Origin of the sequence: Brevundimonas mediterranea, assembly GCF_011064825.1 — a bacterium.
Lineage (GTDB): Bacteria > Pseudomonadota > Alphaproteobacteria > Caulobacterales > Caulobacteraceae > Brevundimonas > Brevundimonas mediterranea_A.
Window position 1 is genome coordinate 1234512 of the sequence record NZ_CP048751.1, and the last position, 54898, is coordinate 1289409.

Annotated in this window: 57 protein-coding genes (2 of these 57 only partly in view); 30 read left to right on the top strand and 27 right to left on the bottom strand. The window is 68.0% G+C overall.

Going from position 1 to position 54898, the window contains the following annotated elements; genetic code table 11:
• Positions 1 to 359: the 5' portion of a response regulator gene (locus GYM46_RS06085; RefSeq protein WP_008263549.1), read on the bottom strand. The gene continues 10 nt to the left of window position 1, outside the view; 359 of the gene's 369 nt are visible here — the first part of the coding sequence; it begins with the start codon at positions 357 to 359; its stop codon lies off the left edge, out of view.
• The gene (locus tag GYM46_RS06090) at positions 356 to 652 is read right to left on the bottom strand and encodes an STAS domain-containing protein (RefSeq protein ID WP_050771586.1); all 297 of its coding nucleotides are present in this window, start codon (positions 650 to 652) and stop codon (positions 356 to 358) included. The genes GYM46_RS06085 and GYM46_RS06090 overlap by 4 nt, the downstream gene beginning before the upstream one ends.
• Before the next feature lie 214 nt (positions 653 to 866).
• Here GYM46_RS06090 and GYM46_RS06095 point away from each other — a divergent pair, with 214 nt between their 5' ends.
• The gene (locus tag GYM46_RS06095; protein WP_008261068.1) at positions 867 to 2777 is read left to right on the top strand and encodes a PAS domain-containing hybrid sensor histidine kinase/response regulator; all 1911 of its coding nucleotides are present in this window, start codon (positions 867 to 869) and stop codon (positions 2775 to 2777) included.
• Here GYM46_RS06095 and GYM46_RS06100 read toward each other — a convergent pair.
• The 3 genes from GYM46_RS06100 to GYM46_RS06110 all read right to left on the bottom strand — a co-directional run bounded on the left by GYM46_RS06100 (position 2774) and on the right by GYM46_RS06110 (position 4767).
• Complete coding sequence (locus GYM46_RS06100; protein WP_008264308.1) at positions 2774 to 3334, bottom strand: HNH endonuclease; 561 nt, start codon at positions 3332 to 3334, stop codon at positions 2774 to 2776. The genes GYM46_RS06095 and GYM46_RS06100 overlap by 4 nt on opposite strands.
• Before the next feature lie 129 nt (positions 3335 to 3463).
• Positions 3464 to 4114: a trimeric intracellular cation channel family protein gene (locus GYM46_RS06105; protein WP_008263402.1), complete on the bottom strand. Its 651-nt coding sequence runs from the start codon at positions 4112 to 4114 to the stop codon at positions 3464 to 3466.
• Positions 4111 to 4767, bottom strand: a complete 657-nt coding sequence (locus GYM46_RS06110) for a DNA-3-methyladenine glycosylase family protein (protein WP_008261137.1) — start codon at positions 4765 to 4767, stop codon at positions 4111 to 4113. The genes GYM46_RS06105 and GYM46_RS06110 overlap by 4 nt, the downstream gene beginning before the upstream one ends.
• A gap of 108 nt (positions 4768 to 4875) precedes the next feature.
• Here GYM46_RS06110 and GYM46_RS06115 point away from each other — a divergent pair, with 108 nt between their 5' ends.
• The 3 genes from GYM46_RS06115 to gluQRS are packed head-to-tail and all read left to right on the top strand — an operon-like array spanning position 4876 to position 6273.
• Positions 4876 to 5124 (top strand): type II toxin-antitoxin system ParD family antitoxin, encoded by a 249-nt coding sequence (locus GYM46_RS06115; RefSeq protein ID WP_008263619.1) that lies wholly within the window; start codon positions 4876 to 4878, stop codon positions 5122 to 5124.
• Positions 5121 to 5411, top strand: a complete 291-nt coding sequence (locus GYM46_RS06120; RefSeq protein WP_008260431.1) for a type II toxin-antitoxin system RelE/ParE family toxin — start codon at positions 5121 to 5123, stop codon at positions 5409 to 5411. Before GYM46_RS06115 ends, GYM46_RS06120 begins: the two co-directional genes overlap by 4 nt.
• A gap of 1 nt (position 5412) precedes the next feature.
• Positions 5413 to 6273, top strand: coding sequence for a tRNA glutamyl-Q(34) synthetase GluQRS (gene gluQRS / locus GYM46_RS06125; protein WP_008259740.1), 861 nt, complete (start codon positions 5413 to 5415; stop codon positions 6271 to 6273).
• Here the strand turns inward: gluQRS and GYM46_RS06130 are convergent.
• The 3 genes from GYM46_RS06130 to GYM46_RS06140 all read right to left on the bottom strand — a co-directional run bounded on the left by GYM46_RS06130 (position 6257) and on the right by GYM46_RS06140 (position 11057).
• The gene (locus GYM46_RS06130) at positions 6257 to 7096 is read right to left on the bottom strand and encodes a TIGR02186 family protein (protein WP_008258693.1); all 840 of its coding nucleotides are present in this window, start codon (positions 7094 to 7096) and stop codon (positions 6257 to 6259) included. The genes gluQRS and GYM46_RS06130 overlap by 17 nt on opposite strands.
• Complete coding sequence (locus GYM46_RS06135; RefSeq protein ID WP_008263337.1) at positions 7096 to 8019, bottom strand: sulfite exporter TauE/SafE family protein; 924 nt, start codon at positions 8017 to 8019, stop codon at positions 7096 to 7098. The genes GYM46_RS06130 and GYM46_RS06135 overlap by 1 nt, the downstream gene beginning before the upstream one ends.
• 107 nt (positions 8020 to 8126) lie before the next feature.
• Positions 8127 to 11057 (bottom strand): hypothetical protein, encoded by a 2931-nt coding sequence (locus GYM46_RS06140; protein WP_232216202.1) that lies wholly within the window; start codon positions 11055 to 11057, stop codon positions 8127 to 8129.
• Positions 11058 to 11275: 218 nt separating this feature from the next.
• Here GYM46_RS06140 and GYM46_RS06145 point away from each other — a divergent pair, with 218 nt between their 5' ends.
• The gene (locus GYM46_RS06145) at positions 11276 to 11491 is read left to right on the top strand and encodes a hypothetical protein (protein ID WP_008261388.1); all 216 of its coding nucleotides are present in this window, start codon (positions 11276 to 11278) and stop codon (positions 11489 to 11491) included.
• 55 nt (positions 11492 to 11546) lie between these two features.
• Positions 11547 to 12047 (top strand): pyridoxamine 5'-phosphate oxidase family protein, encoded by a 501-nt coding sequence (locus GYM46_RS06150; RefSeq protein WP_008259893.1) that lies wholly within the window; start codon positions 11547 to 11549, stop codon positions 12045 to 12047.
• A gap of 432 nt (positions 12048 to 12479) precedes the next feature.
• On the opposite strand, the gene GYM46_RS06155 is transcribed toward GYM46_RS06150, so the two are convergent.
• From GYM46_RS06155 to GYM46_RS06175, 5 genes are all read right to left on the bottom strand, one after another.
• Entirely contained in the window at positions 12480 to 12824 is a 345-nt protein-coding gene (locus tag GYM46_RS06155) for a hypothetical protein (RefSeq protein WP_040349193.1), read from the bottom strand.
• Between the two features lie 85 nt (positions 12825 to 12909).
• Positions 12910 to 13518: an EF-hand domain-containing protein gene (locus tag GYM46_RS06160; RefSeq protein WP_008261043.1), complete on the bottom strand. Its 609-nt coding sequence runs from the start codon at positions 13516 to 13518 to the stop codon at positions 12910 to 12912.
• Positions 13519 to 13610: 92 nt separating this feature from the next.
• The gene (gene argF / locus GYM46_RS06165) at positions 13611 to 14525 is read right to left on the bottom strand and encodes an ornithine carbamoyltransferase (protein ID WP_008264316.1); all 915 of its coding nucleotides are present in this window, start codon (positions 14523 to 14525) and stop codon (positions 13611 to 13613) included.
• A 145-nt stretch (positions 14526 to 14670) separates the two neighbouring features.
• A complete protein-coding gene (locus GYM46_RS06170) occupies positions 14671 to 15864 on the bottom strand; it encodes an aspartate aminotransferase family protein (protein ID WP_008262025.1) in 1194 nt (397 codons plus the stop codon).
• A 120-nt stretch (positions 15865 to 15984) separates the two neighbouring features.
• Positions 15985 to 16995, bottom strand: a complete 1011-nt coding sequence (locus tag GYM46_RS06175; RefSeq protein WP_008263333.1) for a M28 family metallopeptidase — start codon at positions 16993 to 16995, stop codon at positions 15985 to 15987.
• Positions 16996 to 17188: 193 nt separating this feature from the next.
• Between GYM46_RS06175 and GYM46_RS06180 the strand changes: the two genes are divergently transcribed.
• Both GYM46_RS06180 and GYM46_RS06185 read left to right on the top strand, forming a co-directional pair.
• The gene (locus tag GYM46_RS06180; RefSeq protein WP_008261769.1) at positions 17189 to 17968 is read left to right on the top strand and encodes a tyrosine-protein phosphatase; all 780 of its coding nucleotides are present in this window, start codon (positions 17189 to 17191) and stop codon (positions 17966 to 17968) included.
• Positions 17965 to 19311, top strand: coding sequence for an anthranilate synthase component I family protein (locus tag GYM46_RS06185; protein WP_008262238.1), 1347 nt, complete (start codon positions 17965 to 17967; stop codon positions 19309 to 19311). Before GYM46_RS06180 ends, GYM46_RS06185 begins: the two co-directional genes overlap by 4 nt.
• On the opposite strand, the gene GYM46_RS06190 is transcribed toward GYM46_RS06185, so the two are convergent.
• Genes GYM46_RS06190 through GYM46_RS06200 form a run of 3 tightly spaced genes read right to left on the bottom strand, consistent with a single transcriptional unit; the run spans position 19263 to position 20781 of the window.
• Positions 19263 to 19823: a TadE/TadG family type IV pilus assembly protein gene (locus tag GYM46_RS06190; RefSeq protein WP_008260630.1), complete on the bottom strand. Its 561-nt coding sequence runs from the start codon at positions 19821 to 19823 to the stop codon at positions 19263 to 19265. The two genes, GYM46_RS06185 and GYM46_RS06190, sit on opposite strands and share 49 nt — an antisense overlap.
• Positions 19823 to 20353, bottom strand: coding sequence for a TadE/TadG family type IV pilus assembly protein (locus tag GYM46_RS06195; RefSeq protein ID WP_035310216.1), 531 nt, complete (start codon positions 20351 to 20353; stop codon positions 19823 to 19825). The genes GYM46_RS06190 and GYM46_RS06195 overlap by 1 nt, the downstream gene beginning before the upstream one ends.
• A gap of 11 nt (positions 20354 to 20364) precedes the next feature.
• Entirely contained in the window at positions 20365 to 20781 is a 417-nt protein-coding gene (locus GYM46_RS06200; protein ID WP_008259318.1) for a pilus assembly protein N-terminal domain-containing protein, read from the bottom strand.
• A gap of 238 nt (positions 20782 to 21019) precedes the next feature.
• On the opposite strand from GYM46_RS06200, the gene GYM46_RS06205 reads away from it, so the two are divergent.
• From GYM46_RS06205 to GYM46_RS06245, 9 genes are all read left to right on the top strand, one after another.
• Positions 21020 to 21190, top strand: a complete 171-nt coding sequence (locus tag GYM46_RS06205) for a Flp family type IVb pilin (protein ID WP_008262563.1) — start codon at positions 21020 to 21022, stop codon at positions 21188 to 21190.
• Between the two features lie 114 nt (positions 21191 to 21304).
• Positions 21305 to 21826: an A24 family peptidase gene (locus GYM46_RS06210; RefSeq protein ID WP_008261707.1), complete on the top strand. Its 522-nt coding sequence runs from the start codon at positions 21305 to 21307 to the stop codon at positions 21824 to 21826.
• Positions 21827 to 21945: 119 nt separating this feature from the next.
• On the top strand, positions 21946 to 22863 hold the full coding sequence (gene cpaB / locus GYM46_RS06215) for a Flp pilus assembly protein CpaB (protein ID WP_008260303.1): 918 nt from the start codon (positions 21946 to 21948) through the stop codon (positions 22861 to 22863).
• Positions 22860 to 24413, top strand: coding sequence for a type II and III secretion system protein family protein (locus GYM46_RS06220; RefSeq protein ID WP_008259868.1), 1554 nt, complete (start codon positions 22860 to 22862; stop codon positions 24411 to 24413). Before cpaB ends, GYM46_RS06220 begins: the two co-directional genes overlap by 4 nt.
• A 4-nt stretch (positions 24414 to 24417) precedes the next feature.
• Positions 24418 to 25107, top strand: coding sequence for a CpaD family pilus assembly protein (locus GYM46_RS06225; RefSeq protein WP_040349189.1), 690 nt, complete (start codon positions 24418 to 24420; stop codon positions 25105 to 25107).
• Positions 25108 to 25117: 10 nt separating this feature from the next.
• Positions 25118 to 26680, top strand: coding sequence for an AAA family ATPase (locus GYM46_RS06230; protein WP_008263382.1), 1563 nt, complete (start codon positions 25118 to 25120; stop codon positions 26678 to 26680).
• A gap of 3 nt (positions 26681 to 26683) precedes the next feature.
• Entirely contained in the window at positions 26684 to 28330 is a 1647-nt protein-coding gene (locus GYM46_RS06235; protein ID WP_008261233.1) for a CpaF family protein, read from the top strand.
• A gap of 4 nt (positions 28331 to 28334) precedes the next feature.
• Positions 28335 to 29315, top strand: a complete 981-nt coding sequence (locus tag GYM46_RS06240; protein ID WP_008263819.1) for a type II secretion system F family protein — start codon at positions 28335 to 28337, stop codon at positions 29313 to 29315.
• 10 nt (positions 29316 to 29325) lie between these two features.
• Entirely contained in the window at positions 29326 to 30306 is a 981-nt protein-coding gene (locus GYM46_RS06245; RefSeq protein WP_008262351.1) for a type II secretion system F family protein, read from the top strand.
• Positions 30307 to 30318: 12 nt separating this feature from the next.
• Here the strand turns inward: GYM46_RS06245 and GYM46_RS06250 are convergent, their stop codons facing one another.
• Positions 30319 to 30750: an SRPBCC domain-containing protein gene (locus tag GYM46_RS06250; RefSeq protein WP_008261741.1), complete on the bottom strand. Its 432-nt coding sequence runs from the start codon at positions 30748 to 30750 to the stop codon at positions 30319 to 30321.
• 41 nt (positions 30751 to 30791) lie between these two features.
• Entirely contained in the window at positions 30792 to 31142 is a 351-nt protein-coding gene (locus GYM46_RS06255) for a hypothetical protein (RefSeq protein WP_008260764.1), read from the bottom strand.
• A gap of 87 nt (positions 31143 to 31229) precedes the next feature.
• On the opposite strand from GYM46_RS06255, the gene GYM46_RS06260 reads away from it, so the two are divergent.
• The 5 genes from GYM46_RS06260 to GYM46_RS06280 all read left to right on the top strand — a co-directional run bounded on the left by GYM46_RS06260 (position 31230) and on the right by GYM46_RS06280 (position 36349).
• Complete coding sequence (locus tag GYM46_RS06260) at positions 31230 to 32534, top strand: amidohydrolase (RefSeq protein WP_008261536.1); 1305 nt, start codon at positions 31230 to 31232, stop codon at positions 32532 to 32534.
• A gap of 109 nt (positions 32535 to 32643) precedes the next feature.
• Positions 32644 to 33153 carry a hypothetical protein gene (locus GYM46_RS06265; RefSeq protein ID WP_008261859.1) on the top strand — a complete coding sequence of 170 codons (510 nt, stop codon included), beginning with the start codon at positions 32644 to 32646 and terminating at the stop codon, positions 33151 to 33153.
• Between the two features lie 16 nt (positions 33154 to 33169).
• Positions 33170 to 33862, top strand: coding sequence for a PspA/IM30 family protein (locus tag GYM46_RS06270; RefSeq protein ID WP_008260647.1), 693 nt, complete (start codon positions 33170 to 33172; stop codon positions 33860 to 33862).
• An 8-nt stretch (positions 33863 to 33870) separates the two neighbouring features.
• Complete coding sequence (locus GYM46_RS06275) at positions 33871 to 34506, top strand: YqiJ family protein (RefSeq protein WP_008259867.1); 636 nt, start codon at positions 33871 to 33873, stop codon at positions 34504 to 34506.
• A 28-nt stretch (positions 34507 to 34534) separates the two neighbouring features.
• The gene (locus GYM46_RS06280; RefSeq protein ID WP_008262613.1) at positions 34535 to 36349 is read left to right on the top strand and encodes a flotillin family protein; all 1815 of its coding nucleotides are present in this window, start codon (positions 34535 to 34537) and stop codon (positions 36347 to 36349) included.
• A 75-nt stretch (positions 36350 to 36424) separates the two neighbouring features.
• On the opposite strand, the gene dapE is transcribed toward GYM46_RS06280, so the two are convergent.
• A complete protein-coding gene (gene dapE, locus GYM46_RS06285) occupies positions 36425 to 37612 on the bottom strand; it encodes a succinyl-diaminopimelate desuccinylase (RefSeq protein ID WP_040349186.1) in 1188 nt (395 codons plus the stop codon).
• Positions 37613 to 37654: 42 nt separating this feature from the next.
• Between dapE and GYM46_RS06290 the strand changes: the two genes are divergently transcribed.
• Together GYM46_RS06290 and GYM46_RS06295 are read left to right on the top strand one after the other, a co-directional pair.
• Complete coding sequence (locus tag GYM46_RS06290) at positions 37655 to 38131, top strand: cupin domain-containing protein (protein WP_008261778.1); 477 nt, start codon at positions 37655 to 37657, stop codon at positions 38129 to 38131.
• Positions 38128 to 39381: an MFS transporter gene (locus GYM46_RS06295; protein ID WP_008263010.1), complete on the top strand. Its 1254-nt coding sequence runs from the start codon at positions 38128 to 38130 to the stop codon at positions 39379 to 39381. The genes GYM46_RS06290 and GYM46_RS06295 overlap by 4 nt, the downstream gene beginning before the upstream one ends.
• A 183-nt stretch (positions 39382 to 39564) precedes the next feature.
• On the opposite strand, the gene GYM46_RS06300 is transcribed toward GYM46_RS06295, so the two are convergent.
• Complete coding sequence (locus tag GYM46_RS06300) at positions 39565 to 40590, bottom strand: 2'-deoxycytidine 5'-triphosphate deaminase (protein ID WP_008260101.1); 1026 nt, start codon at positions 40588 to 40590, stop codon at positions 39565 to 39567.
• 81 nt (positions 40591 to 40671) lie between these two features.
• On the opposite strand from GYM46_RS06300, the gene apaG reads away from it, so the two are divergent.
• Positions 40672 to 41079: a Co2+/Mg2+ efflux protein ApaG gene (gene apaG / locus GYM46_RS06305; RefSeq protein WP_008263607.1), complete on the top strand. Its 408-nt coding sequence runs from the start codon at positions 40672 to 40674 to the stop codon at positions 41077 to 41079.
• 528 nt (positions 41080 to 41607) lie between these two features.
• On the opposite strand, the gene gcrA is transcribed toward apaG, so the two are convergent.
• The gene (gene gcrA / locus GYM46_RS06310) at positions 41608 to 42150 is read right to left on the bottom strand and encodes a cell cycle sigma 70 cofactor GcrA (protein ID WP_008264310.1); all 543 of its coding nucleotides are present in this window, start codon (positions 42148 to 42150) and stop codon (positions 41608 to 41610) included.
• Between the two features lie 265 nt (positions 42151 to 42415).
• On the opposite strand from gcrA, the gene GYM46_RS06315 reads away from it, so the two are divergent.
• A complete protein-coding gene (locus tag GYM46_RS06315) occupies positions 42416 to 43249 on the top strand; it encodes an ABC transporter permease (RefSeq protein ID WP_008262139.1) in 834 nt (277 codons plus the stop codon).
• Here the strand turns inward: GYM46_RS06315 and GYM46_RS06320 are convergent.
• From GYM46_RS06320 to GYM46_RS06330, 3 genes are all read right to left on the bottom strand, one after another.
• Positions 43246 to 43548, bottom strand: a complete 303-nt coding sequence (locus GYM46_RS06320) for a winged helix-turn-helix domain-containing protein (protein WP_008264019.1) — start codon at positions 43546 to 43548, stop codon at positions 43246 to 43248. The two genes, GYM46_RS06315 and GYM46_RS06320, sit on opposite strands and share 4 nt — an antisense overlap.
• On the bottom strand, positions 43548 to 44171 hold the full coding sequence (locus tag GYM46_RS06325) for a hypothetical protein (protein WP_035308799.1): 624 nt from the start codon (positions 44169 to 44171) through the stop codon (positions 43548 to 43550). The genes GYM46_RS06320 and GYM46_RS06325 overlap by 1 nt, the downstream gene beginning before the upstream one ends.
• Positions 44172 to 44471: 300 nt before the next feature.
• Complete coding sequence (locus tag GYM46_RS06330) at positions 44472 to 45917, bottom strand: AMP nucleosidase (RefSeq protein ID WP_035308775.1); 1446 nt, start codon at positions 45915 to 45917, stop codon at positions 44472 to 44474.
• Between the two features lie 128 nt (positions 45918 to 46045).
• Here GYM46_RS06330 and GYM46_RS06335 point away from each other — a divergent pair, with 128 nt between their 5' ends.
• Both GYM46_RS06335 and GYM46_RS06340 read left to right on the top strand, forming a co-directional pair.
• Positions 46046 to 47305, top strand: a complete 1260-nt coding sequence (locus GYM46_RS06335) for a multidrug effflux MFS transporter (RefSeq protein WP_008259575.1) — start codon at positions 46046 to 46048, stop codon at positions 47303 to 47305.
• Between the two features lie 84 nt (positions 47306 to 47389).
• On the top strand, positions 47390 to 49345 hold the full coding sequence (locus tag GYM46_RS06340; protein WP_008258690.1) for a M1 family metallopeptidase: 1956 nt from the start codon (positions 47390 to 47392) through the stop codon (positions 49343 to 49345).
• A gap of 179 nt (positions 49346 to 49524) precedes the next feature.
• Here the strand turns inward: GYM46_RS06340 and GYM46_RS06345 are convergent, their stop codons facing one another.
• Complete coding sequence (locus GYM46_RS06345; RefSeq protein WP_008262054.1) at positions 49525 to 49956, bottom strand: DUF488 domain-containing protein; 432 nt, start codon at positions 49954 to 49956, stop codon at positions 49525 to 49527.
• 115 nt (positions 49957 to 50071) lie between these two features.
• Between GYM46_RS06345 and GYM46_RS06350 the strand changes: the two genes are divergently transcribed.
• Together GYM46_RS06350 and recQ are read left to right on the top strand one after the other, a co-directional pair.
• On the top strand, positions 50072 to 51049 hold the full coding sequence (locus GYM46_RS06350) for a complex I NDUFA9 subunit family protein (RefSeq protein WP_008262623.1): 978 nt from the start codon (positions 50072 to 50074) through the stop codon (positions 51047 to 51049).
• An 84-nt stretch (positions 51050 to 51133) separates the two neighbouring features.
• Positions 51134 to 53032 carry a DNA helicase RecQ gene (gene recQ, locus GYM46_RS06355; protein ID WP_008264201.1) on the top strand — a complete coding sequence of 633 codons (1899 nt, stop codon included), beginning with the start codon at positions 51134 to 51136 and terminating at the stop codon, positions 53030 to 53032.
• On the opposite strand, the gene GYM46_RS06360 is transcribed toward recQ, so the two are convergent.
• Both GYM46_RS06360 and GYM46_RS06365 read right to left on the bottom strand, forming a co-directional pair.
• Positions 52990 to 54297 (bottom strand): hypothetical protein, encoded by a 1308-nt coding sequence (locus GYM46_RS06360; protein ID WP_008260177.1) that lies wholly within the window; start codon positions 54295 to 54297, stop codon positions 52990 to 52992. The two genes, recQ and GYM46_RS06360, sit on opposite strands and share 43 nt — an antisense overlap.
• Positions 54298 to 54368: 71 nt before the next feature.
• On the bottom strand, positions 54369 to 54898 hold the 3' portion of the coding sequence (locus GYM46_RS06365) for an alpha/beta fold hydrolase (RefSeq protein WP_040349184.1). Its footprint extends 373 nt past the window's final position; the window shows 530 of its 903 coding nt (coding positions 374–903); its start codon lies beyond the right edge, outside the window — the gene reads right to left on this strand; its stop codon occupies positions 54369 to 54371.

Consider the following 54898-nt stretch of genomic DNA (forward strand, 5'->3'; position numbering starts at 1 on the left):
AAAACCTTCTTGGCCACGCGCACCAGTTGATCCGGATCGAAGGGCTTGGTCAGCCATCCGGTGGCGCCGGCCGCCTTGGCCCGCGCCTTGAAGCCCTCGTCGGATTCCGTGGTCAGGAAGACGATCGGCACGCCCATCTGATCGGGCATCCGGCGCATCTCCTCGATCATGGTCAGGCCGTCCATGACGGGCATGTTCAGATCGGTGATGATCAGGTCGAAGGCGCTGGCCTTGGCCTTTTCAATGCCCTCGGCGCCATTGACCGCTTCGGCTACCGAATAGCCGGCGTTGGTCAGCGCGATCTTCAGCGCGACGCGGATGCTGGGCGAGTCATCGACCGTGAGGATAGAAGCGGTCATTGGGCGGGTCCTTGGTGAAGCCAGAACTGGAGATCTTCAGCCGTGGCGTCCGTCAGGAAGCCGGCCGCATCAAGCGCTGGCCGAAATTCCGTCGCCGGACGTTCCAGGACCAGGGTCTTGCCGACCGCCCGGGCCTGGCGCCGCGCAGACTCGATCAGCTGCAATCCGCAAAGATCGACGGGCTGCTCATCGGCAAGGTCGAGACTGATGGTGTCGCCCTCCTCGAAGGCGTCGAGAATCGATTGGCGAAGAACGACGACGTTCTTGACCACAAGGGCCGCGTCGATCAGCACACGTTTCGTCATACCCCGTCCCCACAAGCATGACGCACAGCCATGCAACTGAGGCTCATGGTTGACGATCGGCGTTAAACCCGCTTCAAAACTATGGTACGTGAATCTACCTAGCTTGGCCGTAAGCAACGCGAGGCTGTGTCGTTCACTTCGATTTCACCTTCGGGAATTAAGACGGGCCCCTCAGCAGCACCGCTGAACAAGGGGATCCGAATTGATCGACGTCGGCGCAGATGACGCAACTGACTATGAGGGCGACGTCTTTCACGGCCAGATCGCGGATGCTTCGTCCGCCTATATATGGCTGCTGAATACACGGGGACGGATCGTCCATGTCAGCCGTGCGGCGCGGCGTTTCCAGCCGGAACCTCCAGCGCCCCATACCATGGCCTGGCGCGACGCCTGGCCGGTCGACTGCCGCTTTTCCATTGATCGCGGCGTCCAGGAAGCACAGGCGGGTCGGGCCTTCTCCTTCCGCACGCGATTCACCACTGAACAATCGTCGGCGGTCTATCTGGATACGACGGTCAGCGCCGTGCGCGACGACGCTGGGCGGATCGTGCGCCTCCTGGTCAAGGCCGAGGACGTCACCCAGGAGACCGAGACCGCCGCCTTCCTGAACACCGTCATCGAGGTCCTGCCCCTGGCCCTGACCGTCAAGGACGCCCGGACGGGCCGCTACATCCTGGCCAACCGCGCGGCGGAGAAACTGTTCGGTCGGTTCGAGGGGCTGACGGGACTGCGGGCCTCCGACGTCCTGCCCGCCGCCTTCGCTGAATGGGCGGCGGACGCCGTGCCGGGCATGGGCTCCCAGTCGACGGTGTACGAGGATCACGCTGAGGCCGGGTTCCGCTATCTGGCCGCCACCAAGCTCGCGACCTATGACGACGAAGGCGTGCGCCATCTGATCGGCCTGACCGAGGACATCACCCAGAAACAGCGTGACGCCGACGCCCTCTATCAGGCGCTGGAACAGGCCGAACAGGCCAACCGCGCCCGCAGCGCCTTCGTCACCAACATCAGCCACGAGATTCGCACCCCCCTGAACGGCGTCATCGCCGGGGTCGACCTTCTCGCCGCCCGCTCGACCGCGCCGGACATCCAGGAAGTCACCGAGATGATCCGCGCCTCGGCCGCCGTGCTGCAGGATCAGTTGCAGCAACTGCTGGCCGTCGCTCGCCTGGACGGGATAGAGGGGCCGCCGGAGGTCGAGACCTTCGTCCTTGGCGACCTGATCGAGCGGGTCGTCCGCCCCGCGCGCGAGGCCGCAAGGGCCAAGGGCCTGGCGTTCGTCGTCGAGATCGCCCCCGCTCTTCCCGCAGCCTTCGTCGGCGATCCGGCGGGCATAGAGCGGGTGCTGACGCCCTTGCTGAATAATGCGGTCAAGTTCACCCACCGGGGCGAAATCCGCCTGACCGTCGATCCATGCCAGAACGGGGGTGTTCGCTTCGCCTGCGTGGACACGGGCGTCGGTTTCGATCCCGCCCTGAAGGCGGCCATGTTCGCCTCGTTCCGGCAACAGGACGACGCCCTGACCCGCGAATACGGCGGCATGGGCCTGGGTCTCGCCTTGGCGCGGAAAGCCGCGCGGGCGCTCGGCGGGATCCTCGACGCCGCGCCGCGTGAAGACGGGGGGTCGGTCTTCTGGCTGGATCTGCCCCTGTCCACCGCGCCGGTTCAAACCACGGACGAAGTCACGACCGACCCGGTTGACCGGTTGCGCGTCCTGGTCGCCGACGACCATCCGACCAATCGCCGGATCGTCGAAATGATGCTGGAGTCCGTTGCCGACGTCACGACGGCCGAAGACGGCGTGGAGGCTGTGGAAGCCGCCGGACGCGAAACCTTCGACGTCATCCTGATGGACATCCAGATGCCCCGCATGGACGGAATCACGGCGGTCGCCCGCATTCGCGACGCGGAACGCGCGGCGGGCCGGGGCCACGTCCCGGTCATCATGCTGACCGCCAACACCCAGCCCGAACATGTCGAAGCGGCGCGGCTGGCGGGCGCCGACCGCCACCTCGGCAAACCCTTCACCCTCGCCCTGCTTTTCAACGAGATCCAGGCCCTGCTGGCGGACGCCCCGGCCCGCACGCCCCTGGGCCGTCACGCGAACGCCTAGGGTTCGAGCTCGATGTCCCAATAGAGATAATCCAGCCAGCTCTGGTGCAGATAATGCGGCGGGAAACGCCGGCCCGCTTCCTGCAGCTGCCAGGCGTTCGGGCGATAGGGCTCGCGGCGGATCGGCATCATGGCCTGGCGCGGGGTGCGGCCGCCCTTGGTCAGGTTGCAGGGGCCGCAGGCGGCGACGATGTTCTCCCAGGTCGTGCGGCCGCCGTGCGAACGCGGAATGACGTGGTCGAAGGTCAGCTCGGTCGATTCCCCGCAGTACTGACAGGCGAAGCCGTCGCGCAGGAAGACATTGAACCGGGTGAAGGCGGGGCTGCGATCCTGATCGACATAGTTCTTCAGCGCGATGACGCTGGGCAGTTGCATCTCCATCGACGGAGAGCGGACCACCTTGTCGTACAGCGACACCACGTCCACCCGGTCCTGATAGACCGCCTTGACCGCCTCTTCCCACGGCCAGAGCGACAGCGGGTAATAGGACAGCGGCCGGAAGTCCGCGTTCAGAACGAGGGCGGGAAAGCCCGACGGCGGTCGGTGGAGGACCTGCATCAGGCCCTCCCGGTCGGCGCGGGGAGTATGGAAGCTACAGGATTGAAGACGCGTCTCCTTCCCTAGTCCGAGGCGTTCAGCCTAGTCCCGATTCGAAGACGCCGCCATGACGAACAGGCGACGAACCGTTCAATTTCGCTCAGGGAAGCCCGGCAGGGTCCAGCCCCAGCGCAGCGCGCCCGCCCGCAGCATGAAACCGGCCACGGCGGCGACGATGGCGGCGGGCCAGATCGGCGCCTCGGGGATGCGCAGGACGATATAGAGGGTCGCCGCCAGTATGGCCGCCGTCACATTGATCTCGCGCCGCAGCAGGATCGACGGCTGCCCCGCCAGGGTGTCGCGCACCACCCCGCCGAAACAGGCGGTCAGGGTGCCCATGACGATGCAGATCAACGGGGGGGCGCCCGCCGCCTCCGCCTTGGCCGCCCCCATGACGCCATAGGCGCCCAGGCCGATGGCGTCGAGCCACAGCAGGGCCCGGAACCGCCAGTCGCGCTGTCCGATCAACCAGACGACCACCGCCGTCAGCAGGCAGACCGCCATATAGCGCCAGTCCTGAACCCAGAAGACCGGCAGGCCCAGCAGCAGGTCGCGCAACGTCCCCCCGCCGACGCCGGTTATGGCCGCGAAGAAGGCGAAGGTGACCACGTCATGCTTCTCGCGCGCGGCGGCCAGGGCGCCGGTGGCCGCGAACACGGCCACCCCGGCGAAATCGAGCGCCGCAAGCACCGTCTGCGGATTGCGCAGCGGCTCGGTCAGGGCGGGATCGATGGGGGTCACGCGCTCATATCCTCCAGCACGATGTCGCCGCGCCGAACGCCGCCATACCACCCCCACAGCAGATGCGCCGCCACCCCGCGATGGGGCCGCCACAGTTCGGCGCGGGCATAGGCCTGTTTCTCGTTCGGGCGCAGGTCGGCCCGGTCGGCCCAGCGCATCGCCTCCTGCAGGGCCACGTCCCCGCCGGGAAAGACGTTCAGCCGCCCCTCGCAGAACATCAGATAGGTCTCGGCCGTCCATTTGCCGACGCCCTTGATGGCGGTCAGGGCGGCGATGGCGTCGTCGTCCGACAGGGTCTGCATATGGTCCAGATCGACGCGACCCTCGACCTGGGCCAGGGCGATCTCGCGACCGTATTTGGCCTTCTGTCCCGACAGGCCGAAGACGCGCAGGGCGTCGATGTCGTGGGCCAACACCGCGTCGGGCGTCACCGCTCCGCCCAGCCCCTCGACCGTGCGCGCCCAGATGGAGGCGGCGGCGGCCACGGACACCTGCTGCTCCACGATCATGCGGAACAGGCCCTCGTAACCGCCGGGCCGCAGCCGCCATTCGAAGGCCGGCGTCTGGGCGTGGGCGCGCGCCAGGGCGGGATCGGCGACGGCCAGGGCCTCGCGCGCGGCGGCGATGTCCTGGGATGTGGGCGCGACGGGCATGGCCCCTGTATGACGCGGGTTCGCCGCCTGGGGAATGCGGGCCTCGCGTAAAACGGCTGTCAAAGCGGCGCACCAATAACTATTATTCAACAAGCACGGAGAAGCCGCATGACCATGACCGTCGAACTGGGCGCCCTGGAGCAGGTGGTCGATCGCCTGGTCAAGGAAGGCCGCTACGGCTCCAAGAGCGAAGTGCTGCGCACCGGCGTGCGGCTGGTGCAGGAGCATGAGGCCCGTTTGGCGGCCTTGTTGGGGAAGCTCCAGGAAGGCATCGACGACGCTGACGCCGGGCGGGTTCACTCGATCGACGAGGTGCGGGCTCAAATGCGGGCGCGCTGGGCTGTTGACGGCGAATGAGACTGTTCATCACGCGCGCTGCGACCCGCGACCTCGCGGAGATCGAGGCCTTCATCGCCCGAGACAGCGCGAGCGCGGCCCGGCGGTTCGTGCTGAAGCTGCTCGACGCGTGCGAGGGCTTGGTTGATCAACCGCGCGCCTATGCGGAAGCCGGCGTGCAGAACCTTCGAAAACGCCCATTCGACGACTATCTGACCTTCTACCGCCTGTCCGAAACGGTGGAGATCGTGCGTATTCTCCACGCCGCGCGTGACTGGGTCCGGCTGCTGGATCCCGCGACGGACTGAGATGTTCGCCACCCGTTTCGCCCCCTCTCCCACCGGCCGCCTGCACAAGGGCCACGCCTTTTCGGCCCTGACCGCCTGGTCGGCGGCGAAGGCGGCGGGCGGGCGGTTTCTGCTGCGGATCGAGGACATCGACCCCACGCGCTGCCGACCGGAACATGAGGCCGCCATTCTGGAAGACCTGGCCTGGCTGGGGCTGGACTGGGAGACGCCGGTCCGACGCCAGTCGGATCATCTGTCCGACTATGCCGCGGCGATCGAGGCCCTGAAGGCGCGGGATCTGTTGTACCGGTGTTTCCGTACACGGAAAGAGATCCTGGACCGGATCGGCGATGCGCCGCACGGGGCGAGCGAGGCGGTGCGGCCGGGGCCGCATCCGGCCGAGGAGGAGGCCCGTTTCCTGGCCCAGGGGCGGCCTTTCGCCTGGCGGCTGTCGCTGGACCGGGCGCGTGAAACCCTGGGCGAGGCGACGTGGACCGGGCTGGTCTTCATCGAGCAGGGGGCCGGCCCGGACGGAGAAACCGGCGTTGTGCCCGTTCGGCCCGAGACGGCCGGGGATGTGGTGCTGGCGCGCAAGGATGCGGGCGTCGCCTATCATCTGGCCGTGACCCACGACGACGCCCTGCAGGGGATCGACCATGTGATCCGGGGGCAGGACCTGTTCGAGGCCGCCCATGTGCAGCGCCTGATCCAGGCCCTGATGGGCTGGCCCGCCCCTGTCTATCGCCACCACCGCCTGCTGGCCGGGCCGGACGGGCGCCGCTACGCCAAGCGGGACCAATCCGTAACCCTGGCGGAGCTGAGGGCGGGCGGCATGACGGCCCAGGCCCTGCGCGCCGAACTGGGCTTCAGTCCCGCCGGCTGAAGATGCGCGAGGCGCCATAGCCGGTCAGGGCGGCCAGAATCACGCAGAGGACGCCGTACAGCCACGGCCGGCGATGGGCGAACTCGTAGATGTCGCGCTCGATGCCGACCTTTTCGACGGTCAGGGTCAGATTGGAGACCGACCGGGGCTCGCCGCCCTGGAACAGCCAGACCTCGGCATAGTATTTGCCGGTCGGGGCGACGGTCGGCAGCTTGACCTCGGCCCGGAACAGGCCGCGATCCACGAACTCCACCCCGTCCGGATCGGTGTCATAGAGGGCCGCCGCCTCCTTCAGCCGGATCACGGCGCGCCTCCAATCCAGATAGTCGTCGCCCAGACGGCTGACGACCACGTCGCGCACCCCGTAGCGGGTCACGGTGCCGGCCTCCTCCGGCGCGTCGATGCGCAGATGGTCCACCCCGACGCCCAGTCGACGCAGCTGGCCGAAGTCGGCGATGTCCGACAGGGGCCGGGTCGAGGCGGTCATGTAGAAGCCGGGGGCCCCTTCGAACAGGACCGGGCGGCTGTTCAGCCAGACCCCCATGTTGCGAGTCTTCTTGACCAGGCGGACCGGGGCGTCGGGGCCGCGCACCACCACGACCACATCGACCGGGTCGGGGGTCGGGTTGAACACCGCGCCATACAGGACGATGGAGGCGCCGGTGAAACCGGAATCGACGTGGACCTGGGCGTCGGTCAGGGCGGCGGCGACGCGCAGTTCGCCCGTCGTGGCCTCGGACCGGTCGGGGGCCGGCGCCGCGACGGGGGCCGCCTCGATGGGGGGTGCCTCAATGGCCGGAGGGGGTGGAGGAAGCGCCTGCATCAGTCCGACACCCCCGGCGCGAGCAGGAAGATGTCGCTGGGCCGCACGAACAGCTCCAGCCCCATCTGGATGCCGACCAGCAGCACGATCAGGCCCAGGGCCGCGCGCAGCTCCTCGGCCCGGAACCGACCCGCGAACCGGGCGCCGATCTGGGCGCCGACCACCCCGCCCAGCAGCAGGATGGTGGACAGCAGGATGTCGACCGTCTGGTTGCGGCCGGCCTGGAGAATGGTGGTGATGGCCGTGGTGATGATGATCTGGAACAGGCTGGTGCCCACCACCGCCCCGGCTCGCATCCGCAGCACATAGAGCATGGCCGGCACCAGGATGAAGCCGCCGCCGACCCCCATGATGGCCGACAGGATCCCGGCGAAGACGCCCAGGCCGAACGGCGGCAGGGCGCTGATATAGAGGCCCGACTTGGGGAACTTCATCTTGAGCGGCAGACCATACAGCCACAGGGGACGGCGGCGGTCCTTGCGCGGCGGGGGCAGGCCACGACGCCGACGCAGGATCTCGGTCAGGCTCTCGTGCAGCATCAACAGGCCGATGGCGCCCAGGAAGACCAGATAGGACAGGGCCACCACCAGATCGGCCTGGCCCAGCAGGCGCAGATAGCGGAACAGTTCGACGCCCGCGATCGCCCCGGCGGCCCCGCCCGCGGCCATGACGCCGCCCATCTTGAAATCCACCGCGCCCTGGCCCGCATAGCGGATCACGCCGGATGTGGAGGAGGCGACGACGTGGCTGGCCTGGCTGGCGACGGCCACGGTCGGCGGAATTCCCATGAAGACCAGGATCGGCGCCATCAGGAAGCCGCCGCCGATGCCGAACAGGCCCGAGACGAACCCGACCACCGCCCCCAGAATCACCAGGGTCGGCCAGTTCACCGAAACCTCGGCGATCGGCAGATAGATGTCCAAAGGACGCGCCTTCGGCTGGAGCGGAACGGGAGACGCCGAACGGCGACAGGGTGTTCTTTAGCGACGGGGACGGCGCGCCGCCACCCGTGCGCGAAAGGTTTGGCGGCCTAGCCTCGGCCCTGAGCCGGGCTTTGGACCTGCTGCTGCACAAATGCGTCGGCGGCGGTGCGGGCGGCGCGCTGGGCGGTGGCGGTGGCGGCGGGACGAAGTCGGGTGACGGCCGCCTGGGCCTCGCTGTCGCCGCCGCGCGCGGCGATCATGTACCATTTCAGGGCTTCGGTCGGGTTCTTCGCCACGCCCTCGGCGCCGGTCTCATAGATGCGGGCGACATTGTACTGGCTGTCGGTCAGGCCCCGCTCGGCCGCCCTGAGCAGCCAGATCAGACCCTCGGCCTGATTGGCCGCGCCGCCGTCGCCTTCGTACAACTGCATGCCGTACAGATGCATGCCGCCGGGATCCCCGGACTCGGCCGCACGGCGGCCCCACCGACGGCTCTCGGCCGGATTGGCGGACACGCCGTTTCCACCCATGAGATAGAGCTGACCCAGATAGGTCTGGGCCGGGCCGTACCCCAGGTCGGCGGCGCGCTTCAGTTCGTCCACGCCTTCCAGGTCGCCGCTCTCGATCCGGTTCACGGCCCGTTCGAACTCGGCCGCGCCGGCGTCGACCGTGGGTACGGCGTCCGTCGGCGTGATCGCCATGGCGATCGGGGTTTCGCTGGCGGCGGAGGCGGGCGTCCGGGTCGAACCCGGCAACCCCGGCAGTTCGAGATCGGGCAGTCCCGACCCGTCGGCCAGGGTCAGAGACGCATAGGCCCCGCCGGTCAGGGCCACAGCCGTGACCGAGGCCAGGAAGGCCTTCTTGACCGTCGATCCGTCCTTGGCCGCCTGCTTGTCCAGCCGCTCCTGCAGCTTGGACTTGCCGCCGCGCTTGGGCATCAGGCCGAAGCCCTGGCGGGGCGCTTCCTCGGGCGCCGCCGGCGTCGTCATGGCCGCACGGGCGGCGTCGATGGTGCTGCGGGTCGAGGCCGCGCGACCGGCGGCGGCGGCTGCGCCCATGCTGGCGCGCAGACGGCGGGGATCGACGAATTCGGTGTCGTCGGCGAAGTCGTCGTCGCCGTCCAGCAAGGCGTCGCTCCGGCCTTGAACTGGGCCTTGAACGGCGTCCTGATCCGGGGCCTGTCCGTTCGGACGCGGCTCCGACCGGGTCGAGAAACCGGATGCGGTGGCCTCCAGCGCGTCGTCGACATCGGCGCCGCCGAAACCGCCGAAGGGCTGGATTCGGGGTTCGCTTTCGACCGACGCCGCAGAAACCGGAGCCGGATCAGGCTCGGGCCGGAGCGGCTCCGACGCCAGTGCAGCGGGCGTCGACGCCGTCGGCATCGACGGGAAGGGCGTCGCCATGGCCGCGTCCGGCGACACGGGGTCGATCGACCAGTCATCCTCGACGTCGAAGGATTCTTCGGGGAAGACGGCCGCGCGCCAGTCCGGCTCGACCGGCGCCGAGACGGCGGCGACCGCTGCGCGCTCGGCGACGGCGCGGGGCGCGGGCACGGGCGAAGGCTCGGCCTCGGGGATGTCCAGCTGCAGGTCGCGGGTCGCGGCCGGCTTGCGCGTATCCATGCTCTCGCGGGCCTCGGCCAGCAGGCGGGCGGTGCGCTCCTCGCTCATCCGCATCCGCTCGGCCAGTTCGCCCGAGGCGCGGTCGTAGCGCTGTTCGATCTTGTCCGAGCTTTCCGACAGGCGCCGCGCGATGTCGTCCAGCGCCTGCTGCGAGCGGCGTTCGGACTGGGCGATGCGGTCGCTCAGCTGATCCGAAATCCGGGTGATCTCGCCGCCCAGCTTCTCGAGCGCCAGGGCGTGACGGTCGTCGCTGGCGGTCAGGCGTTGATCGACGCGATCGACGTGGCGCGCGAACTCCTGGTCCATTCTGGCCGCGTGACGCGACAGATCGGCCTCGACCTTGCGGCCGACCAGGTCGGTGACGCTGCGGGTGACGGCCTCGGCGCGGCCGATGGCCTCGCGTTCGACCGTCTGGACCCGGGCGTTCAGGTTCTGGGCGATCTTCAGGACCTCGCGGCCCATGGCCTCCAGCCCCTGGGCGCCCTTGCGCTCGGATGCGTTCAGCTGGTCGCCGACGCTGCGGACCGCCTGTTCGATCCGGTCGATGCGCGCGCCGGTCTCGGCGGCGTCGAGCCGCTGCATCATCTCGGCGCGGTTGAACTCGATCTGACGCGACAGGGTCTCGGCCAGCTTCTCGAACCGGGCGGCGTCACGCGCCCCCTCGGGCTCGACCCGTCCCTCGGCCGCGCGCATGCGCTGGTCCAGCTCGGCGAAGGAGCGCTCGAGGGTCTTCAGCGCCTCGGTGGTGCGGCTCTGGGCCTGGTCCAGACGCGCGCCGACCTGGGCCAGCAGGTCCGTGCCGACGCCGGGACCTGCGGCCTTCTCGACCGCCTCCATGCGCTGACGCAGTTCCGAGACGCCCGACCTCTGGCGTTCCTCGATGTCGTACAGGCGGCCGGCCAGGGCGCCCAGCGACTGCTCGACCTTGCCGAAGGTCTCCTGGGTCTGAGGGCCGGTGTCGCGTTCGAAGGCGCGCAGGCGACGATGCCCCTCGCGCAGTTCCTCGGCGATGTCGTCGATGCGGCGAGCCTGCCCCTTGGTCTGGGCGTCCTGACCGTCCAGCCGGCGCACCAGGCCGGACACGGCCTGGTCCACGCCCTGGATGGCGACGGTCGAGCGCCGCTCGGCGGCCTCCAGCCGGGCGGCGATGGCGTCGATGGAGGCGCTGATCCGCTGCCAGCCTTCGTCGGAAGCGTCATAGGCGTCGTCGAGACGGCGGCTGCGACCGCGACGTTCGAACATCTCGGGGCCGGCGGAGCGACGCGGCAGGGTGGCGTAACCCTCGTCCTCGTCTTCCATGATCATGGAGTTCAGCCATTCGCCCAGGGTCATGCCCGAGCGCCGCGCAAGATCCTTGGCGACCTCGCGGGCCTTCGGATCAATACCCTTCACGCTCCAAGGCGCCGCTGCGCTCACTGATTCGGCTCCCGACCCATGGGATGGAGGCTATAACGCCAATATCGAGGGTGTAAACGTGTGGTTAACCGCAAGATGTTGCGCCGACTCGTCAGCCTGTGGACATCTCGTCGGATGGGGAGGCTTTTGGGCGCGACGTGGTTAATGACCGATTAAGATTAAGGACCTGGTAACCGGTTCGGCTTGCGTCCCTGCTCCGGCTGCGCCAACTGCGGCCCATGAGCCTGACAACCACTCTGATCCTGCTGGGCGCGGCCCTGGCCGTCATGGTCTTCGCCGGCTGGCGCGGCGCGCGGCCGCCCGACCCGTTCAAGGGGCCGCGCATGGTCCCCTGGCGCTTCATCATGCTGGGCGCCGCGGCCCTGGCCATGCTGCTGCTGATCCACCTGGCCACCCTGTTCGGCGCCGAACGACCGCCCTGGGTTTCAGTTTAGGAACCCGAACGAGGCCCGACGGTTGATCCTGCGAACCCCAGACAGGAGACGCATCATGGCCGACAAACTGACCCCCGCCGAGGCGGAAAAGGAATTCTGGAACAGCCTGAAGGAGTCCAACACCGGCATGCTGGGCCTGGACCAGGCCGGCTATCACCATCAGCCCATGACCGGTTTCGGCGAGCCGGAGACCGGGACCATCTGGTTCTTCAGCCGCAATGACACCGACTTCGCCCGCAACGTGGCGGTCGGCGGTCAGCAGGGCATGTTCTGCTATCAGGCCAAGGACCAGAAGGTTCAGGCCTGTATCCACGGCGACCTGTCGATCGACCAGGACCGCGCCCGGATTGAAAAATACTGGAACCCCGTCGTCGCCGCCTGGTACCCGGACGGCAAGGACGACCCGCACCTGACCCTGATCCGCTTCAACGCCGAGGACGGCCGGGTCTGGGTTTCGGACAAGGGCGCGCTGGGCTTCGGCTATCAGGTGATGAAGGCCAATCTGACCAAGACCCAGCCGGACGTCGGCGGCGTGTCGGACGTGAACCTGCAATAGGATCGCCGGCCACGACTATCCCGTGGTTTGAAGGCTGCGGGATGCTTGATCTGAGATTACGCGCGCCAGACCGTGTCTGGCGCGCGTTTCCTTGTCCCGCTTGACCACAATTCCGCCCCTCTGGTTGCTTCAGCTGCAATCCAGGACATTGAGGGGTATCCAATGCTGGGTTTGCTGACCGCCGCCGCCATCGCGGCCTGTTCTCCGCCTGAAGGAACATCCGCCCTGCTGGAGCGGCCGGAGCGGGTGATCATGATCGGGGAGCTTCACGGCACGGCCGAAGCCCCGCGGGCGGTCGGCGAGATCGCCTGCGCCGCCAGCGAGCAAGGGTCGGTCGTCGTCGCCCTAGAGTTGGAAGACACGCTTCAGCCCACGCTGGACGCCTTCATCGCCGCGCCGGACGACGCCGGCGCAGTAGAGACGCTGGAGGGCTCAACCCTGCTTAACCGCGCGGTACAGGACGGGCGAACCAGCCAAGCCTTGCTGGATCTGCTGATGCGCGTTCGCGCGTTGAAAGCCTCCGGCCGCGATATCAGCCTGCACCTGTTCCAGCCCAGCAGCCTGTCCAGGGGCGAGGGTCTGGATCAGGCCTGGTACGAGTTGAACATGGGCTATCTGCTCAGCCGGGCGCGACAAACCCGGCCCGACGCGCGGGTCATCGGCCTGGCCGGCAATATCCACGCGCGCAAGACCGCCTTTGAGGACTATCCTGACCTGGGGGTTCCCGCAGCCGGGCATCTGCCAGCGCGCGAAACCCTGAGCCTCAAGATCGCGCAACAGGGCGGGTTCGCCTGGAACTGCTCGCAGGACGCCTGCGGGGTGAATCCGTCCATGGCCAGTTACGACGCCGAGGCGCGTGGGGTCATCCTGGGCGTTCATCGTCTGCGGGGGGCGCCTGGACGGGGTCAGAGCGGAGGCTTTCCATCAACTGTCGGATCTCGGCCTGGCGCTCGGGGGACAGGCTGGAGACCTGGGTCCGCTGAAGCGTTCGCATTCGGCCAGCGACAAAATCGTCGATGGACAGCGGCTGATCGCGATCCGAACCCAACCGGGCCATGACGACGCGGTCGCTCATATAGCCGGCGTCATAGGCGGCCGCGCGGCGCAGATCCGCCGAAGCCTCGCGTTCCGACTTCGACACCAGACCGTCGCCGTCCGTGTCGGTCTGGGCGAACCAGTCGGCAAGATATTCCGCGTCGGAAAGGGATTCCGACCCGGACTGGGCCTGGATCAGGGCGTTTAGGGTGTCGGCGCCGAAGGTGTCGGCGGGGGTCATTTCGGCGCGGGTGACGCGACCGTCCGCATCGGCGTCGAAGGTTTCGAAAGCCTTTGAAACCTTGGTGTTTCCAGCGTCTACAGCTCTGATTTCGTCGAGGGTGAGGGCTTCGTCGCCGTCGGTGTTCAGACGGTCGAACAGCTTCTGATAGAGCTGTTGCGTGAGGGTGGAACCCGCAGCGGATATGGTGGTCATGGCCTCAGCCTCCCCAGGGCGCGACAAGCGTGACCTTAAGGAAGCAAAGGCCAGACCGCGCGACGCGCGGCCTGGCGATCGTCAGATCGGCGTCAGCCCGCGAAACACCAGGCCAGAACCGCCTTCTGGGCGTGGATGCGGTTTTCGGCCTCGTCCCAGACCAGGGAGCGGGGGCCGTCGATGACGGCGTCGGTGACTTCCTCGCCCCGGTGGGCCGGCAGGCAGTGCAGGAAGACCGCATCCGGATCGGCCAGGGCCATCAGGGCCTCATCGACGGTGTAATCCTCAAACGCGGCCAGACGCGCCTCATAGTCCTGGTCGCCCATCGACACCCAGGTGTCGGTGACGACGACGTCGGCGCCCTTGACCGCCTCGCGCGGGTCGCTCGTCAGGGTGACGGCGCCGCCGCCGTTGGCCAGGTCGCGCAGGTCGGGGTGATACGCCGCCGGACAGGCGACGTTCAGGTGGAAGCCGAACCTGGGCGCCGCGTGCATGAAGCTGTGGCAGACGTTGTTGCCGTCGCCGATCCAGGCGATGGTCTTGCCCGAGACCGGGCCGGAATGTTCCTCGATCGTCTGAAGATCGGCCAGGATCTGGCACGGATGCGACCGGTCGGTCAGGCCGTTGATCACCGGCACGGTCGAGACGCGGGCGAAGCGTTCGACGTCCTCGTGGCTGTTGGCGCGGATCATTACGGCGTCGACCATGCGCGACAGGACACGGGCCGTGTCCTCGACCGGCTCGCCCCGGCCCAACTGCATATCGGAAGCCGTGGCGATGATGGCGGCGCCGCCCAGCTGGCGGATGGCGGCGTCGAAGCTGAAGCGGGTGCGGGTCGAGTTCTTCTCGAAGATCATGGCCAGGACGCGATCCTTGCCCGGCGCATCGGCGTCGGGACGGCCCTGGGGCCAGCCCTTGCGGGCGGCCTTTCGGGCGTGGGCGTCGTCGAGAATGGACCGCAGATCGGCGGCGTCCAGCTGGTGGATGTCGAGGAAGTGCCGGACCATTGCCTAACTCCGCTCATCCCCGCGAAGGCGGGGACCTGATGCTTTGGGCGACGGGCGCCCGATGTCTGTCACGTCCGCCGGTCCCGGGCCTTTCGCGTGAAAGGCCTGGGTCCCCCGCTTTCGCGGGGATGAGCGGTTTTGAGGATCAGGCCGCCCACTTCTCGCGGGCGACCTCGCAAGCGGCTTCGAACCGGACGATCAGTTCGCGAGCCTCGTCCAGCGTCAGGTTCAGCGGCGGCAGCAGGCGCACGCAATTGTCACCCCCCCCGGCGATCAGCAGCTGTTGCGTATCGCGCGCCAGGGCCATGAACTCGCGATTGTTCGGAACCAGTTTGACCCCGATCAGCAGCCCCTTGCCGCGCACGTCGACGATGATGTCCGGGAAGCGGGACTGAAGCCCCGCCAGCTGCTGCTTCAGATAGCCGGCGATGTCGTTGACGTTGGCCAGGGTCTCTGGCGTGTTGATCAGGGACAGCGCCTTCAGACCCACGGCCATGGCCAGGGGATTGCCGCCGAAGGTCGAGCCGTGGACGCCGACCGTCATGCCCGACGCCGCGCGGGCCGTGGCCAGGCAGGCGCCGATCGGGAAGCCGCCGCCCAGGGCCTTGGCCACCGCCATGATGTCGGGCGACATGCCGGCCCATTCGTGGGCCCACAGCTTGCCGGTCCGGCCCATGCCGCACTGGACCTCGTCGAAGATGATCAGCACGCCGTGTTCGTCACACAGCTCGCGCAGGCCGCGCAGGCACTGTTCCGGCATGGCGCGGCAGCCGCCCTCGCCCTGGACCGGCTCGACGATGATGGCGGCGGTCGTGGGATTGGCGATGGCGGCCTTGATGGCGTCGTGGTCGCCCCACTTCAACTGGTGGAAGCCCTGCATCGCCGGGCCGAAACCCTCGGTATAGCTGGGGTTGGCGGCGGCGTTGATCGCGCCATAGGTCCGGCCGTGGAAAGATCCGTCGAAGCCGTAGATATCGATCCGCTCGGGCGCGCCCTTGGCCGAATGATATTTGCGCGCCGTCTTCAGCGCGCACTCGACCGCTTCCGTGCCCGAGTTGGTGAAGAAGACCACGTCGGCGAAGCTGCTCTCGCACAGGGCGTCGGCCAGGGCTTCCTGGCCCGGAATGCGGAAGATGTTGGACACGTGCCACAGCTTCTCGGCCTGATCCTTGACCGCCTGGACCAGTTCGGGGTGGGCGTGGCCCAGGCCGTTGGTCGAGATGCCGGCGACGCAGTCCAGATACTCGGTCCCGTCGGTCGACCACAGGCGAGCGCCTCGGCCGCGTTCCACTTCCAGCGGCGCGCGATTGTAGACACCCATCAGATGGTTCGTGGACACGGGACTAAGACCTCCAAAAGCGATACGGCCCCGACGCGAGGCGCGACGGAGCCGGTTTCATAGGGACAGGCGTTGTCGGACGGGCGACGGTGTTAGTCAACACCGGCGCCGAGGCGAAGGCTACGGGTTGCTGGCGTCCGGCATGGCGGCGGCGGGGGCGTTTTCTGCGGCCACGGCGTCTTGCTTGGCCTGGATTTCGACCAGTCGCTTGTCCAACGCGAGCCCCAGGTCCGCGAGGAACAGGCCGAAGCGGGCCACATCGACGCCGTTGATGTAGGACAGCCTGTCTTCGGTCGAATGGATGCGCTGGAAGACCGGCGGGACGAAACCCTCCTTCAGGCCGTTATCCTTGCCGCCGTTGAAGGCCAGCCACATCTGATGGGCGCCCACCGCGTCCTGCGTCCCCAGCGAGACCACCGGCACGCCGGCCGCCGAGAAGACGCGGTCGTCGCTGGGCGGATAGATCGGATAGGGCATGCAGTCGAAGTCGCGCTCGGCGCACAGGCTGCGCAGGGTCTCCAGCACGAAGCCGGACTGGTCGCCGTTGTTCTCGCCGTACATGACCGTCTCGCCATAGGCGGCGACGTCGGCGTTGATGACGGCGGCGATCCGGTCCTTGCCGTGCTTTTCCAGGAAGGCCTTGGCCCCCAGCAGGCCCAGTTCCTCCTGATCGGTGAAGACGAAGACGAAGCGGTGGGCGACCGGCTGCCCCTCCAGCCCCATCTCCAAGGTCTTGGCCGCCTCCATCATGGCCATGACCGAGCCGATATTGTCGACGACGCCCTGAGACAGGGTTCCGTCGCGCAGCTTCACCGCATCATAGTGGGCGGTCAGGACGATGTCCTTCGCGCCCTCGCCCACCGTCACGATGAGGTTCGCGCCCTCCATCGGACCGGTGGCCCGATTGCCGCCGGCGAAGACCTGGATCTCGGGCGTGAAGCCCAGGCGGGTCAGCATGCCGACCAGGACCTGGGTCCTTTCGGCGTTGGTGGGCTTGATGAACTGGGCGGCGCCGGCGGCGATGTCGGGGCGGTCGCCGGCCTGGGGCGTGGCTTCCTGGGCCCAGGCCGGCGCAAGGCCTGGAACGGCGGCGAACAGCGCCGCAGCGGCGACGAGCGAACGGAACAGCATGGCGGACCTCTCAGGGGAGCGATCCTCCAGAGTTAGCCGCTGATCGGGCCGGGCGCCAGCGACGCCTGCGCCGCCAGACCGGCCCCTGGGCGACGACAGCGGATCGATGATCGGCGCCCGCCCTGTGACGGACCCGCACCGTCACCGCCATGATCTGGATGCGCTGAATGTCGATTCGTCCTAGGAAACGGGCATGAACGACCGTCTCCACGCCTTCGAGGCCATCGACAACTTCCGGGACTATGGCGACTACGCCACGGCGGCCGGGCGACGCGTGCGCGCGGGCCGTCTGCTGCGTTCGGGCCATCACGCCCGCGCCAGCGACGCGGATCTGGAGCGGCTGAAGGGGTTCGACCTGGGGGCGGTGATCGATCTGCGACGGCCGGGCGAGCGGCGGGACCAGCCGTCGCGGCGGCCCGACGGCTTCGACGCCCTGGTGATCGAGGGCGGGATCGACGACGGGGCCGACGCGCCGCACATCGCCTTCCTTAAGACCGAGGATCTGACGCCCGCCTCCGGCCGCCGCTTCATGGAGCGGACCTATCGGTCCCTGCCCTTCGACGCCTCGCACATCGACGTCTTCAGTCGATACTTCCATAGCCTGGGCGACCAGGACCGGCCGGTCCTGGTCCATTGCGCGGCGGGCAAGGACCGGACGGGGTTCCTGGCCGCCCTGACCCATCATCTGCTGGGCGTGCATCGCGACGACATGGTCGAGGACTATCTGCTGACCAACACCGCCGTCGATCTGGTCGGCCGCGCCCCGTCCATCGCGCGGCAACTGCACAAGATGACCGGCCGCGTCGCCTCCGATGACGCCGTCGTGGCCTTCCTGGGTGTCGAGCCCGCCTATCTGGAGGCCGCCTTCGCCGAGGTCGAGGCGCGGCACGGATCGCTGGACGCCTATCTGGCCCAGGCCCTGGGCGTCGACGCCGCCCTGCGGGCGCGGATCGAGGCGCGGCTGTCGGCGTGAGCGATGGTCTGACCCATGTCGTCGTCCGAGATCATCCGTGGACGGATCCTCTGGATGTGGCGGCCGGGATCGGCGCGGCCGACGGCGGCCTGGCCCTGCTGTCCGACGGCGGGCCGGGTGGACGCTGGTCCCATGTGGCGACGGCGCCGGACCGTATTCACGTGGGCGCGGTCGAGGCCGATCTGTTCGCCCCCTTGCGCGATCCGGCCTGGGGCGCGGGGACGGTGGGGCTGGCCGCCTATGACGCCGGGGCGCGGGCGGCGACGGGCGACCGGCCTCAGGTCTGGCCCGACCTGATCCTGGCCCGCTATCCGGCGATGCTCAGCTTCGACCATCTTCAGCGCCGGGTTTGCGCCATCGGCCGGGGGGCGACGGCGTCACAAGCCGAGGCCGCCGCCGTCCGCGCCGCCGGGTGGCTGGCGGCGGCGATCACGCCAGAAACCCCCGCCGCCCCGGCCGAAGCCTTCGTGGCCGAGGCGGATGACCAGGCCTATCGCGACGCCGTCGCCGCGGTCGTGGCCCGCATCGCCGCCGGCGAGCTGTTCCAGGCCAATATCGCCCGCGCCTGGGGCGGGGAACTCAAGCCCCAGGCCGATCCGTTCGACGTCTTCCTGCGGCTGCAACAAGGGCGGGCCTCGCCCTATGGCGCCTTCTGGCGGATCGGCGACCGGGCCCTGGTGTCCAACTCGCCCGAACTCTTCCTGGCCTTCGACGGCGAGGACCGGCGCATCGAGGCGCGGCCGATCAAGGGCACCCGCGCCCGGTCGGCCGACCCTGTCGAAGACGCGGCCCTGGCCGCCGAGCTTCAGGCCAGCGCCAAGGACCGGGCCGAGAACCTGATGATCGTCGACCTGATGCGCAACGACCTGGCCCGCGCGTCGCGCGTCGGCTCGGTGGCGGTCGAGCGGCTGTTCGCGATCGAGAGCCATCCGACCGTCCATCATCTGGTCTCGACCGTGGTCGGCCGGGCCGAGCCGGGGGTGACGCCGGCCGATCTGCTGGCGGCGACCTTCCCGCCCGGTTCGATCACCGGCGCGCCCAAGCATCAGGCCATGAAGGTGATCGCCGACCTGGAGCCCCCGCGCGGCGCCTGGTGCGGGTCCCTGTTTATTCTGGAAGAAGACAGGGGCCTGACCGCCTCGGTCCTGATCCGCACGGCCGCCTTCGAACGCCGGGGCGGGCGCTGGAGCTTCCGCACCCTTGCGGGGGCGGGGATCGTGGCCGACAGCGACCCGCAGGCGGAACTGGCCGAAACCGAGGTGAAGATTTCAGCGCTGAAGCGCGCCCTGGTCGGTCAGCAATCCGAACAGGTGATGACGGTCGCCTCGCGCGGGTTCAGATAGGCTCGACGGGTGAACTCCGCCGCCGGCAGGAACTGCTGGAAGGGCGAAGAATATTTGTAATAGGCCTCGGCGACGATGATCGAGTCCCCGTCGGCCGGGAACATGTCGGCCGGAATACCGGCGTCGGCGATGACCAGAGGCTTGTTCATCTTCGTGCCGGCGCCGCCGTCGGGAGTCCAGCTTCGGCTCCAGTTCAACGTATATTTGTTGGCGGAAACACGGGTCACGCTGCTGATGCGCTGTTCCATGGAGGTTGAGGCGAACGGCGCCATGATCGCCGGCCCGACCTCGAAGATGCTGTTTATGTCAGCCTTGGTGATGGTTCGCGACTGGGAGACCAGGTCCGCCACGGCCGAGGCGGCGTGGCTGGTGCGCTTCAGGGCCATATAGCCTTGGCACAGGTCCACCATGCCGGCGTAGAACAGGAGCATGACGGGTGCGATCAGGGCGAACTCCACCGCCGATACGCCGCTTTCATCGCCGGCCAAGCGCCGGATCAAGGATCGGGACATCAGAAGGGCTCGTTGCGGAAGGCCGTAGTCGAGGAGATCATGATCTGTCCGGGTCCCGCGCTGCTGACCGCCTGGGTCAGGGCTGGAACGATCATGGGCTGCTTGTACCAGAGCCGAACGATGATCAGGTCCTGGCCGACCCCGCCCTTGAAGTCCATCTGGGACAGGTCCAGCACGCCGTCTTTGTCCCTGGGCGGATCAATGTCGTCGGAAAAGCTGGTGACGACGCGCACGTCGATCGTCGCCCGATCCGCGCAGTCGCTCTTGAAAACGCTCATCTGATCGCAAACGGCCTGTTTGAAGGCGATCTTGTCGAATTTCTTCGTCTGGGCCTCGCCCGTCCGCACCAGGCGGCTGGCTTCCAGCACGGCGTTTTCCGCCACCGCGTCGATCATGAAGACCAGGCCCAGCTGGAAGATCGAGAACAGGAGCAGAAAGAAGGGCGTGGCCACCAGGGCGAACTCGACCGCCGCCGCGCCTTCGCGCGACCCGCGGGCCTGGCCCGCCTTGAACCGACGACGATGAGGCATGTCCACGAAGGTCAGGGCGTGGGCGTGGCGCCGGCCGTCGAGGCGGTGGCGCGGACGCTGGGGGCGCAGGAGGCGCTGCAGGCCATTTCCGTCGCCTGACCGCCGCGCCAGACGCGAACCGAACCGGTCGAGCCGCCCGTGACGACGATCTCGCGCTGGAACAGGGTGCGGCCCACGCCGTCCACCGCCACCACTTCGGTGACGCCGTAGCCCTTGCCGACGATGAACAGGGTGTTGGCGTCGACCACGGTGACGTCGGCGATCTGCGGATTGCCGACGATGACGGACGAGGCCGCGCCGTTGAGCTGAACGCGGGCCGAGCGATCGATCTCGACATTAAGGGCGCCGCTCTGGGCCAGGGCCGGAGCGGCGGCGAGCGGCGCGGCCATCAGGGCGGCGGCCAATACGGCGATGGAAAGGCGGGACATCGGCGGCTCTGAACAATAACGCGCATGAACGCGGACACGCGCATGATGTCCCACGGAGTCTCAACAAAGGCTGAAGCGGTTCGATCCGAATTTTCTTTGGTAAATCCGAGGGTAACCAAAACTCGTGACTCAGCCTTAACGAGCGTCAGGCATCTTCATCCTGCGTTTGGGGGTCAAGCGGGCTACCGGCTCCCCCCGCCAAGTTGCTCGCTAGACATTTTATCAAAGGGAACACTCCATGACCAAGTTCATCTCGCGTTTCGCCAAAGACGAATCGGGCGCCACCGCCATCGAATACGGCCTGATCGCCGCCCTGATCGCCGTCGTGATCATCACCGTGCTGGGCACTATCGGTACGCAACTTGATATCAAGTTGAAGGAAGTCGCCAAGGGTCTCGGCGCTGCGTAATAACACGCCTGCAAGGGCATCTTGAAACCTGGAAGGGCCGGAGCGCACGCTCCGGCCCTTTTGTTTGTCCGACGGCAACCCGGCCTTAACAGGCGACGTGCCACAGATTCCCGCATGGACCTCCTGAGCCTTCTCTGCCTCGCCGTCTTTCCGATCCTGATGATCGCGACCGGCCTGCACGATCTGACGACGATGCGGATTCCGAACTGGATCTCCCTGGTCCTGCTGGCGACCTTCTTTCCGGCGGCGCTGCTGGTCGGTCTGTCGCCGGTCGAGGTCGCGATCCATGTCGGCGTCGGCTTCGCCGCCCTGATCGTGGGCATGATCATGTTCGCCCTGCGCTGGATCGGCGGCGGCGACGCGAAGGCCCTGGCGGCCGCCTGTCTGTGGATGGGCCTTACGGGTCTCGCGCCCCTGTTGCTATGGACCGCGATCGTGGGCGGCGGTTTCTGTCTGCTGCTGCTGCTCGTCCGCCAATATTATCCGATGGTCGCGCCTGCCGCGTTCCGCATCGGGTGGCTCGCCCGGCTGATGGAGCCGAAGGGCGACATTCCCTATGGCGTCGCCATCGCCATCGGCGCCCTGATCGCCTTTCCCGAGGGGGATCTGGTGGTTCGCTTTCTGACGGCGCGATAGACGCGCCGGCGCGCGGCCTCGTCGGCGCTTAGGAAGCATTAACCCGCCGGCCTCATGATCGTTAACGGTAGGGCGTCGAGGATCGACTCTGGGTCGTCACGCCTGCCGGAGACCTCTGGATGAAGCCCGCCCGCATCGCCGTCATCTGTATCGCCGCCGTGTCGGCCCTGGGCCTGGCGCTGGTCGTCCGCGCCATGGGGAACGGCGAGCCCGCCGCCCCCGCCGCCGCCGCGCCCGTCGAGACCCGGCCGATGGCCAAGATCCTGGTCGCGGCCAAGAATCTGGAGCCGGGCAAACGCCTGGCCGAGGCGGACCTGGCCTGGAAGGACTGGCCGGTCGACGAGGTCAATCCCGCCTTCATCACCGACGGCTCCACGCCCATTCCCGCCAAGCCCGCCCCCGAAGGCGCCGGCGAAAAGGCCGGCGCCGCCGTCGAGCGCGTGGCCGAGGCCGCCGGCCAGATGGCCGGTCCCGGCGCCAAGTCCGACTATATCGGCTCGGTGGTGCGCGAACCCATCCTGGCCGGCGAGCCCATCGTCGGCCGCAAGATCGTGCGCGCCGGCGACAGCGGCTATCTGGCCGCCTATCTGGAGCCCGGCATGCGGGCCATGGCCATCGCCGTGACGGTGGAATCCGCCGCCGGCGGCTTCATCCTGCCCGGCGACCGGGTCGACGTAGTCCTGACGGTGCAGAACGAAGGCGGCGGCTCGGCCGTCGAGGGCGGCGGGGCAACGGCCAAATATTCCTCAGCCACCGTGATGCAGAACGTCAAGGTTCTGGCCATCGACCAGTCCACGCGGGCGGGCGACGACGCCCAGGCTGTGGTCGGCGCGACCGCCACCCTGGAGGTCCGCCCCCAGGACGCCGTGCTGCTGGCCCAGGCCAAGTCCGAGGGCGAACTGTCGCTGTCGCTGCGCTCCTATGCGGACACGGCCGGGCCCTCGGGCGCGACCCGTGCGCCCCGGGCCGTCGCCAGCGCGTCCCGCAGCGTCCGCGTCTATCGCGGCGGCGAACCGGAAGTGGTGACCACCCCATGAGGAAGACGCCCGTGCGCAAGACCGTCGCCCTGGCCTGCGTCCTGCTGGCCGGCCTGGGGGCCGCCCCGGTCGCCGGCCTGGCCCAGACGCGCGCCGCCGTGTCCATGGGCGCCGCGCCGCAACTGATCAATCTGCCGCGCGGGACGTCCTTCGCGGTCGATCTGCCGGCCGACGCCCGCGACGTGATCGTCGCCAATCCGCAGGTGGCCGAGGCCATGCTGCATTCGCCGCGCCGCATCACCGTGATCGGGATTGCGCCCGGCGAGACCGACGCCGTCTTTCTGGACGCCGCCGGCCGCACCATCCTGAGCCTGCGGGTACGGGTCGATGCGGGAACCAGCGCGCTGCAGGACACGCTCAGCCGGCTGGTTCCGGGCAGCCAGATCCGCGCCGAGGCGGTCAACGACAGCGTGATCCTGAGCGGGGTCGCCGATTCTCCGGCCCAGGCCGTCCAGGCCGCTCAGGTGGCCCGCGCCTTCGTGTCCGCGCCGGAAAAGGTGCTGAACATGATCAGCATCGCCGGATCCGATCAGGTGACCCTGAAGGTCCGGGTGGTCGAGGTCCAGCGCAGCGCCATCAAACAGTTGGGGTTCGACACCTCGGCTGTGGTCGGCCAACTGGGCAGCACTCAGTGGCTGCTTGGAAACTCCGCCACCTGGGGAGTCAACGGCGGGCTGATCGGCGGCATCAGCGCGGGCTTGTCGCGCGATACGACCAAGAATTATCAGATGCAAAGGCCTTGCGTCGGCCCCGGCTGGACCCCAGGCGCGCTTTGCCCCGTCACGGTCAGAGGGCCAGACGACGCATCAAACTGGGATACGGCCCAACCCGGCACGGGGCCAGGTTCGAATGATCTTAACAAGGGCAGCGCCACGGTTAAGGCGTTCGAGCGTGTCGGTCTGCTTAGGACGCTGGCCGAGCCGAACCTGACCTCGGTTAACGGCGAAGCCGCCAGTTTCCTGGCCGGGGGCGAGTTCCCGATTCCGTCCGGTCGAGACCGCGACGGCAACATCACGGTCGTCTACAAACCTTACGGGGTGGCGCTCAGCTTCCGGCCGGTAGTCTTGGACGCGGGGCGTATCAGTCTTCAGGTCAAGGTCGAGGTGTCGGAGTTGACGTCTCAAGGCGGCCTGACAATCGGGGCAGGCACCACCTCGTCCGTCAGCCTGCCGGGGCTGTCGGTTCGCCGCAGCGAGAACACGGTCGAACTCTCGTCGGGCGGTTCCATGATGATCGCCGGCCTGCTCCAGGAAAACACCCGTCAAGCCATCGACGCCTTGCCCGGCATGACCAATCTGCCGGTGCTGGGACAGTTGTTCCGCTCACGCGATTACCTTAATGGCGAGACTGAGTTGGTCGTGATCGTCGAGCCCTATATCGTCAGCCCGACCTCGCCCGACCGGATGCAGACGCCGGCCGACGGCCTGCGTATCGCCAGCGACTCGCAGACCATCCTGTTTGGTCAGTTGAACCAGATCTATGGATCGCCCAGCCCAACCGCCCAATCGGGCGCCGTGTGGCAAGGGGCGGCCGGCTATGTGATCGAGTAGGCGCATGATCCGAACCTCAAGAACGCGCGTTCTGTCCCTAATCCTTTCCGGATCGGTCCTGGGGCTGGCTAGCTGTGTGGGCGGCCCGGCCAGTCTGGGCGGCCCGCCGCCTCTGACCCCGACCTCGCGCTATTCGCTTCAGGTCGAGACCGGTCTGGACCGTATCGCCCTGGCCGTCCACGAACAGGGACTGTCGGCCAATCAGCACGCGGCTCTGCGCGACCTGGCCCAGCGGTTCGCCGCCGCCGGGGCGGGCGTCATCGTGATCGAGGCCCCGGCCGGAGAAGACTCGGTGGCCGCCAAGACAGCCTTCGACACGCGCGCCGCCCTGGCGCAGATCGGCCTGGATCCGAACCGTCTTCGCGTCGTCAGCTATGCGGGGCCTGACCCCCGCGCGCCGGTTCTGGTCGGGTTCGAAACGGTCCAGGCCGCCGTGCCGCGCTGCGGCGCGGCGTGGGGTAATCTGAGCCGGACCGGAGACAATATGTCCGGTTCGAACTTCGGCTGCGCCGTCACTGCCAATCTGGCCGCCCAGATCGCCGATCCGCGCGACATCGCGGCGCCCCGCGCCCTGACGCCCCCCGAGGCGGGCCGGCGTTCGGTGGTCTTCGATCGCTATCGCCAAGGTCTGCCGACCGCCGCCCCGCAGGAACAAATGGTGCAGCGTTCACGTGTCTCGACGGCTGTGGAATAGGCCGTTGACCATGTCCGCCCCTCACCCTCTCGAACCTTTCGACGACGGCTTCGACGTCGATATGGACTTCTCCGAGGCAGCCGCCGCTTTTCCGGGCGACTCCGGGCGCTCCCCCTTGCAGTTCACCCCGCCGGCCTCTGCGGCTCAGCCCGTGATGCAGGCGCCGACCCAGAACACGAGCGCCCCCGGCTTCAATCCTGTCGGCGACCTGCTGGCACAGGCGCAATCGACTCTGGCGCCGACGACGGACGCGGGTCCTGCCCCGTCCAGTGCGGTCCCGTCCGCCCTGGCGCCTTCTGGCCTGGCTCCCGCCGGTCTCGCCGCCGTCGGATCCATCGGCGAAGTGTCGGTGCCGCGGATCGCCATCCATGTCTTCGCCGAACGCCAGGACACCCTGGCGGCGGCCGAGCGCGCCGCCCAGGACCGACGCCTGTCGCGCGCCACCACCCAGATCCGCATCGGCGGGATCATGGCCGCCGTCGAGACCTATCAGCACGAACCGACCCCGCCGCTGATCATCGTCGAATGTCTGAAGGACCCTCAGACCCTGCTGTGGGAAGTGGATCAGCTGGCCGAGGTCTGCGACGCCGGCACCAAGGTCGTCGTCGTGGGGCCGACCAACGACATCCTGCTGTTCCGCGAACTGATGCGTCGCGGGGTCAGCGAATATCTGGTGGGCCCGCTCCAGCCCCTGCAACTGATCGCGGCCATCGGCGGCCTGTTCAACGATCCGGCGCAACCGTTTGTCGGCCGGTCCATCGCCTTTGTCGGCGCGCGGGGCGGGGCCGGAGCCTCGGCCGTGGCGCACAACACCGCCTATGCGATCTCGGAGCGGATCGGGGCCAATACGGTCATCGTCGACTATGACCTGCCGTTCGGCACCGCCGGCCTGGACTTCAACCAGGATCCGCTGAGCGGCGTCGCCGACGCCCTGGGCCAGCCGGACCGGCTGGATTCGACCCTGCTGGACCGGATGATGGTCCGCTGCACCGACAAGCTCAGCCTGTTCGCGGCGCCCGCCACCCTGGACACCGACTGGGACATCTCGACCGAGGCCTTCGAGGAGGTGACGACGCGCATCCGCTCGACCGCGCCCTTCGTGGTCCTGGACCTGCCGCACCTTTGGTCGCCGTGGATGCGCCGCACCCTGATCAGCGCCGACGAGGTGGTGATCGTGGCGACGCCGGACCTGGCGGCCCTGCGCAACGCCAAGAACATGATGGACCTGATCCGTTCGGGCCGCCCGAACGACGCCCCGCCGCGCCTGGTGCTGAATCAGGTCGGGGTGCCCGGTCGTCCCGAGATCCCGGCCAAGGATTTCGGCGCCGCCCTGGGCGTTCATCCCAGCCTGATCATCCCCTTCGACGCCAAGACCTTCGGCGCCGCCGCCAACAACGGCCAGATGATCCTGGACGCCGGCGCCAAGACCAAGGCGGCCGAGGCCTTCCAGACCCTGGCCCAGATCGTGTCGCGTCGGGAAATCCCCGTCATCGCCGGACCCAAGGCCAAGCCCGGAAAGGCGGCTTCGACCGAGTCGAAATCCCTGTTCGCCTCCATGTTCAAGAAGCGCTGACGGGTGTTCGGCAAGCGCACAGGTCAGCCCGGCGTCGTTCCGGCTCCGATGCGTCCCGCCCCTGCGGGCGTCGCCGGCGCCGCGCCCGAGTTCGCCCCGCGACAGCCCGCGCCGGGCGTCCAGACCGAGGCCTTCGCCTTCGGCGGCGCGGCCGACCTCGAGCCCGCTGTCGAGGCCCTCGCCCCGGCCGCTTCGGGGCAGGCCCAGGCCCAGCCGGCCGCCAAGGCTGACCGCCTTGACGCCCTCGCGTCCCGCCCGACCCCCGAGGCCGCGGCCCCCGCCGCGCCGGGCGGCAAGCCCGCGCCCGGTCCCAAGGCCACGGCCGGGTTCGAACAACTGAAGAAGGCCCAGGCGGTCGCCGAGATCGTCCGGGAACAGAGCGACTATTATCACGCCACGAAGACCACCATCTTCAATGCGTTGATGAACACCATCGACCTGGCCCAGCTGGCCCAGCTGGACACCAAGGCGGCGTCGGAAGAGATCCGCGACATCGTCGCCGAACTGGTGGCGATCAAGAACGTCTCCATGTCGGTCGCCGAGCAGGAGCATCTGGTCCAGGACATCGTCAACGACGTCCTGGGCTACGGCCCGCTGGAGCCGCTGCTGGCCCGCGACGACATCGCCGACATCATGGTCAACGGCGCCGGCCGGGTTTTCATCGAGGTCGGGGGCAAGGTCCAGCTGACCAATGTGCGCTTCCGCGACAACGCCCAGCTGATGAACATCTGCCAGCGGATCGTGTCCCAGGTCGGCCGCCGCGTGGACGAGTCGAGCCCGATCTGCGACGCCCGCCTGCCGGACGGTTCGCGCGTCAACGTCATCGCCCCGCCGCTGGCGCTGGACGGGCCGACGCTGACGATCCGGAAGTTCAAGAAGGACAAGCTGACGATGAAGAATCTGGTGGAGTACGCCTCCATCAGTCCCGAGGGCGCACGCGTCCTGGGCGTCATCGGCGCCTCGCGATGCAATCTGGTGATTTCGGGCGGCACGGGCTCGGGCAAGACGACCTTGCTGAACACCCTGACGGCCTTCATCGACCCCACCGAACGGGTCATCACCTGCGAGGACGCGGCCGAACTGCAGCTGCAGCAGCCGCATGTGGTGCGTCTGGAGACGCGCCCGCCGAACCTCGAAGGCCAGGGCATGATCACCATGCGCGACCTGGTGAAGAACTGCCTGCGGATGCGTCCCGAACGGATCATCGTCGGCGAGGTGCGCGGACCCGAGGCCTTCGACCTGCTCCAGGCCATGAACACCGGCCACGACGGCTCCATGGGCACGCTGCACGCCAACTCCCCGCGCGAGGCCATCAGCCGGATGGAATCGATGATCACCATGGGCGGCTACGGCCTGCCGTCCAGGACCATCCGCGAGATGATCGTCGGCTCGGTCGACGTCATCATCCAGGCGGCGCGTCTGCGCGACGGCTCGCGCCGCATCACCCACATCACCGAGGTCGTCGGCCTGGAAGGCGATGTGATCGTCACCCAGGACCTGTTCGTCTACGACATCACCGGCGAGGACGAGAACGGCAAGATCATCGGCCGTCACCGGTCGACCGGCATCGCCCGTCCCCGCTTCTGGGACCGCGCCCGCTATTACGGCCTGGAGCGCGAACTGGCGGACGCCCTGGACGCGGCGGAGTAGGGACATGTTGCCGATCCTCGCCGCCGTTCTGGCCTTCATCACCATCGGCGGCCTGGGCTGGGTCTTCGTCGGCGGCGACGATTCGTCCGGCCAGGCGGTCAAACGGGCGCAGAACCTGGGCGAGGGAAAGCGCAACGCCGCCAAGGCGCGCAAGGCTGCGGCCGCCGCCAATACGCCCGAGGCGCGCCGCAAGCAGATCATGGTCCAGCTCCAGGAAGCCGAGCGCCGCGAGCGCAAGGCGCGCGCCAATATGGCGGCCAAGCTGAAACAGGCCGGACTGACGATCAGCGTCCGCACCTTCTACATCGTCAGCGGCGGGGTGGGCCTGATCGCCGCCGTCGCCGCCCTGGCCTTCGGCCTGCATGTCCTGATCGTTCTCGGCCTCGCGATCGTCGTCGGCCTGGGCCTGCCGCGCTGGATCGTCGGCTTCCTGGCCAAGGCGCGGATGAAGAAATTCTCGCTGGAGTTTCCCAATGCGGTGGACGTCATCGTTCGCGGCATCAAGTCGGGCCTGCCGGTCCACGAATGTTTCAAGATCATCGCCCGCGAAAGCCCCGCTCCCCTCGGCCCGGCGTTCAAGAAGCTCGTGGAGGCCCTGGGCGTCGGCATGACCCTGGAACAGGCGCTGGACAAGATGTTCGAACAGATGCCGACCCCGGAACTGAGGTTCTTCACCATCGTCATCGCCATCCAGCAGAAGACGGGCGGCAATCTGGCCGAGGCGCTCAGCAATCTGTCGACCGTGTTGCGCGCGCGCCGGATGATGCGCGAGAAGGTCAAGGCCCTGTCTTCGGAAGCCCTGGCGTCCGCAGGCATCATCGCCTCCCTGCCGCCGGCCGTCATGACGATGGTGATGTTCACCAGCCCCGGCTACATGATGGCCCTGTTCACCGACATCCGCGGCAACGCGCTGCTGCTCCTGGCGGGCGCACTGATGGGGACGGGGATCTTCGTCATGAAGCGCATGATCTCGTTCAAGATCTGAGGTCGGGACCGTGGACGCCTTCATTCGCTTCATCACCGACCCGCAGAACCTGCTCAGCCTCGGCGTGGGCGTGCTCGTCTTCGCCACCGTCCTGACCCTGCTGTCGTCGATGACGGGCGGGGTGAAGCTGGACCAGCGGATGAAGGCGGTGTCGGAACGCCGCGACGAACTCAAGCGCCGCTCCCGGGCCGCCATCCACACGGGGCCGGGCGGATTGCGCCACACGGACGATGAGGGGTTCAAGAAGCGGGTCGTGGACCGGCTGAACCTGACCAAGCTGCTGGAGGATCCCAAGGTCGCCGACCAGATGGCCCAGGCCGGCTATCGCGGCCCGCGCCCCCTGACCACCTTCTACTTCTTCCGCTTCGCCTCGCCCTTCATCTTCCTGATGGTGGTCGCCTTCTACATGTTCGTGATCAAGGTCGTGGACTGGCCCACGATGCAGAAGATCACCGCCTGCGTGGCCGCCGCCGTCGCGGGCTTCTATGCGCCCAACCTGTTTCTGACCAATCGGATCACCAAGCGCCGCACCTCGATCATGCAGGCCTTCCCCGACGCCCTCGACCTGTTGCTGATCTGCGTCGAGGCAGGGATGTCGATCGAGGCGGCGATCGCCAAGGTCAGCCAGGAGATCGGCACATCGTCCATCGAACTGGCCGAGGAGCTGTCCCTGCTGTCCGCCGAACTCAGCTATCTGCCGGACCGGCGCATGGCCTACGAGAACCTGGGGAAGCGAACCAACCATCCCGGCGTCAAATCCGTCGCCGTCGCCATGACCCAGGCCGAGACCTACGGCACGCCCCTGTCCTCGGCCCTGCGGGTGATGGCCAAGGAAAACCGCGACCTGCGGCTGTCGGCGGCGGAGAAGAAGGCCGCCGCCCTGCCGGCTCAGCTGACCGTGCCGATGATCCTGTTCTTCCTGCCGGTCCTGTTCATCGTCATCCTGGGCCCGGCGATCCTGAACATCATGGACACGATGGCCAAGGGCTGATCCGGCGGCGCTTCAGGCCTCGGCTGCGGCCTTGAGATTGTCGACGATGGCCTGATGCGCGTCGCGCAGGGCGATCCGGTGCTTGTCGTGGAACAGCTCGCCCCTCAGCCCCGCGAACTTGTGCGCCGACGAAACGATGCAGCTGCCCTTTTCCAGCTCCTCGATGTCGATGTAGCGCAGGGTGCGGAACAGGAAGCCCCGGTTCTCGGTCCAGACCAGCCGCACATAGGGCCGCCAGTCGGCGATGCGGGCCACGACCGCGCGCTCCGGCTGACCGGGAAAGGCCTCGGTCAGGGTCAACTGGCCGCCGAAGGCGATGGCGCCCGAGACCTCGGTCTCGTGCGGATTCCATTCGTTCCAGCGCGACAGGTCGGAGACCAGCTCCCAGATCCGGTCGGAGGTCGCCCGCACGCCGGCGCGTTTCTCGATCTTGGTGTCGTCCATGCCGCCGATCTGGCACGACTGGGCGGCGGAAGAAAGACGTCTCAGTCGGGCGTGACCACCTTCAGCCGCCGCCCGTCGTCCAGCCCCAGCCGCGTCTTGACCTCGAACAGGTCGGCGCCGGCCGGGATGATCAGCAGTTTCTTGGGATGGGCGGCGTTGACCGCCACCACCCCGCCCTTGGGGCAGATGTCGAAACAGTCGGTCCCCGCCACCGTCAGCTCGCCCTTGCGCCCCTTCTTGCCCTTCTTCAGGTGCAGATATTTGCGCAGGGCCTTCTTCAGCGTCAGATCGCCGTCCGGCCCGAAGCCGCCGTCCAGCTTCTTGGAGCATTTGCGGCACACCAGCACGACGTCGCGCCACTCGGTCGTCGTGCTCTTGATCGGCTTGGCCATGATTCGAGTTTCGCCGAGCGAGGATCGTTGCACAAGCGGCCCCGGCGCCCTCATCCTGCGGCTTCTCCGATTTTACGGGATATCCACATGCATCGCCTGTTCGCCGTCTCCACCCTGGCGCTGCTGCTCGCGGCCGGTTCCACCCAGGCCCAGGCCGTCGATGCGGCCAGCGTGGACGCCGCCGTCCAGCGCGTGACGCCCCAGGTGGTCGACTGGCGCCGCGACTTCCACCAGCATCCCGAATTGGGCTTCGCCGAGACCCGCTCGGCCGCGGTCATCGCCGATCACCTGCGGTCCCTTGGGCTGGAGGTCCGCACCGGGGTCGGCAAGACCGGCGTCATAGGCGTCCTGCGCGGCGCCCGTCCCGGCCGGGTCGTGGCCCTGCGCGCCGACATGGACGCCCTGCCGGTGCAGGAGGCGACAGGCCTGGCCTTCGCCTCCACCGCCACCGGCACATACATGGGCAATACGGTTCCCGTGGCCCACGCCTGCGGCCACGACATGCACATGGCGATGTTGATGGGCGCGGCCGAAGTCCTGGCCGGAATGAAGGACCAGATCGCCGGCACGGTGGTCTTCGTCTTCCAGCCGGCGGAAGAAGGCGCCCCTCCCGGCGAGCCCAAGGGCGGCGCCGCCCTGATGATCGCCGAGGGCGCGCTGAACGATCCCAAGCCCGAGGCCATCTTCGGCCTGCACGTCGTGCCCGGCCGTCCGGGCAGCGTCTTCTACCGCCCCGAGGGCTTCATGGCCGCCTCCGACCGGGTCGATATCGTGCTGAGGGGCAAACAGACCCACGGCGCCTGGCCCTGGCGCGGCGTGGACGTGATCGCGGTGGCCGGTCAGGTGATCGAGACGGTCAACACCCTGACCGCCCGCACGGTCGATCCGACCACCACCCCGACGGTCTTCACCATCGCCACCGTGGACGCCGGCGTCCGCTATAATATCATCCCCGACAGCGCGACCCTGTCGGGCACCCTGCGCACCTTCGACGTCGCCCAGCGCGACGCCCTGGTCGCCCGCGCCGAGACCGCCATCGACCACGTCGCCGCCGCCTATGGCGCCACCGCCGAGTTCGGCGTCAGACAGAACGCCGCCCTGGTCTTCAACGACCCCGGCCTGTCCGCCTGGCTGGCCCCGGTCCTGACCGAGGCGGCCGGCGCTGGCAACGTCAACCCCGCCACGCCCCCGACCACGGTGGCCGAGGACTTCAGCTATTTCCAGCAGGCCATCCCCGGCGTCTTCTACCACCTGGGAGCCAGTCCCGACGGCGTGGACCCCGCCCAGTCCGCGCCGAACCATTCGCCGGAGTTCTCACCGAACGAGAAGGTCCTGCCGCTGGGGGTGAAGACGCACGTACTGACGGCGCTGCGGTTTTTGGAGCGCAGGTAAAGACTGGGTGCTGGCCGAGATGCCCTTGCAGAGACCAAATCTGGCGGCCCAAGCGTGACTGTTGAGTGAGAATGTTTACAAACGAAATACGATGTAATACAAACTTCGCATGGCTTCCCTGACCACCCCTCTCAGCGTCCGGCTTTCTGAGGACGACACCAGCTTTCTTTCGAAGCTGGAGATCGACGGCGCGGTGACGGCCAGCGACAAGATTCGCGGTCTGATCCGGCAGGCGCGACAAAGAGCCGAGCCGCTCGATTCCTTTCCCGCGGCCCTGGCGGTCAGTCACGATCACATGGCCGCGACGGTCCGTGCGGTCCGCATCATCGAGCAGGATTTGGACCGTCACTCAGACGTCGCGGCGGGGTTGGTGAACATCGCCGAGGAATTCCTCGCCCTGGCCCTGACCGCCCCGCGCCCCGGCTCAACGGGCGTTTCGGACGAGCTTGTCCGGCACGAGGCGCGTCTGGTGGACTGCGCGACCCGGATGACCGATCAGCTGTTGCGCTGGGCCCTGACGCCCACTGCTCCGGCCTATGACCCTGCCGTCATCTCTCGCCGACTCGCCGAGTCGGCCGAACTGATGCGGCTTGTTTCTGCGGCCCTGGCCGCGCGCTAACGGAAGGATCAAGAGCATGGCGGATACACTTAGCGCTCGCGTCGGCCGAATCGTCTCGGGCAGTGCGCACGCGCTGATCGATACGATCGAGGGCGCCATGCCGGACGCTATCGTCCAGCAGACCCTGCGTGAAATCGACAAGGCGGTGGACGATGTTCGCGCCGAACTAGGCCGCACCATCGCCGGCAAACATCTGGCCAACAAACGGCTGACTGAACAGAGCAGCCGTCACGAGGAGTTGGCGGGCCAGATCGAACTGGCGCTGCGTGAAAGCCGCGAGGACCTGGCCCGCGCGGCGGTCGAGCATCAACTCGACGTCGAAGCCCAGGTCCCCGTCCTGGAGGCCACGGTGGCTGACGCCGGCAAGCGCGAGATCGAGCTGGAAGGCTATGTCGCCGCCCTTCTCGCCAAGCGCCGAGAGATGGAGGAAGCCTTCCAGTCCATGCTTCTCGCCCGGGCGCGCGGCGCCGAGGACGCAGGTGCGGCCACGGGCGGGGTGGGCTCCGACGGCAAGCCCAGCGTGATCCGCCGCGTCGAGAACGCGACCGGCGCCTTCGACCGGCTGATGGCTCGCGAAGGGGCGCCGCCCCTGGGGGGCGTTGACCGCGAGCAGGGCGCCAAGCTGGCGGAACTGGACGGTCTGGCGCGCCGGAACCGCGTCGAGGAACGTCTCGCCGCCATCAAGGCGCGCACCGGCGACAAGGGCTGACGCCGCCGATGTGGGGGTTTCTTTTTTCGCCGGACAACGTGCCCTTTGTCGCGGCCCTCGTTCTGATGATGCTGATCGGCTTGGTCGAGGCCCTCGGTCTCGGCGGCGGCCTGGCGGCCGGCGATGGGCTCGACGGGGTGGACGCGGACGTCAATGTCGAGACCCCCTCGCTTCTGTCCTGGCTGAACGTCGGGCGGCTGCCGCTGCTGATGTTGATCGTCGTCTTCCTGTTCGCCTTTGGCATGACGGGGCTAATCGGCCAGAGGATCGTCGCCGCAATCTTCGGCCAACCCGCCCCTTGGTTTCTGGCGGCGCCGCTGGCCTTCGCAGTCAGCCTGCCGGTGACGCGAGTCTTCGGTCGCGGCGTCGCCAAAATCATGCCGCGTGACGAGACCACGGCGGTTTCGCGCGACAGTCTTGTCGGGCGGGTGGCGGTCATTGTCACAGGGGAGGCGCGCCACGCCAGCGCGGCCCAGGCCCGCGTGCGCGACGAGCACGGCCAGGTCCACTACGTCATGGTCGAGCCGGACAACGCTACAGACGTCTTCGCCCAGGGTAGCAGCGTGCTGTTGGTCCGGCATGCGGGGGCCAAATACTTCGCCATTCACAACACCAGCGCGTCGCTGCTCGACGCGTCTGTCTGACGACTTTTCAAGTTTAGGGGCCCTTCAAATGAACTCGCTCATAGAGATCGCCATTCTGTCCGGTGCAGGGCTTGTCGCCCTGTTGATCCTGGGCCTGATCTTCGCTCGCCTGTACAAGCGAGCGTCCAAGGAGACTGCCTTCGTTCGCACCGGCTTCGGCGGCGAGAAGGTCGTCATGAACGGCGGCGCCCTGGTTCTGCCGGTCCTGCACGAGACGATCCAGGTCAATATGAACACCCTGCGTCTGGCGGTTCAGCGCAGCAATGAACAGGCGCTGATCACCAAGGACCGCATGCGTGTTGACGTGCTGGCTGAGTTCTATGTCCGGGTTCAACCCAGCGCCGACGCCATCGCCTCGGCCGCCCAGACCCTGGGCCTGCGGACGATGCACCCCGAACAATTGAAGGACCTGGTCGAGGGCAAGTTCGTCGACGCCCTACGCTCGGTCGCGGCCGAGCTGACGATGACGGAGCTGCACGAGCAGCGCACCCACTTCGTCCAGAAGGTGCAGCAGGTCTCGTCCGAGGACCTGCTGAAGAACGGCCTCGAGCTTGAGACTGTCTCGCTGACCGGCCTCGACCAGACCGCGATGGAGCATTTCAATCCATCCAACGCCTTCGACGCCGAGGGCCTGACGCGGCTGACCGAGGAGATCGAACTGCGCAAGAAGCTGCGCAACGATATCGAACAGGACACCCAGGTCCAGATCCGCACCAAGAACCTTGAGGCCCAGCGCCGTACGCTGGAGATCCAGCGCGACGAAGAATACGCTCAGCTGGAACAGGAGCGCGAGCTGGCCAACCGTCGGGCCGAACAGGGTGCGGACGTGGCCCGCCAGGAGGCCGAGAAGGCGCGCGAGGCCGAGGCCGCCAAGATCACCTCCCAGCAGCAGATCGAGCAGGCGAGGATCGAGGCCGAGCGTCTCGTCGCCCAGCAGCGCATCGCCATGGAACAGGAAGTCGCCGAGCGCGAAATCTCCAAAGCCCGCGCCGTCGAGACCCAGGACATCGAGAAGGCCAAGGCGATCGAACTGTCCGAGCAGGATCGCGACATCGCCGTCGCCGAGAAGTCCCGCGCGCAGTCCGAAGCCAAGGCCGAGGCCGACAAGGCGCTGGCGCTCGCCGTCCAGGCCGAGGAGCAGGTCAAGACGATGCGAGACCGTGAGGCGGCCGATCGTCAGAAGATCATCGAACTGATCGAGGCGACCAAGGAGGCCGAGCGCGAAGCCATCACCGTCCGCGTCGCCGCCGAGGCCGAGAAGATCGCCGCCGCCGACCAGGCCGAAGCACTGCGTGAACAGGCGCGCGGTCAGGCCGACAAGACCACGATCGAGGCAGAGGCCCAGGCCAAGGCCGTGCGCGCGGCCGCCGAGGCGGCGCGGGTCCACTACGAGGTCGAGGCCGCCGGCCAGCAAGCCTTGAACACTGCGGCGAATCTGCTGTCTGCCGAACAGGTCGCGATGCAGATACGCATCAAGCTGATCGAGAACCTGGACCGTATCATCGCCGAGTCCGTCAAGCCGATGGAGAGCATCGACTCCATCAAGATCGTCCAGGTCGAAGGCCTGAACGGCGGCGGCGCTTCGGCCGGCGCGGGCGCCGGCGGCTCGCACGACGGCAACCTGTCGGAACAGGTCGTCAGCAGCGCCCTGCGCTATCGCGCCCAGGCCCCGCTGGTCGATCAGCTGATGGCCGAAGTGGGCCTGTCCGGAGCTGATCTGAAGGGATTGACCGGCGCACTACGGACGCCGGAGGCTCCGGCGCCGCAAAGCGACACCCACGCAGACGAAGGCGCCCCCGCGCCGGCGAAGAAGAAGCGACCGGACGCCGCCCAGGCGGACTAGGTCTCGGTGGGACGAGCAGGCTTGGCCTGTTCGTCCCTTGGCTTTCACAGCGTGATTGAGTCTATTTTCCCGGCCTCACAGCCGTTCGAACACCGTCTCGATCACCCGCCGATAGACCGCCGTCAGGGTCTCCAGCTCCGCCGTCGGCACCCGTTCGTCGATCTGGTGCATGGTCTGGCCGACCAGGCCCAGTTCCAGCACCGGGCACAGGGCGCGGATGAAGCGGGCGTCGGAGGTGCCGCCGGTGGTGGAGGCCTCGGGCCGGCGGCCGGCGACGGCCTCGACCGCGTCCTGCACCGCCGCGACGAAGACGCCGGGCTCGGTCAGGAAGGCCTCGCCGGAACACAGGTGGTCCAGGCGGATCTGCAGCCCGGTCTCGGCCTGGACGGCGCCGGCCTCGCGGTTCAGCCAGTCGATCAGGCCGTCGCCCGTATGGCTGGGGTTGAAGCGGATGTTCAACCGCGCCTTCGCCTCGGCCGGAATGATGTTGGTCGCCGGATTGCCGATGTCGATCGTAGTGATCTCCAGGTTCGACGGCGGGAAACCCTCATAGCCCTCGTCCAGCACATGGTCGTTCAGCCGGCTCATCAGCCGGGCGATGACCGGCGCCGGATTGGCCGCCCGTTCCGGATAGGCGACGTGGCCCTGTTTGCCCGTGACCGTGATCCAGGTGTTCAGCGAGCCGCGCCGCCCGACCTTGATCATGTCGCCCAGGTGCTGCGACGATGAGGGTTCGCCCACGATACAGGCGTCGATCACCTCGCCCTCGGCCGCCAGGGTCTCGACCACCCGTTTGGTGCCGTGCAGCGCCGGGCCTTCCTCGTCCCCGGTGATCAGGAAGGAGAGGGAGCCTGCCGGTTCGCCTTCCGCCAGCACCTGGGACACGGCGGCGACCCAGGCGGCGATCCCGCCCTTCATGTCCACCGCGCCCCGGCCGTACAGCAGGCCGTCCCTGACCTCGGCGTTGAAGGGCTGGGCCGACCACTGATCGGACGGCCCGGTCGGCACCACGTCCGTATGGCCGGCGAAGCACAGGTTGGGCGAGGCGGTTCCGCGCCGGGCATACAGGTTCTCGATCCGCGCATGCACCCCTTCGCCCCCCGGCCCTTCGAAGGCCAGGCGGCGGCAGTGGAATCCCAGGGCCGTCAGATGGCGTTCCAGCACATCCATGGCCCCCTCGTCGGCGGGGGTGACGGACGGAATACGGATCAGATCGCGGGTCAGTTCGACAGGATCGATCACAGGAGTTGATGCGCGGCTCATGCGCCTATGCTTTACGGACATCGCGTCACGGCGAGAAGGCCCATGCCCAAGATCGACATCGACAGCGCGCCGAGAGGCGACGGCACGACCTATCCGGATGAGTTTGCAGGCCCCTGTCTGTCGCGTCGCCGCTGGAAGCTGGGCGATGCGGCGGGCCTGAGCCAGTTCGGCGTCAACCTGCTGCGCCTGCCCGACGGCGCCTGGTCCAGCCAGCGGCACTGGCACGAAGCCGAGGACGAGTTCGTCATGGTGGTGGAGGGCGAGGTGGTTTTGATCGAGGACGACGGCGAGACGGTGCTTCGCGCCGGCGACTGCGCCGGATTCAAGGCCGGCGTCCCCAACGGCCACCGGATCGAGAACCGATCCGGCCATGACGCGGTTTTGCTCGAGGTCGGCACGCGCAGCCCGACCGTCACCCCTTGCGACTACCCCGACATCGACATGGTCCTGCCTGCGGGCGCGGACCGCTATTTCCACCGCGACGGTTCGCCCTATCCGAAGTTCCCCAGACGCACGTGACCTCAGACTCCATTGACGCCGGCCCCGACAGCCCCTGGGGCATCCGCGATTTCCGCCTCCTGTGGTTCGGCCGCGTGGTCGCCGTGCTGGCGATCCAGATCCAGTCCTCGGCCCTGTTGTGGCAGGTCTATGAGATCGCCCGCCGCGACCATCCGATCGAGGAGGCCAGCCTGTATCTGGGCCTGGTCGGCCTGTGTCAGTTCCTGCCGCTGCTGGCCTTCACCCTGCCGGCCGGGGCCATGGCCGACCGGCGCGACAGGAAGCGCACCGTCTGGATCTCCATCCTGGTCGAGGCGGCCTGCGCCGGGTCGTTCCTGGCCATGGCGCTTCACGGAAACCCGCCCCTGTGGGGTCTGCTGGCGGTGGCGGCCCTGTTCGGCGCGGCGCGGGCTTTCCTGGCGCCGGCCAGCCAGGCCTTCCTGCCCATGGTGGTGGGGCGCAAGGCCCTGCCGCCCGCCATCGCGGCCCAGTCCATCGCCTTCCAGACAGGGGCCATCGCCGGCCCGGCCCTGGGCGGGGTGATCGTCGGGGTCAATGTGCCCCTGGCCTATGCCGTGTCCCTGGGCATGTTCCTGCTCGCGGTGGCGGCCTTCATCCTGATCCGCACCAGCGGCAAGCCCGCGCCCCAGGCCAATCCCCTGTCGCCGATCGACTCGGTCAAGGAAGGCCTGGCCTATGTCTGGAAGACCAAGATCGTCCTGGGCGCCATCTCCCTGGACCTGGTCGTGGTCCTGCTGGCGGGCGTCGCGCTTCTGACGCCCATCTTCGCCCGCGACATCCTTCATGTCGGGCCGCAAGGCTTCGGCCTGCTGCGCGCGGCCTTCGGCGTCGGCGCCATGGGCATGGCCATCTATCTGAGCCGGTTCCCGATCCGGCGGAACGGCGGGCGCTGGATGTTCTCGGCCGTGGCGGTGTTCGGCATCTGCACCCTGACCTTCGGCCTGTCCAGGATCGTCTGGCTGTCCGGTCTGGCCCTGCTGATCGGCGGGGCGGCGGATATGATCAGCGTCAACGTCCGCCAGACCCTGATCCAGTTGGCCACGCCCGATCATATGCGCGGCCGGGTCTCGTCCGTGTCGATGCTGTTCATCGGCGCCTCGAACGAACTGGGCGAGGCCTACTCCGGCGTCATGGTCCGCATCCTGGGCGCGGTCGGGGCGGCGGTGTTCGGCGGCGTCGGGGCCTTGGCCGCGACCGGCGCCTGGTCGGCCATGTTCCCGGGGCTGAGGAAGGCGAACAAGCTGACGTGAGGTCTCCGTCTCTCCCTCCCCCTGCGGGGGAGGGGCGTCGCGTAGCGACGGGGTGGGGGCGGCCAGGCGACGACGCACGGACTTGATCGGGCGAGGTCTGCGACGGGTCGCCCGGCCCGCCCCACCCGGCTTCGCCTGCGGCTCAGCCCCCCTCCCCCGCAGGGGGAGGGAGAGGCCTGTGGCTCACCACGCCCTGAAATGTTTCGACAGCTTCAGGCCCTGGTTCTGATAGTGGCTGCCGCTTTCGCCATACAGGCGGCTGGGGCGTTCGGTCAGGGGTTCGTAGACCAGGCGGGCGACGATCTGGCCGTGTTCCAGCAGGAAGGGGGTGTCGTGGGTGCGGACTTCCAGCACGCCTTTCGACCCCGCACCATGCGCCTCGTCCGTGCCGAAGCCGGGGTCGAAGAAGCCGGCGTAGTGGACGCGGAACTCGCCCACCGACGGATCGATGGGGGTCATCTCGGCGGCCTGATCGACCGGGATCTCGACGTCGTCGGACGAGGCCAGGATATAGAACTCGCCCGGATCCAGCAGCAGTTCGCCGCGACGCAGCGTCAGCGGCTCCCAGAAGTCGCGCGGGTCGTGGCCGTCGATATGATCCAGATCGACCACCCCCGCATGGCGACGGCCGCGGAAGCCGACGATGTCGCCGCCCTGCAGATCGACGCCGACCGAGCGGGTCTCCAGCTTGGGCGGATCGCCGGCCTTGAGACGCAGCTGGTTCAGCCGGGTGCCGGGGCGGACCAGGATGGAGAAGGTCTGGGGCGCGACCTCCATATAGAGGGGGCCGTCATAGCCCTCGGCCACGTCGTCGAAACTGGCGCCCTGATCGGTCAGCAGGCGCACGAAGACATCGACCCGGCCGGTCGAGGACTTGGGATTGGCGCGCGCGATCAGACCCTTGGGCAGTTTGAGCCGCTCTTGAAGGCGCACGATATAGACGCAGCCCTTCTCCAGCACGACGCCGGCGTCGGTGATCTCGATGGCGTGCATGGCCACATCGGCGATCCGTTCCTCGACCTTGCGCCGGCCGGGCAGGAAGGAGGCGCGCACGCGCCAGGCTTGGTCCGACAGCCGCAGGTCCAGGCTGGCCGGCTGGACCTGATCGGGATCGAATTCTGTGTCCGACGTGATGGCGCCCGTGGCGATCAACGTCTCGATGGACTGGGCGGGCAGGATGCCGGGACGGGGCGCTTGGAAGGAGCTCATGGCGTCTGTCTCACACGGTTTTCGCGGCTTGTCTCCAAGTCGCGCTTGCAGCCCGCGCGCGGCGGGGCGAGCATATAGCCCATGCACGATGGTCCTGCCTATACCGCCGAAACCAACGGCATCCTGATCCGGGTCCGGCCCAGCTATCTGGCGGGCCAGTCGGACCCCGACGAGGGCCGCTGGGTCTGGGCCTATCAGATCGAGATCGTGAACTTGACGGGATCGACGGTGCAGCTGATGGCGCGCCGCTGGACCATCACCGACGGCCACGGCCATGTCGAAGAGGTGCGCGGCCCCGGGGTGGTGGGCGAACAGCCGGTGATCGAGCCGGGCGCCAGCTACGCCTACGCCTCGGGCTGTCCGCTGCCGACCGACAGCGGCTCGATGGTCGGCGCCTATTATATGACGGACGCGGACGGGCGCAGTTTCGAGGCCGAGATTCCGGCCTTTTCGCTGGACACGCCCGATGCGCGGCGGGTGTTGAACTGAGGTCTATATAGTTTACGATTCAGCGGGATATTTCCGCCGCAGCAGGCGCACTCTCGCTCTGCGAACGGGCGGCGCCAGGGAGATGGCGACGCCGACGAGACTGGCGGCCAGCCCGACAAATCCTGAGACCATAAGGTCGTGCGTCAAGCCAAGCGCGGCGGGAAATCCAAGCGCGGCCGGAAGGGCGGCTGCAACGACGATGACGCGGTCCGGTATGCTCATGACGCCAACCTGCCGTCGTCCGCTGAAGAACTCGCTAACGTCCGCCTGTGGCTCTCTACAACCAGTTGGGACGTTTCTGATGGAAGCACCGCAACCAAGGCGGATGGGGCTGCGTCAACCCGGATGAACCGCAGCCCCGCCCCCTGAAGTCTCGCCGGCCGCTTGCGCAGGCCGGCGAGGGGGAAGTCGGCTCCCTAAAGAGAATCTCTTTGTGGCGCTATGTTCGCGACGCGGTCGCCCACGGCTTGGGGCCTTCGTGCGCTCCCGCGCGAATGCGCTCAAGTAGCGCGAAGCGCGACAGCGCCCTTAAATATACCTACGCAGGCTGCGGGCCAGGTCCGAACCGCTTTCCTTGGCGCCGCGACGGACTTGCGGCTGGTAGGCGACGCGGGCGTGTTCGACGCAATAGACGCCTTCCGAGGCGCGGCGGCCGCAGAAGCTGAACTCGCGCGAGGACGGGTCGCCGATCGGCCATTTGCACATGTGCGCGCCCAGGGTCATGACCGTGGCCGTGCCCGGCAGGTCCGGGATCGGGGCGGCCGGGGGCGTCGGCGGGACCGGCTTGGACGAGACGGCTTCCAGGCGGCGCGGAGCCGAAGCCTGGGGCGCCTGGGCCGGGGTCGCGGCCGGAGCGGCCGGACGCGGGCGGGTGGTGCGGAAGCTGGTCGCGGTGCGCGCCGGCTGCGACGGAGCGGCCCGGCCCGACAGGCCCAGACGGTGCACCTTGCCGATCACGGCGTTGCGGGTGACCCCGCCGCCCAATTGTTTGGCGATCTGGCTCGCGGACTGGCCCTCGAGCCAGAGCTTCTTCAGCGCGCCTACGCGGTCGTCGGTCCAGCCTGCGGTCATGCCACCCTCAGCGAGTTTGGATTCAATATCTAGGTCCAGGCTCCCCCTCCGGGGTCTTGACCTACCACTAATCGTAAACCAGCCATTAAGAGACGCAAGATGTGCGAATCAACCGTCCACAGAAACCAGATATTGAATCTTCGTTAAGGTTAAGACGGGTTCGTCAGGCGTGACGCGTGAATCGTGAGTCAGCGAAGGCCACGATTCACCAGTCACGAGTCACCCCGACCTTGCGAAGCCAGGCCTCAGAGCGCATCTGGCGGCCATGACCGAGACCACGCCCGACCTGATCTCCACCCGCCCCGCCGGACTGCCGCAGCCGCGACGCTACCCGGGGATCAACTGGATCGGGGTGCAGACCCTGTATCTGCGCGAGGTGCGGCGGTTCTGGAAGGTGGGGGCCCAGACGGTGGCGGCGCCGGTGGTGACGACCCTGCTCTATATGCTGGTCTTCGTGGTCGCGCTTCAGGGCGCCCGTCCGCCGCTGCACGGCACGCCCTTCGCCCTGTTCGTGGCGCCCGGCCTGATCATGATGGCGGTGCTGAACAACGCCTTCGCCAACGCCTCGTCCAGCCTGATCCAGGCCAAGATCATGGGCACGGCCACCGACTTCCTGACCCCGCCGCTCAGCCCGCTGGAGCTGACGATGGGCTTCACCCTGGGCGCCGCGACGCGCGGGGCGGTGGTCGGTCTGGTCACGGCCCTGTGCGTCCTGCCGTTCGCGCCGCTCGGCGTGGCCAATATCTTCGCCATCGTCTGGTTCGCCCTGGCCGCCAGTTTCATCATGGGCATGACCGGGATTCTGGCGGGCCTTTGGAGCGAGAAGTTCGACCATCTGTCGGCGGTCCAGAACTTCATCGTCATGCCCATGACCTTCCTGTCGGGCACCTTCTATCTGGTCGACAACCTGCCCGAGCCGTTCCGCTCGTTCAGCCGCTACAATCCCTTCTTCTATCTGATCGACGGCTTCCGCTACGGCTTCATCGGCCATGCCGAGAGCAACCTGACGGTCGGCGTGATCGGTTCGGCCGTGCTGATGGTCGTCATGGGAGTCGTCTGCTGGCTGGTGTTCCGCTCGGGCTGGCGTCTGAAGAGCTAGCGCGCCGGAAGCAGCCCCGCCATGGCGTCCAGATAGGCGACGAAGGCGGTCCGGCCCTCTTCGGTCAGCCGGGCCTCGGTCAGGGGCTTGCGGCCGACAAAGCTCTTGGTCACGGCGACGAAGCCCGCCTCCTCCAGCTTTCGCAGATGGACCGACAGATTGCCGTCGGTCGTCTGCAACCGGGCCTTCAGCGTGTTGAAATCCGCCGCCTCGGCCCCCGACAGATAGGCCATGATCCCCAGCCGGATCCGCCCGTGGATCACCTCGTCGATCCGGCTGATATCGAAATCATCCGTCATCAGACGATCTCCGACGGTTCCTGCCGCATCAGGATCAGGCCGGGAACAAAGGCGACGGCGACGAGGACGACCGTGAAGATCAGATAGATGGCCGGACTGTCGATGAACCAGGCCACGCCGACGGCGCCCGCATAGGACAGCAGGGCGGTCAGGGACATCCAGCGCGCCCCGCTCATGGCCGCGCCGACCATCCAGGCCGAACCATAGGCCACCAGCACCACCGTCGGCATGACCGACATCCAGCCCCAGTCCCCGCTCTTCACCGAAAGCGCGACCAGGCCCAGCCAGGTGACGAAAATGCCGTAGCCCACGCCAGACCAGGCTGCGCCCACCGCACGATTGCCGGAAGACTGGCTGCCCGGCCGACCCTTCTGTTGGCCGATCAGCACGACTAGGGCGATGGCGAAGACAATCCCCGCCCCGATCCACAGCCAGAGCTGCGCCCACGGATTGACGTCGATCACCCCAGATTGAATGGCCCACTGGCCGATGTTCGCCGTGCCGAAGATAAGAGCCGCGGCGACGAGAAACCGTCCCGCCAGCAACGGCGCGTGCCGCCCCTCGTGGGCCAAGGCCCGCATATAGGCGATGTCGTCCTGAATAGTCTGTGCGTCGCGCGTCATGGCGCCCTCCTCCTGAAATCCGAGGATCACAGGGTGTACAATGCGCTTTGGTTTGTAAAGTTCTTTTTCGCAGACCCTTTGCCGCCGACTTTTCGACGCCAGCGACGAAAAGATCTTCCCCCGCTTGCGGGGGAAGTGTCAGGCCGTGGCGCGAAGCGACACGCCTGACGATGGGGGAAGTCTTGCGTCTGAGTTGGACTTCCCTCTCCGTCGCTGGATCGCTGCGCGATCAACGCGACACCTCTCCCGCAAGCGGGAGAGGGTCTTTCGTGCGACGCCCTTATCTTTCGTACGACGCCCTTAACGGAACGGCGGCTCGTCGAAGGCGCGGAGTTTGCGGGAGTGCAGGCGCGAACCCTCGTTCCGCATCAGGTCCACCGCCTGGATGCCGATCTGCAGGTGTTCCGAGATCGAGCCTTCGTAGAAGCGGTTGGCCTGGCCCGGCAGTTTGATCTCGCCGTGCAACGGCTTGTCCGAGACGCACAACAGGGTGCCGTAGGGGACGCGGAACCGGTAGCCCTGGGCGGCGATGGTGGCGCTTTCCATGTCGATGGCGACGGCCCGGCTCTGGTTGAAGCGCAGCGCCGACTTCGAATAGCGCAGCTCCCAGTTCCGGTCGTCGGTGGTGACCACTGTGCCGGTGCGCAGGCGCAGCTTGACCTCGTCGCCGGGCATGCCGCTGACCGACTTGGTCGCATCGTACAGGGCGCGCTGGACCTCGGCGATCGAGGGGATCGGAATGTCCGGCGGCAGGACCGCGTCCAGCACATGGTCGTCGCGCAGATAGGCGTGGGCCAGGACATAGTCGCCAATGGTCTGGCTGGCGCGCAGGCCGCCGCAATGCCCGATCATCAGCCAGACATGCGGGCGGGTGACGGCGAGGTGGTCGGTGATGGTCTTGGCGTTGGACGGTCCGACGCCGATATTTACCAGGGTCACACCCTTATGGCCCGGCGCGGTCAGGTGATAGGCCGGCATCTGGTGCTTCTTCCAGGCCGTGTCGCTGATCGAGGCCTCGGGATTGGGCGTGTCGCGCGTGATCACCACCCCGCCGGCGCAGGACAGGGTCTCGTACGGCGTGCCCGGCGTCTGAAGCTGCTCGATGGCCCAGCGCACGAACTCGTCGACGTAGCGATTATAGTTGGTGAACAGGACATAGGACTGGACGTCGTCCACCGCCGTGCCGGTGTAGTGCCGCAGCCGCGCCAGCGAGAAGTCGGTCCTCAACCCGTCGAAATGCGACAGGGGAAAGTCGCCGCCCATGTCGAACAGGCCGTCGGCGATCTCGTCGCCGATATGGGCCAGGTCCGTGGTCGGGAACCAGCGCGCCAGGGCCGCCGTCATCGACCGGTCCAGCGCCACCTCCAGTCCGTCGGTCACATAGGGGAAGGGGATTTCCTGCTTCGAGATCCCGACCTCGAAGGTCGCGGCGTACTCCTGTTCCAGCAGGCCCAGCTGTTCGGTCAGATAGGGGCGGAACAGGTCCGGACGCGTGATCGTGGTGGCGTAGGTTCCCTGTTTCGACAGCCGGGCGTAGGCGCGCGGCTCCAGGTCCTGGGGACGATCCCCGTCCCAGCGGATGCGAAGTTCGGGATAGGCGAACACCCCTTCGGCGCGTTTCAGCGGATCGGGCCGCGCGCCGGTCTCGACGAAATCCCGCACGGCGTCGCGCAGGTTGGTCACGGATTGGGTGTAGAGGGTTTCGAGGCGGTCCAGCGCCGCCTGTGCTGTCATCTGTTCTGTCATGACTTCCTCTAGCGAAGCTTCGTGACAATGGCGAGGCGTTGCGGCTTCAATCTCGATTTCGCTGCATTGCAGCAATTTATGACGCCTGCGCGGTTGCGGTTCGGGCGATTGCCGGGCATCTGCCGGGCATGTCCGCCGCACCTGCCTCGCCGCCCGCCCAGCCCGCCAGGAAGGAGCCCGGCTTCGTCGAGTTCGTCTGCCTGATCGCCCTGATGATGGCGCTGAACGCCCTGGCCATCGACTCCATGCTGCCGGCCCTGCCGCACATCGGCGAAGACCTGGGCGTGGCCAATGAAAACAGCCGCCAGTGGGTCGTCACCGCCTATCTGCTCGGCTTCGGCGGCGCCCAGCTGTTCTACGGCCCCCTGGCGGACCGGTTCGGGCGTAAGCCCGTCCTGCTGTTCGGCGTCGGCGTCTATGTGGTGTTCAGCCTGCTGGCGACGCTCGCGCCCACCTTCGACATGCTGATCCTGGCGCGGATCGGCCAGGGCCTGGGCAGCGCCTGCACCCGCGTGCTGGCCGTCTCCATCGTGCGCGACCGTTACGAGGGCCGCACCATGGCCCGGGTCATGTCCTTCAGCTTCCTGGTCTTCCTGGGCGTGCCCATCCTGGCGCCGTCGCTGGGGCAGTTGATCATGCTGGTCGGACCGTGGCGCTGGATCTTCGCGGGCCTGGGCCTGATCGGCGTGGGCCTGATCGTCTGGGCGTCGCTTCGTCTGCCCGAGACGCTGAAGCCCGAGGATCGGCTGCCGATCCGGGTGAAACGCCTGACCTCGGCCTACAGGACCGCCCTGACCGACCGCACCGCCGTCGGCTACACCCTGGCCATGACGGCCATCACCGGGGCGCTGTTCGGCTTCATCAACTCGTCGCAGCAGATCTTCGCCGACGTCTTCGACGCCGAGGCGGCCTTTCCGGCCGTCTTCGCCCTGATCGCCGGCGGCATCGCCGTGGCCTCGATCGTCAATGCGCGGCTGGTGGTCCGGCTGGGATCGCGCAAGATCTCGCACACGGCCCTGATCGGCTTCACCGCCATTTCGGCCGTCCACGCCGCCGTGGCGATCAGCGGGCATGAATCGATCTGGACCTTCGCCGTGCTGCAGACCCTGACCATGTTCTGCTTCGGCCTGATCGCCGGCAACTTCGGCGCCATGGCCATGGAGACCATGGGCCATATCGCCGGCACCGCCGCCTCGATCCAGGGCTTCGTCTCCACCATCTTCGGCTCCCTGCTGGGTTTTGCGGTGGGTCAACAGTTCAACGGCACCACCGTGCCCATGGTGCTGGGCTTCACCGTCTTCGGCCTGATCGCCCTGGCCTGGGTCCTGTTCGCCGAGCGCGGCCGGCTGTTCCGGTCGCATCACGCGCCCGGCGCGACGGCGCACTGAGGCTTTACCGACCGCAGGCTTGATCTTTTCGACGTTTCCGCGCGTTCTCCGGCCAACCCCTCTGGTCAGCCCCGGAAAGCCTCGATGAAGCGCAAAGCCTTCGGTCTCGTCTCCGCCCTCGCCCTTGCTTCGGTTCTCGGCCTCGGCGCCTGTTCCACCCCGACCGGAGGAACCGCGTCGATGACGCCGCCCGCCATCGCCCCCGCGCCCGGCCCCGACGCGGTCGACAGCCACACCTACGCCCGGCCCGAGATCGCCCGCGTCGTCGACGTGGCCCTGGACCTGACCGCCGACTTCAACGCCAGGACCCTGTCGGGAACGGCGACCCTGGACATCCTGGCCGTCCCCGGCGCCAATGAGGTGATCCTGGACATCCGCAACCTGGACATCCAGGACGTGCGCGACGCCTCAGGGCAACCGCTGCGCTATGTCGTCGGCGACGATGACGCCATCAAGGGCCAGCCCCTGACGGTCTATTTCCCGGCCTTCGCGCCCAATGAACGGCGCAAGATCACCATCCGCTATTCGACCCGTCCCGACGCGGCGGCCCTGCAATGGCTGTCGCCCAGCCAGACGGCGGGCGGTCAGAAGCCCTATCTGTTCAGCCAGGGCCAGGCCATCCTGACCCGCACCTGGGTTCCGACCCAGGACAGCCCCGGCATCCGCCAGACCTATTCGGCCCGCATCACCGCCCCGGCCGACCTGACCGTGGTCATGAGCGCCGACCAGCTGACGCCCAAGGGCGAAGCGGCGGCGAATGGGATGAAGACCTGGCGCTTCCGGATGAACAATCCGATCCCGCCCTATCTGATCGCCATCGGCGTCGGCGACATCGCCTTCGCGCCGTTCGACGAACGGACCGGCGTCTGGACCGAGCCCAGCCGCCTGCGCGCGGCCGCCGCCGAGCTGGAGCCCACCGCCGAAATGGTTGACGCGGCCGAGAAGCTCTACGGTCCCTATCGCTGGGGCCGCTACGACCTGCTGGTCCTGCCGCCGTCCTTCCCCTTCGGCGGGATGGAGAACCCCAAACTGACCTTCGCCACCCCGACCATCATCGCGGGCGACCAGTCGCTGGTCTCGCTGGTGGCGCACGAACTGGCCCACTCCTGGTCGGGCAATCTGGTGACCAACGCCACCTGGAACGACTTCTGGCTGAACGAGGGCTTCACCACCTATTTCGAAAACCGGATCATGGAGTCGATCTACGGCCGTGACCGCGCGGTTCAGGAACAGGTGCTGAGCTGGGACGGCCTTCAGGACGAACTGAAGACCCTGCCCGCCGCTGACACGCGCCTGCACCTGGACCTGACCGGCCGCGATCCCGACGACGGCATGAACACCATCGCCTATGACAAGGGCTCGGCCTTCCTGCGCACCATCGAGCGGATCGCGGGCCGGGAGCGGTTCGACGCCTGGCTGCGCGGCTATTTCGACCGCAACGCCTATCGGCCGATGACCACGGCCATGTTCCTGGACGACATCCGCACCCATCTGGTTAAGGGCGAAGCCGCGCTGGAGGCCGAACTGCAGCTGGACGCCTGGGTTTATCAGCCCGGCCTGCCGTCCAACGCCGTGGCGCCCGTGTCCAACGCCTTCGCCCCGGTCGACGCGGCGGCGATCGCCTTCTTCTGGGACAAGGGACCGGCTTCGGCCATCCCGTGGGCGGAGTGGAACACCCAGCAGCGCCAGCGTTTCCTCGGCTGGCGCCCAGAGGGCCTGGCCGCCGGCGCCGACTGGCTGACCGCCGCCCAGCTGGCGGATCTGGAGCGCACTCTGAACCTGGCGAACGAGGGCAACAGTGAACTGACCTTCGCCTGGCTGCAGATCGCCCTGGCCCACCGCTATCAGCCTGCGGTCGCCACGGCGGAGAAATTCCTGACCAGCCAGGGCCGGCGCAAGTTCGTCCTGCCCCTGTTCCAGACCCTGTGGAACGAGGGCGACTGGGGCCGCCCCATCGCCCGCCGCATCTACGCCGAGGCCCGGCCGCTGTACCATCCCGTGACCAGCGGTTCGGTCGATCAACTGGTCGGCCGGCCGTAACGCAAAAGACCCTCTTCCGCTTGCGGGAGAGGTGGCCCGGCGTTCGCGAAGCGAACCAGGGTCGGAGAGGGGAGTCTGATTTCAGAAGAAAAACTCCCCCCATCGTCAGGCGTGTCGCTTCGCGCCACGACCTGACACTTCCTCCGCAAGCGGGGGAAGGTGGGCCTCGCCCCCCGCCCCTAAAGGTTGATCACGCTCGCGCCCGCTTCATCCGACAACCGCTCCGCCAGGACGGCGCGGTGGCACCCGGCGTGGTCGGCCTCGAAGCACAGCAGGGCCACGCGCTTCTCGCCCGCCAGCGCCTTCAGCCGCTCATATTCCATCTGGGCCTGAGGCTCGGCCAGATGGTCGGCGAAGATGGCGCGCATTTCGGCGACATGACCCTTGCGGGCCGCATCCCGACCCGCCTTGGGCGTGCCCAGGACGCGCAGGTGGAGATAGTCGATCCCCTCGGCCTTCAGGCTCTCGCCCAGAATCGTCTTGGAAAACCCGGCGCGGCGCGAGGCGGCGACGGCGCGGACATCGACCAGAAGATCGACCCCGGCCGCCTTCAGCCGGTCGATCACCTGGGCCTGGGTCGCGCCCTCGTAGCCGATTGTGAAGACTTTCATGGGTCGCAGATAGGGGCGGCGGCCACGATCGCCAGCTTGACAGTCCAACGCCGCGTTGCGGTGCGGCGCCCTATCGTTTATCCCGCCGACACGGATTTCGACTGGAGCTTTCCCCATGGCTGACCTCGCCCCCGGCGTCGTGACCCTCTTCGGAGGATCCGGCTTCATCGGATCGCAGGCGGTGCGCGCCCTGGCCCGTCGCGGCTGGCGCATCCGCGTGGCGGTACGCAACCCGGTTCTGGCCATCGAGGTCCAGCCCCTGGGCGATCCGGGCCAGATCCAGTTCATGCGCTGCGACGTGACCAATGCCGAGGATGTGGCGGCGGCGGTGCGCGGCTCGCACGCCGTGGTCAATCTGGTCGGCGTCCTGCACGACGGCGGCGGCAAGCGCGGCTTCAAGAGCGCCCATGTCGAGGCCGCCAGGAATATCGCCCAGGCGTCCAAGGCCGCCGGGGTGGAGCGCGTCGTCCAGATCTCGGCCATCGGCGCAGATGCGAACAGCCGCTCCGCCTATGCCCGCACCAAGGGCGAGGCCGAAAACGAGATCCGCGCCGTCTATCCCGACGCCGTCATCCTGCGTCCGTCGCTGGTGTTCGGCGCCAGCGACAGCTTCCTGAACCGGTTCGCCGCCATGGCGACCATGGCCCCCGCCCTGCCGCTGATCGGCGGCGGCAAGACGCAGTTCCAGCCGGTCTATGTCGGCGACGTGGCCGAGGCCGTCGCCCGCGCCGTGATCCGCGGCGACGCAGCCGGCCGCACCTTCGAACTGGGCGGACCGGACGTCTTCAGCTTCCGCGAAGTGCTGGAGCTGGTGTGCCGCGAGACCGGCCGCAATCGGCCGCTTCTGCCCATCCCCTTCCCCGTCGCCCGCCTGATGGGTTCGGTGTTCCAGACCGTCGCCCTTCTGGGCCTGACCCCGCCCCTGACCCGCGATCAGGTCGTCATGCTTCAGTCCGACAACATCGTCTCGCCGGACGCCGCCGGCCTGACCGACCTGGGCATGGTTCATCCGACCAGCATGGGCTCCATCGCCCCCTCCTATCTGTGGCGCTATCGCGACGGCGGCCAGTTCGCCGTCTCGCCCGCCCACTGACGCCCCCTTCGCCGGCCTGACGCCCGGCCGTGAAAACGGCCGGGCGATCTTCGCACGGCGGAACAAATAGTGCACAACCTTCGGATGCCCGCCACGCAAACCCAGTTCCGCCCCGCCCAGGACCCGACGCTGGACGACGCCCGGTCCCTGCTGTCGCGCGTCTGGGGCCATGGCGACTTCCGGGGCCTGCAAAGCCAGGTGGTGGCCGAGATCCTGGCCGGGCGCGACGCCCTGGCCGTGCTGCCGACCGGCGGCGGCAAGAGCGTCTGCTATCAGATCCCGGCCATCCTGCGCCCCGGCCTCGGGCTGGTGGTCTCGCCCCTGATCGCCCTGATGACCGACCAGGTCGAGGCCCTGAAGCAGCAGGGGGTCGCCGCCGCCCGCCTGGATTCCGGGGTGTCTCTGGACGAGCGGTCGGCGATCTGGGCCGCCGCCCGGTCCGGCGATCTGGACCTGCTGTACGTCTCGCCGGAAGGCCTGGCGGCCGGGGCCATGATGGATCGACTGGCCGAACTGCCACTGAGCCTGATCGCCATCGACGAAGCCCACTGCGTCTCGCAATGGGGGCACGATTTCCGGCCCGATTATCGCAACCTGGGTCTGCTGGCCGAGCGGTTCCCGAACGTCCCGCGCATCGCCGTCACCGCCACCGCCGACGCCCGCACCCGCGACGACATCCTGCGCTCGCTGCGGCTGGAACAGGCCAAGGTCTTCGTCGACAGCTTCGCCCGCCCCAACCTGCAGCTGTCGGCCGAGCGCAAGGAGAGCGCCTCGCGCGCCAAGACCGACGCCCGGGTCATCGAACTGGTGCGTGAGCGGCGCGGCAAGCCGGGCGTGGTCTATTGCGGCAGCCGCGACGGCTGCGACCGCGTGGCCCAGGCCCTGCGCGACGCCGGGACCAACGCCATCGCCTATCACGCGGGCATGGACAACAAGGAGCGGGACCGCCGGCTGGAGCGTTTCCTGGCCGAGGACGGGGCCGTCATGGTGGCCACCATCGCCTTCGGCATGGGGGTGGACAAGGCCGACGTCCGCTTCGTCATCCACGCCGATCCGCCGGGCAGTCTCGAGGCCTATTGGCAGGAGATCGGCCGGGGCGGCCGCGACGGCGAACCGGCCGAGGGCATCACCCTGTACGGCCCGTCCGACATCGCCTGGACCCTGCGCCGGCTGGACAGCCGCCCCATGGCCGAGGAGGTCAAACAGGTCCAGGTGCGCAAGGCCCGCCAGCTGTTCGCCATGCTGGACGGCGCCGTCTGCCGCGCCCAGGCCGTGCGCCGCTATTTCGGCGAGACCGACGCGGACCCGTGCGGCGTCTGCGACATCTGCGGCGACCCGCCGCTTCTCTATGACGCCACCGTCCCTGCGCAAAAGGCCCTGGCGGCGGTCCAGCGGCTGGGCGGCCGGTTCGGCCGGGGCCGGATCGTCGACCACCTGACCGGCCGGACCAAGGCGGTCCAGCCGTGGGAGCAGCAGCTGTCCACCTGGGGCATAGGCGCCGACATCTCGCCCAACGGCTGGCGCGACATCGTCGATCACCTGTTGTTCGAGGGCCTGCTGGTCGAGGATCCGAACGACGGCAAGCCCCTGGTCGGTCTGGGCGACGGCGAGGCGGTACGCGCCGTCTACAAGGCCGAACGCAAGATCGAGGTGCGCCGCGTGCCCGCCGGCTACGACGCCGGCACGCGCTCGGGCAATCCGCGCAATCGCCGCGACCGCACCGGCGAGGGCCGCAACGCCGCGCTGGAGACCATGGACGCCGACGTCCGCGCCCGGTTCGAGGCCCTGCGGGCCTGGCGCCGCGACCGCGCCTCGGAACAGCACGTCCCGCCCTATGTCATCTTCCAGGACAAGACCCTGCTGGAAATCGCCCACGCCGAGCCCGGCGACCTCGCCGCCCTCGCCGCCCTGCCCGGCGTCGGCCAGTCGAAGCTGGACCGCTACGGCAAGGGGGTGCTGGAGACGCTGGGCGGTCTCGACTGATCATCGCCCAGTCCCGGCGCGACCTGCACCGGGAAGGCGCAGGCAGACGGCGGTCCGTTGAACGACAGACCTGAGGTCGCCGTCAGCTCGCCCCGCAGCACCTCGCCGATCAGGGCCTTGATCTCCTCGACGGACGGCTGTTTCGAACCGGGGTCGAAATATTTGAAGGCCGAGCGGCCGTCGCACCGATACTCGTCCAGGAAATAGCTGGGGACCGTCCCGCCCATCATATCGGGCGAGGTCGTCAGCCAGAAGGCGCGAGGCGAGGCCTTGGGATCCGACGCATGCACGACGCCGACGATCAGCCCCGTCAGGCCGGGACGGATCACGCTTTCTCGCTCGAACAGATCGACGCTCGCCCCCGCCGCCTCGAACCGACCCAGGGCCTTCGTCCCCGGCTCAGCCGACAGGGCCTGAACGGACGCGGAGATCAACCGGTCACGCTCGGCGGCATAGGCCGTCCAATCCTCCAGCCGGGCCTGCGCGTCCATCATCGCGAAACTGGCGTAGGCGCCGATGGGCGCCGGCGCGGGTCGAGGGACCGGGGCCAGAAGGACCGTCGCCTTGTCGGCCTCGCCCGCATGGGTCGCCAGAACCGCCCGCATGACCCGCGCATGCCACGACGGCTCGCCCTCGCCACACAGGGCGATGATCCGATCCGCCGCCGCGGCCGCCTCATCCAGGGCGCCAGCCTCGAACCGCATACCCGCCGATGTCCACAAGGGTCCTGTCGCGCCGCAGTCGGAGACGCTGGCCGGATCGACCGCCGTCAGGTTCAGCATCAGGTCCTGTCGCGCCAGAATCGCCGACGGCACGAGATCGGCATAGGCGGCGGGGGAGCCGCACAGCTGACCGCCCAGGCCAGGCATGGCGGTCAGCAGGGTCAAGCCGCACAGGTCCATGCGGGCCGCGTCCGCGTCGCTGACGCCTGGATCCGTGATCTGCACATTGATCAGCGTGCCGGGATTGCCGTTTATGCCCGGTTGATAGATGGGCATGGTGCGGGTGTGGGGCGCACCGGCCGTCGCTCTGAGGGTTTCGACTGCGACCGGATCCTTGGCCACGCCGCGCAGGCCGTGCTTCTTGAGGAAGGACAGGGCGTATTGCGCCTGGCGATCACCTGTCGCGGCCCGCGTCTCCAGCGAGGGCACGGGTTCGGTGAAGGCCAGCTTCAACGGGGCGTTGGCGACCAGCGGATCGACCGTCGTGGCGCAGGCGGACAAGGCGGCCGCAACCATGGCCAGGCCGAAGAATTTGCGGATCATGACGACATTCCCCCGAATGATGCGTCATCATGCCAAGATCGCCACGACCCGTCCAGATTGTCAGAGAGACGTCAGCCCATGAACCGTTCCACCGCCGCCTGAAAGCGTGCGGGCTGGTCGATCATGACCTGGTGGTCGGCGCCCTCGATGCGGACGAATTGTGCGGGCCGGCGCAGGGTGGAGAAGCCGTAGCGGTACAGGCCCTCCAGCCGGTTGCGCGGGTTGTTCGTGTCCCGCGTCCAGCCATAGACCACCGTGACCGGAGCGGTGACGTCGCGCAGCCGTTGGCGCAGATCGACCGTCAGGGCTTCGTACAGGCCCTGGGCCAGCACCCGCCGGTCCCCGCCCTGCAGACCCAGGCCGTCGAACACCATGTCGCCCGCCAGGCCGAGGTCGCCGCCCAGGGCCGAAACCTGGCCCTTCAGCGCCTGGTCCCCGAACAGCATCAGGGCCTGATAGCCCAGCCGCGCCAGGGGCTCGACCTCGCGGGCGGTGACGCGGGAATCGACCAGGGCCGGAAAGAAGGGGGCGGAATCGACCACCATCACCCGGCCGATCCGGTCCCGCATGTCCGCCGCGACCCGCAGCGCGATCTGGCCGC

Coding starts and splice junctions, on each gene's coding strand:
- GYM46_RS06180 (WP_008261769.1), top strand. CDS start 17,189: ATGAACGACCGTCTCCACGCCTTCGAGGCCATCGACAACTTCCGGGAC.
- cpaB (WP_008260303.1), top strand. CDS start 21,946: ATGAAGCCCGCCCGCATCGCCGTCATCTGTATCGCCGCCGTGTCGGCC.
- GYM46_RS06175 (WP_008263333.1), bottom strand. CDS start 16,995: ATGCTGTTCCGTTCGCTCGTCGCCGCTGCGGCGCTGTTCGCCGCCGTT.
- GYM46_RS06100 (WP_008264308.1), bottom strand. CDS start 3,334: ATGCAGGTCCTCCACCGACCGCCGTCGGGCTTTCCCGCCCTCGTTCTG.
- GYM46_RS06330 (WP_035308775.1), bottom strand. CDS start 45,917: ATGACAGAACAGATGACAGCACAGGCGGCGCTGGACCGCCTCGAAACC.
- recQ (WP_008264201.1), top strand. CDS start 51,134: ATGCCCGCCACGCAAACCCAGTTCCGCCCCGCCCAGGACCCGACGCTG.
- GYM46_RS06335 (WP_008259575.1), top strand. CDS start 46,046: ATGTCCGCCGCACCTGCCTCGCCGCCCGCCCAGCCCGCCAGGAAGGAG.
- GYM46_RS06340 (WP_008258690.1), top strand. CDS start 47,390: ATGAAGCGCAAAGCCTTCGGTCTCGTCTCCGCCCTCGCCCTTGCTTCG.
- GYM46_RS06270 (WP_008260647.1), top strand. CDS start 33,170: ATGGCGGATACACTTAGCGCTCGCGTCGGCCGAATCGTCTCGGGCAGT.
- gluQRS (WP_008259740.1), top strand. CDS start 5,413: ATGTTCGCCACCCGTTTCGCCCCCTCTCCCACCGGCCGCCTGCACAAG.
- GYM46_RS06260 (WP_008261536.1), top strand. CDS start 31,230: ATGCATCGCCTGTTCGCCGTCTCCACCCTGGCGCTGCTGCTCGCGGCC.
- GYM46_RS06230 (WP_008263382.1), top strand. CDS start 25,118: ATGTCCGCCCCTCACCCTCTCGAACCTTTCGACGACGGCTTCGACGTC.
- GYM46_RS06315 (WP_008262139.1), top strand. CDS start 42,416: ATGACCGAGACCACGCCCGACCTGATCTCCACCCGCCCCGCCGGACTG.
- apaG (WP_008263607.1), top strand. CDS start 40,672: ATGCACGATGGTCCTGCCTATACCGCCGAAACCAACGGCATCCTGATC.
- gcrA (WP_008264310.1), bottom strand. CDS start 42,150: ATGACCGCAGGCTGGACCGACGACCGCGTAGGCGCGCTGAAGAAGCTC.
- GYM46_RS06320 (WP_008264019.1), bottom strand. CDS start 43,548: ATGACGGATGATTTCGATATCAGCCGGATCGACGAGGTGATCCACGGG.
- GYM46_RS06280 (WP_008262613.1), top strand. CDS start 34,535: ATGAACTCGCTCATAGAGATCGCCATTCTGTCCGGTGCAGGGCTTGTC.
- GYM46_RS06210 (WP_008261707.1), top strand. CDS start 21,305: ATGGACCTCCTGAGCCTTCTCTGCCTCGCCGTCTTTCCGATCCTGATG.
- GYM46_RS06240 (WP_008263819.1), top strand. CDS start 28,335: ATGTTGCCGATCCTCGCCGCCGTTCTGGCCTTCATCACCATCGGCGGC.
- GYM46_RS06300 (WP_008260101.1), bottom strand. CDS start 40,590: ATGAGCTCCTTCCAAGCGCCCCGTCCCGGCATCCTGCCCGCCCAGTCC.
- GYM46_RS06160 (WP_008261043.1), bottom strand. CDS start 13,518: ATGACCACCATATCCGCTGCGGGTTCCACCCTCACGCAACAGCTCTAT.
- GYM46_RS06345 (WP_008262054.1), bottom strand. CDS start 49,956: ATGAAAGTCTTCACAATCGGCTACGAGGGCGCGACCCAGGCCCAGGTG.
- GYM46_RS06130 (WP_008258693.1), bottom strand. CDS start 7,096: ATGCAGGCGCTTCCTCCACCCCCTCCGGCCATTGAGGCACCCCCCATC.
- GYM46_RS06190 (WP_008260630.1), bottom strand. CDS start 19,823: ATGTCCCGATCCTTGATCCGGCGCTTGGCCGGCGATGAAAGCGGCGTA.
- GYM46_RS06195 (WP_035310216.1), bottom strand. CDS start 20,353: ATGCCTCATCGTCGTCGGTTCAAGGCGGGCCAGGCCCGCGGGTCGCGC.
- GYM46_RS06110 (WP_008261137.1), bottom strand. CDS start 4,767: ATGCCCGTCGCGCCCACATCCCAGGACATCGCCGCCGCGCGCGAGGCC.
- dapE (WP_040349186.1), bottom strand. CDS start 37,612: ATGAGCCGCGCATCAACTCCTGTGATCGATCCTGTCGAACTGACCCGC.
- GYM46_RS06205 (WP_008262563.1), top strand. CDS start 21,020: ATGACCAAGTTCATCTCGCGTTTCGCCAAAGACGAATCGGGCGCCACC.
- GYM46_RS06150 (WP_008259893.1), top strand. CDS start 11,547: ATGGCCGACAAACTGACCCCCGCCGAGGCGGAAAAGGAATTCTGGAAC.
- GYM46_RS06325 (WP_035308799.1), bottom strand. CDS start 44,171: ATGACGCGCGACGCACAGACTATTCAGGACGACATCGCCTATATGCGG.
- GYM46_RS06250 (WP_008261741.1), bottom strand. CDS start 30,750: ATGGACGACACCAAGATCGAGAAACGCGCCGGCGTGCGGGCGACCTCC.
- GYM46_RS06350 (WP_008262623.1), top strand. CDS start 50,072: ATGGCTGACCTCGCCCCCGGCGTCGTGACCCTCTTCGGAGGATCCGGC.
- GYM46_RS06120 (WP_008260431.1), top strand. CDS start 5,121: ATGAGACTGTTCATCACGCGCGCTGCGACCCGCGACCTCGCGGAGATC.
- GYM46_RS06200 (WP_008259318.1), bottom strand. CDS start 20,781: ATGTCCCGCCTTTCCATCGCCGTATTGGCCGCCGCCCTGATGGCCGCG.
- GYM46_RS06265 (WP_008261859.1), top strand. CDS start 32,644: ATGGCTTCCCTGACCACCCCTCTCAGCGTCCGGCTTTCTGAGGACGAC.
- argF (WP_008264316.1), bottom strand. CDS start 14,525: ATGGTCCGGCACTTCCTCGACATCCACCAGCTGGACGCCGCCGATCTG.
- GYM46_RS06290 (WP_008261778.1), top strand. CDS start 37,655: ATGCCCAAGATCGACATCGACAGCGCGCCGAGAGGCGACGGCACGACC.
- GYM46_RS06255 (WP_008260764.1), bottom strand. CDS start 31,142: ATGGCCAAGCCGATCAAGAGCACGACGACCGAGTGGCGCGACGTCGTG.
- GYM46_RS06220 (WP_008259868.1), top strand. CDS start 22,860: ATGAGGAAGACGCCCGTGCGCAAGACCGTCGCCCTGGCCTGCGTCCTG.
- GYM46_RS06275 (WP_008259867.1), top strand. CDS start 33,871: ATGTGGGGGTTTCTTTTTTCGCCGGACAACGTGCCCTTTGTCGCGGCC.
- GYM46_RS06225 (WP_040349189.1), top strand. CDS start 24,418: ATGATCCGAACCTCAAGAACGCGCGTTCTGTCCCTAATCCTTTCCGGA.
- GYM46_RS06115 (WP_008263619.1), top strand. CDS start 4,876: ATGACCATGACCGTCGAACTGGGCGCCCTGGAGCAGGTGGTCGATCGC.
- GYM46_RS06360 (WP_008260177.1), bottom strand. CDS start 54,297: ATGATCCGCAAATTCTTCGGCCTGGCCATGGTTGCGGCCGCCTTGTCC.
- GYM46_RS06145 (WP_008261388.1), top strand. CDS start 11,276: ATGAGCCTGACAACCACTCTGATCCTGCTGGGCGCGGCCCTGGCCGTC.